The organism is Nonomuraea solani, assembly GCF_900108335.1.
Taxonomy (GTDB): Bacteria; Actinomycetota; Actinomycetes; order Streptosporangiales; family Streptosporangiaceae; genus Nonomuraea; species Nonomuraea solani.
Genome location: NZ_FNVT01000006.1, coordinates 229,643 through 285,785, shown reverse-complemented (window position 1 = coordinate 285,785; position 56,143 = coordinate 229,643). Strand labels below are relative to the sequence as shown.

Here is a 56,143-nt window from a genome sequence, read left to right as displayed (position 1 = left end):
CAGCTCGGCCAGGCCGCCCAGGACCTCGATCTCCAGCATGGGCTGGCCGCGCTCCCAGGCCGCCCGTTCGGCGGTCTCGACGTCGCGCCTGGCGCCCGCCAGGTCGCCGCCGCGCATGCGTGCGGCGGCCAGCCCGAGCCGGGTCGAGACCTCGTCCTGCGAGCCGAGGTCGATGGCGATCGCGACGCTGCGCTCGTAGGCGGCGACCGCCTCGTCGTGCTCGCCGCGCAGGGCGTGGATCTGCGCCATGCCGATCAGCGTCTTGGCCGTCCACCAGCGGTCGCCGGTCTCCTCGAACGCCCGCGACGCCGCCGCCATCGCGGTGGCGCCGCCGTCGTGGTCGGCCCGTTCGCGGTGGCGCATGGCCTCGATCGCGTACGTGCAGGCGATCGCCCAGCGGTCCGAGCCGCCGCGCGCCCGGGCGATCTCGCGATCGACGACGTCGTCCAGCCTGAGCATGACCGCCACCATCAGCGGCATCGTCAGCAGCATCGGATAGCGCCGCAGCGCGCCCGTGCTCGCGCAGTCGTCGATGGCCGAGCGCAGCCGTACAGGGTCGAGGCCCTCGCCGTTCAGCAGGTGGATCGCGGTGAACGCGGCCCGTGCGGGGGCGGGCAGCGCGTCGCCGAACTCCACGACCCTGGCCACGTAGGCGTCGGCCCGGCCGTCGTAGCGGAGCATGACCCAGTACCAGTACAGCGGGCCGAGCAGCCGGGCCGCATTCTCGGCGTCGCCGGTGCCGATGGCCGTCCGCAGGGCGTACATCAGGTTGTCGTACTCGGTCTGGAACAGCCGCAGCGACTCCGCCTGCCGCTCCGAGCGCAGCAGCGGCTCGTGCTCCTCGGCCAGGGCGGCGAAGTGCCGCGTGTGCCGGCCCAGGACGGCCTCGCGTTCGGCCGCGAGCTTGCCGGCCGCGTGGGCGCGGATCGTCTCCAGCATGCGGTACGTGTCGCCGGCCCGCTCCACGATCGACTTGTCGACCAGGGAGTCCAGCAGGTAACCGACCCCGCCGACAGGGAGGATCGCGTCCGAGCGGGCGGCTCCCTCGGTGGGAGAGGTCGCGTCCGAGCGGGCGGCTTCGCTGGTGGGGAGGGTCGCGTCTGAGTGGGCGGTTTCGCCGGCGTGGAGGGTCGTGTCTGAGCAGACGGCTTCGATGGCGGCGATGCCGGTTCTCGCCGGAAATATCGACATTCGGCGGGCGAGCGTGCGTTCCGGATCGGTGAGGAGGTCCCAGCTCCACTCGATGACCGCGTGAAGGGTCCGCTGGCGCGGCTGGGCGCCTCGGTTGCCGGTGCTGAGCAGCCGGAAGCGGTCGTCCAGCCGCTGGGCGAGCCGTTCGGCGCTCATCGTCCGCAGCCGCGCCGCGGCCAGCTCCAGGGCGAGCGGCAGCCCGTCCAGCCGGCGCACGATGTCCACGACCGGGGTCACGCTCGGCTCGTCCAGTGCGAAACCGGGCTGTACGGCCGCCGCCCGGTCGAGGAACAGCCGCACGGCGGCCGCCCGGGCGGCGCGATCGCGATCCGCGTGCGCCGGGGGCAGGTCGAGCGGGCCCAGACGGCACAGCACCTCGCCCATGACCTCCAGCGGCTCCCGGCTCGTGGCCAGGATGGTCAGGTTCGGGCGGCGTTCGAGCAGGTGCCGGGCGAACTCCGCCGCCGCCCCCGAGATCTGTTCGCAGTTGTCCAGCACCAGCACGCCTTCGTCACCGGCGAGCAGGTCGATCACACGGTCCAGCGGCATAACGTGCGGCTGCGTAACGTCCGGCGCCGTACCGTCCGGCTGTGTACCGTCCGGCGCCGCACCGGACGGGCGGCCGTCGGCGGGGCCGAGTGTGCCCAGCACCGCCTCGGGCAGCCCGTCCGCCGTGGTCACCCCGGCGAGGGGGACGAGCCAGACCCGGTCACGCCGATGGGCGCGATGCCGACCGGCCGCCTCCACGGCCAGCCGGGTCTTACCCACGCCGCCCGGCCCCACGACGGTGACCAGCCGGGCGCTCTCCAGCGCCTCGGCCAGCAGTCTCAGCTCCTCCGCACGCCCGACGAAGCTGGTCAGCGGCGCCGGCAACCGCCCGGGCCCAGCCCGCCGCGGCTCCGCCGCACCACCCGGCCCCGCCGGACGAGCTTCGCGCGGCTCCCGTTCGCTGTGCGGCACGGCCAGGTGCGCTTCGCCTCGGAGGACGGCCAGGTGTGTTTCCCGTAGTTCCGCCGACGGGTCGATGCCCAGTTCGTCGGCGAGTGTGCCGCGGACCTCCTCGAACAGGGCCAGCGCGTCGGATTGGCGGCCGGCCGCCGACAGGGCGCGCATCCGCAGCCCGGCCAGTCGTTCGCGCAGCGGGTGACCGGCGGCCACCGCCGCCATGTCGGCCAGGATCTCGTCGTGCCGGCCCAGCCGCAGCTCGGCCTCGAACCGGTCCTCGACGGCGGCGACGCGCAGCTCCTCCAGACGGGGGCGGGCCGTACCGGCGAAAGGGGCGTCGAGCACGTCGGCGAGCGCGTCACCCCGCCACAACCCCAGCGCCTCGCCCAGCAGCGCGCCCGCCCGCCGGAACGCGCCCGCGGCCAGTTCGCCGCCGCCCTTCTTCGCCAGGCCCGCGGCCAGTTCGCTGCCGCCCTTCTTCGCCAGCTCCTCGAACCGGTCGGCGTCGACGTCCTCCACGCGCAGGCGGTACCCGCCGGCGGTCATTTCCACGACCCCGGCCTCGCCCAGAGAACGGCGCAGCCGGTGCACCAGCCCGTGCAGCGCGTTGACGGTCCCCCCGCCCGGCCGCCACAGGCCGTCGACGAGCGCGTCGACCGACACCACCTCGCCCCCGGCCAGCGCCAGCCGGGCCAGCAGCGCGCGAACCATGACGCCACCGACGTCGATCGGCTCGCCGCCGCCGGTGTAGACCCGCACCGGCCCCAGCACCTCAATCCGCATGCACACAGCGTAAAAGAACGATCTAAGAGTGCTGAAAGCGGCGGCCGACATCGTCGTAGGCATGAACATGAGACGCGAGAAGCTGCAGCGGGTGCTCGACCGGGCCGTCACCGAGGTGGGCGTGCCCGGCATCGTCGCCGAGGTACGGGACACGAACGGAAGCTGGTTCGGCAGCGCCGGCGTGGCCGACCTCGAAACCGGCGCCCCCCGCCGGCCGGGCGAGAGCGTGCACACCGGCAGTTGCGGCAAGGCTTTCACCGCCGCCACGATGCTGGCCCTGGAGGCCGAGGGCCGGCTGAGCATCGAGGACCCGGTGAACAGGTGGCTGCCCGGCGTGCTGGACCCGGCGGTCAACGGCTACGACGGCGACAAGATCACCATCAGGCACCTGCTCAGCAACACCGGTGGCCTGTTCGCCACCGGGCTGGCCCCGGAGCTGACCCACCGCTACGCCACCCGCGCCGGGTTCATCCGGCACCGCTTCGACACCTTCACCACCGGCGAACTGCTCAAGGCGGCCGTGTCCCAGCCGCCGGTCGGCGCGCCCGGTGAACGCTTCGAGTACTCCAACGGCGGCTTCTTCCTCGCCGGCGCGATCATCGAGAAGGCCACCGGCAGCACGTACGCCAAGGAGGTCGAACGCACGGTCATCCGCCCGCTCGGCCTGGCCGGCACGTACGTGCGCCTCACAGGCGACACGAGCCTGCCTGACCCGTCGCCGAAGGGCTACTCGAACCTGTTCTTCAAGGACGGCGCCGACCCGGCGGCGGTCACCCCGGAGAACTGGGAGTCAATGATGGAGGAGCCAGGGCTCCCGCCCCTCGACGTCACCGAGCTCGACTCCTCCAGCGGCTGGTCGGCCGGCAGCGTCATCTCGAACACCGCCGACATGATCCGGTTCGCCGGCGCGATGGCGAGCGGCACCCTGCTGCCCCCGGCCCAGCACCGCGCGATGTGGACCACGGTCTCCACCGAGGGCGGCTACTGGATGCCGCACGCCCGCTACGGCCTCGGCCTGTTCGAGTTCGACCAGGCGGTCACGGGCGGCCGGCCGCTGCGTGGCGTCGGCGGCAGCCTCTGGGGATCCTGGTTCTTCGCGATCGGCACCCCGGACGGCGAGCACACCATCGCCGTCCACACCAACACCGAGTGGCGGTCGTGGGACGTGCTCTTCCAGGCCGTCGAGGCGGAGTTCGGCGTCTCCGTCGGCGCGTAGCCGTCCTCGCGTGCGACAGTGATGGTTCGTCGTCACGCGAGCGAGGTGCCGAATGGCGGACGAGATCTGGGCGGTGGGTGACGCCTACGACACGTACGTCGGCCGGTGGAGCCGCCGTACCGCGGCGAGTTTCCTGGGCTGGCTCGACCTGCCCGGCGGCGGGCGATGGCTCGACGTGGGGTGTGGCACGGGGGCGCTCACCGCCACGATCCTCGCGGTGGCCGACCCGGCCGGCGTCGTCGGCCTGGACACCTCGGAGGGGTTCCTGGCCGTCGCCCGTACCCGGGCCGGCGATGCGCGGGCGGTCTTCCGCCACGGTGACGCGCGGTCGCTGCCTCTGCCCGACCACGGTTTCGACGCCGTGGTCAGCGGGCTGACGCTGAACTTCGTCCCCGAGCCGGCTCGCGCCGCCGCCGAGCTGGCCCGGGTCGCCGTGCCGGGCGGCACCGTCGCCGCCTACGTGTGGGACTACGCCGCCGGGATGGAGATGATGCGCTACTTCTGGGACGCCGCCACCGCGCTCGACCCGGCCGCCGCGGAGCTCGACGAGGGGCGGCGTTTTCCGCTGTGCGCGCCGGAGAACCTGCGCGCCCTGTGGACGGACGCCGGGCTGGACGCGGTCGCCGTCCAGCCCATCGACACGGCCACCACGTTCGCCGATTTCGACGACTACTGGCGGCCCTTCCTCGGCGGTCAGGGACCGGCGCCGGCGTACACGATGTCGCTCTCCGAAGACCACCGCGACTCCCTGCGGGAGCTGCTGCGCGCCCGGCTGCCCGGCGGTGTCATCGCGCTGACGGCGAGAGCCTGGGCCGTACGCGGGAGAACGAGCCACTGAGCCGTGGATTCGCGCCCTGAGTGGAGCTGGGCGGCGCCGGCCCGGGTGGATTACATGGATTCCTGTCATCCATCACGACCGGGGGGAGAAGGTCATGGCGATAGACGAACAACGTCTCATGGAGTTTCTGTTCAAGTTCGTCGGGGACGTCGGCGCCACCATGGCGGCGGGCGGCGTCGTCATCGGCGATCGGCTCGGCCTCTACCACGCCCTCGCCGAACGGCCGGCGCTGCCGGACGAGCTGGCGGAACGCACGGGTACGGCGCCGCGCTACATCGAGGAGTGGCTGCGGGGGCAGGCCGCGGGCGGTTACGTCGAGTACGACGCCGCGTCGGGCAGATATTCGCTGACCGAGGAGCAGGCGTACGCGCTGACCGACCCCGACGGGCCCGTACTCGGCGGGTTCCAGCTCGCCCTCGGCGCCCTGAAGGCCGAGCCGGAGATCACCCAGGCGTTCCGCACCGGCGAGGGCATCGGCTGGCACCGGCACGACGCGGACGTGTTCGCCGGCTGCGAGCGCTTCTTCCGCTTCGGCTACACCGCCCACCTGGTCAACGACTGGCTGCCCGCGCTCGACGGCATGGAGTCCAGGCTCCGTGCCGGGATCCGGGTCGCCGACATCGGCTGCGGGCACGGCGCGTCCACGACGCTCATGGCGCGGGCCTTCCCCGAGTCGGCCTTCGTCGGCTGGGACTACCACCGCGACTCGGTCGAGCGGGCCCGCAAGCAGGCCGGGGACCTGGGGCTGCACGACCGGGTCGACTTCCGGGTGGCCGGCGCGCAGACCTTCGACGACGGGCCGTACGGGCTGGTGACCACGTTCGACGCCCTGCACGACATGGGCGACCCGCTCGGGGCCGCGCGGCGCGTACGCGAGCAGCTCGCGGACGACGGCACCTGGATGATCGTGGAGCCGGCCGCGGGCTCGTCGGTGAGCGAGAACCTCAACCCGGTGGGCCGCGCCTACTACGCGTTCTCGGCGTTCCTGTGCGTGCCCAACGCGCTCTCGCAGGACGGCGGCTACTCCATGGGCGCCCAGGCGGGCGAGGAGCCGGTGCGCCTGGTCACCACCGAGGCGGGGTTCAGCCGCTTCCGGCGCGTGGCGCAGACCCCGTTCAACATCGTCTACGAGGCCAGGCCCTGACCGTTCACGGGCGCAGAAGGTGTTCCCCGGCGAGCCGCACGACGTCGCGGGTGGTGTAGCCGGGGTGGTCGGCGACGATGAAGTGGCGGCCGATCGCGAGCGCGAACGCCAGGGTGCTGCGGGCCTCGATCTCGTCCGGGTCGGTGATGAAGGAGCCGAACATCGTGCGCAGAAAGCCCATGCGCTCGTTGTCGATCCGCCGCAGGCGCGCCGCGACGGACTCGTCGTGCCGGGCCCAGGCCCGGATCGCGAGGTCGATCCGGTGCAGGTCCTCCGAGAAGGTCAGCCGGCCGACGCGCCGGATCCGGTCGGCGGGGTCGCCGCCCTCGGTCTCGACCTGGGCGAGGACCTCCCGGGTCGAGCGGTGTTCCCACTCGTCGAGCATCTCCGCGAGCAGCGCGGGACGGCCGTCGAAATGCCCGTAGAACCCGCCTTTCGTCACGCCGAGCCGGGCGGCGAGCGTTTCGACGCGGATCGCGTCGGGTCCGCCCTCGGCGAGGGCTTCGAGGCCCGCTTCTATCCAGCGGGCTCGGGTCGTGCGGGCCACAGCGGGAATCGGGGCCACCTCCGTTGATCGCGTCGCATGTGTACGGTACCGTACACATCAACTGTACGGAACCGTATAAATGGGAGGTCAGCCGCGATGGACTCCAGAAAACGCCTGCTCCGCTGGGCGGGCGGCATCATGCTCTTCCTGGGAATCGGGCACTTGTCCCTGCTGGCGGTCATCTCTGTCGCGGGCGTCACCGGCTGGGTGGATCGGGGGCTGTGGGCGGCCGTCCCGCTCACGTTCGCGGACCAGGGCGCGGCGGAGTTCCAGAACAAGATCACCTTCTGGGCGGGGCCGGGCGGCTTCGCCGTCCCGTTGATCCTTCTGGGCTTGCTGACCTGGCATCTCGCCGGCCGTGGGGTGGCCGTGCCCGCCGGGATCGGCTGGGGGCTCGCGGTGTGGTGCGCGCTGGGCGGTGTCCTGCTCGTGCCGTCCCCGTTCTTCGCCGGGACCATCGCCGGCGCCCTGATCATCGTGGCGGCGCGTGCCAAGGCGGGCTAGGCGTCCTGCCGGTACTGACCGTCGTCGAAGTACGCCCGCAACGCTGGGCTGTGCTCGGCCAGGCCCTCGGGATGGACGAGCCAGAGCGAGAACGCCTCCGCGTACAGCTCGCCGCCGGCCTGGGAGGTCTGGAAGTAGGCGGTGGTGTAGGGGGTCAGGTCGTGGCGGATCCCGTTGGTGTTGACGTAGGCGACGAACCGCTGCTCGCGGCCGGTGCGACGGGGCTCCAGCCGTGCGTGCCCGCTCCGCCACGCGACCTCGAGCAGCCGTATCTCGCTCCAGCGGACGAGCTCCTGGGTGAACTCCCGCCAGCACGCGTCTCCCAGCTTCCCCGCCTCTTCCACGATGTGGGCGAACTGCTCTTTCGACGCCGTGGCGCCCTGGTTGCCCACCTTGATGGCGTCGCCGTACAGGCTGGTCAGGGCGGTGTAGTCGGCCTGGAGCTCGTCGCGTAGCCGTCGCGCCTCATCGAGCTGGGACGCCTGCGCCAGCCGGCGCAGCTTGCCGCCCGCGGCCTCGCAGGCGGCGCGCTTGGTAGCGGCGTCGGTGCTCCCCTTCTGCAGCGCCGTGACGGTTTCGAAGGCGAGCTTCAGGAGCGCGTTCATCTCCGTGAGCTCCGTGTACCGCAGGTCGAGCGCCCGCGCGATGACCTCCTGGGGCACCGTCTGGTTCGCGGCGTACGGGCCGGCGCCGACGCTCTCGGCGGCCAGGCCGGCGTTCCGCCTGGCGTCGGACCTGGGCATGAGGCTCTCCACGGCATGGCCGACCTCGTGCAGCAGGATCTGCGCGCTCGCCGGGTGGATGACCGTGCCGCTCTGCCCGTAGAAGGCGACCTTGTCCTGTTCGAACGTGGGGTCCGCCACCCGGATCCTGCCCGGGGAGCCGACGATGGGGTCCGGGACGTGACTGAACAGCGCCAGGCGGTGGCCGCCCTGGGTGTCGGCCGCCAGTTGGCCGACGCGGGCCAGCTCCAGCCCGTGCAGAGCCGGCCGGTCGGCCGCCTTGACGTGCCGCAGCGCGTAGTAGACCTTGGTCAGCTCCTCCTGTGACCAGTCTCCGGTGATGGCCGAGAACGAGTAGTCCCGCATCAAATGCCGCTTCAGCGTCTCGTCGTCGGCCACCAGGGGCGCGCCGCCGAGCGGGAGTTCGCGGCCGAGAAGGGTGGCCGTGCCCTTGGTTCCCTCGTAGGAGAGGGTGACCGGGCCCCTGGCGGCGCGGCCGAGCGGCAGGATCTGGTTGAACGTCTTGTTCCCCCGGCCGTGGACGGCATATTCGGCGAGCAGCCATTTCAGGGCGAGGGCCTCCTGGTCGCTCAGGTCGCCCACGGAGCGGAGGGAGAACTGGGTGAGCCCGCTGCGACCCATCCGCTCCTTGACGACGGCGTCGTCGAGGAGCGCGGGTAACGAGACGATCGGCAGGGTCGCCACCTCGTACCCGATGTCGTACTGATGGATCTCGTGCACGGCGGGCTCCTCTGCTCGGTGTGGAGAACTGCCACCGGACGTTATGTGCCGCTTCGCGACAGGTCAATGAGTCGCGACATATTGAATTGGAAGATCGGGTATTTGGGGTCGGCCGTTGGCGTGGCTCGCGGAGCCCCAGCACCACGCCTGCCAGGCATGTGCCCTGTTGAAGGAGATCGGGAAGGGCTGTCCTGATGCGGCCACGCCCGGCCCGGCTGTCAGATCAAGTCAAGAGCACAGCGCGGAGATCAGCAGGGTCATGGCCGCCTTCTCCGGGTCGCCGGAGTAGGGGGTCATCGACAGGGCGAGCTGCCGTGAACCGTCGGCGGAGCTGAACGCCACCGTCGAGTACCCCCGGGTGCCGCCGCCGTGGCCCCACGCCTTTCCGCAGGGCAAGGGCCCGGCGATATCGTTCGTGGCCTTCACGTTTTATGGGTCGAAGGTCATTCGACCGGAAGCCCTCGCAACCGCAAAGGCAACCGTCGCGGCCTAAGGGGTGGGTAACCCCCACAGCCAGCCCTCATTAGGAACTGTGGAGGGCTGTCCCTCGCAGGATGTACGGGTCTGGCGATTCGGCCCTACGGGGGCCGGTTGCGCATGGCGACCTGCGGATTGATGTCAGTCCTACCATCGAGAAAGGCTGAGAAATGGCCTGATTTTGAGGTGAAACGCCATACCAGGAGCTAAGCAAGGCCTCGGATCGATATCTAGCTTACTAGAAAGTCAAAGTGGAAGCCTGCCACTAGCATGAGTATGCTCATGATTCGCACTACACGAAGGAATCTTGTGTGAGTGGTTGCCCACATGAGAGCGTCGGTCGATTTGCGCTCTACTGTGGGCACAAGCCAATTGCCCATTGACATCATGATAAACGCTACGCTAAAAAGCGCGATTCCTGGGATTAAGTTGTCGTGTGTTGCCAGCATAGCGCCTGCAAAGGCTAGGACTAATGTAGGCCAGCCCACTACAAGAACAGTGGCAACGATGGACGCCAACTCCATCCCGGCGCGGCCTTTTCTTTCGCGCCTTTCTTTGAGATAAGCCTCTATCCGCTCGGGACCGATAATATCTATGATGAGAACGAGACCAGCGAGCAGGGCGGCCACCTTTCCCCAGCGTGCCCACCAGTAGATCTCTAAACCCCACAGGACGCGCTGCCTGATGTCTACACCGTCAGCCCACGCCGACCAGGCGTCGAACAGGCTGATCTCTTCACCTGTCACAGCGCGATGCTACGACGGAACGTTGCACCCTGCATCGGATGCGCCTGAGTGAGCCTGTGAGCGCATAAGTGAAGCCCCCTAGGGTCTCCCGGGCCCTTGGGGGCTTTTCTGTGTTCTGGGGGGCTTTGAGCCCCTGGCCAGGTGGGCGGCGGATCGCGAAGCGGGGAAGCGCGCGATCCTCAGGCAGGAAACCGCCAGTGCGGGGGGTTCGTCTGCCTTCCTGACCGGGGGCGGCACCCCGGCTTGGCGGCCAGGCTCGCCGAACCGGGGGCGTCTATGAGGCTTCCTTTAGGCGTCCCTTGTACGGCGTTGAAAGTGCCTGCTCCCACTCGTTGCGGATCCCTTCCGCGCGATCCCTCGCCCGCTGGTTCGTTGTGAACTCTTCGGGCGGATAGGGCGTGCCTCCGCAAGTGGGTAGGCGTGTGCTCAAGTTGTAGCGGTTGTCGAAAAAGTGGATCGAGAACGCTTTGACACTGCCTATCATCCCGTAATCCAGGGTGTCGGAACGGGTAAGCCACACGATGTGAGGCAGGTTCACCGCAGGCCGCTTACGTGGTTTTTGCTCGGTGCTCATTCGGGGTCTCCGGCTGGATCAGACCATACTTGTTGCGGTCAGCCACTTGCCGACCGATAGGCCGATTTCGACGGGCGGAAGCTTGTCGAAACGCCCTTCGCGGATCGAATGCGTGAACACCTGATAGTTCGTCATGGTCGTGATGATCGGCTTGGGGCTGGTGCCCGTTTCCGCGATCCTGAAGATTGCGATGTTGCCGTACGCTTCTGGCTGGTATTCGTAGTTCCGCACCTTGGCACAGAAGTTCGCCCACGCCGTAGCCGTTATGGTGGCGATGTGCTCCGGGTTCGCCAATTCGCAGACCTGGACCACTCCGCCCTTGACGGCCCGACGTACGGCGACAGCGTTATTGATCTCCGATGCGTGCGTTGCAACCCACGGGCCTACTTCGCGTACTTCGGACGTCTCGGTGTTGACCATGGTGGAGCCTCCTACGCTGGGTTTGGTGTTGGGTCGCAACGCCAGCAAGCCGTTCTCTTCTGCAAGTTCGAGGTAGGCCCGACTCCCATACGCATCGGGCCGACCTCCGCGCCCGCGCCCAGCTCGCGGAAGCCACGCGCAAGCATCTGCCCTAGGTAGCTGTCACGCGCCCACGTCGGAGGGGGCGGTGGCGTCGCTGGAGGGCCTAGAGCCTTGATCTCATCGGGGGCCGGGGAGTCGGCTAACCAGGCCGAGCGGTGGGCGTGGGAGGGGGCAGTCTGTCCGGGCATGCCTTGACGGTAGGCAGGGGCGTATCGACGACTCCACAAACTTGCGGATACTTGCGGACGGCTACTCGAAGGCGTCCATCGCTTGCTTGATTAGGGCTCGGGCATCTCGACCGAAAACGGCTATCTCGTGGAAGCGCATGAACGTCTCGGTGTACATCTCGATCTCTCGCGGTTGAGTGATCGTGAGGAAGCCCGAGACCAACTCCACGTTGGCCTGCGCGTCATCGAAGATGTAGAAGTTCTCGACAGGCCAACGGCCCGCGCGCTCCGCGTCGGGCGGGATCAGAGCCAGGGACACCGATGGCAGCGCCATAGCCTCCAGCAGATATCCGAGCTGGCCGATCATCACCTCAGGCCCGCCACGCCGGTAGGTGAGTGCTGCGGCCTCCAAGATGAAGACGAACCGGTGATTGCCCTCGTAAAGGATGTGCTGACGGGCCATACGCTCAGCAACGGCATCGGCGACATCATCCACCGGTACCTTTCTGCCGTCGCGGATGGCCGCCAACGTCGCCGTGGTGTACCCGGCTGTCTGAAGGAGACCGGGAACGACATCTTGGCAGTACGACCGATAGAGCCGAGTACGTTCGTACAGCTCGCGCACCGCGACGTTCAGATGGGTGAGACCGGTCTTTTCGGCCCGCCGCCAGTCCAGCCACGCCGAGTCCACCGCGCGTAGCTCAGCAACCAGCTCAGGGAGCAGGCCGGGCACCCCACACGCTTGCACCCAAGCGGCAAGGTCGCTTTCGGACGGCTGCTTCTTGGCGTTCTCAATCCGAGAGGTCTTGGCCTCATGCCAACCAGCAAGGGCCGCAAGCGCCCTGGCATTCAGGCCAGCATCAAGGCGGATATCGCGTAGCCGCAATGCAAGAGCCTGCCTGGCCGCCTGGGCGCTGGAACTGGGCGAGTGCGAACTGTGCATGGATCTATGAAACCGGTGTGATCAGCAGCGCACTCAGATCCGATACTCCGAATGATCGGTCGCCCGTTCCCATGCCGCCGCGAAGGCGGCAGCACAGAGTTTCACCGTGGTCGCGTTATCGGTTTCGTCGTTGGAGACCCACGCGCCATCCCCGGCGAAATGACAGAACTGAACCAACCTGTCATCGAAGATCCACACGTCGTTTCCTGGCAGAGCCAGGTCAGACGCCAAACGCCGAGGAAGCCACCTGATCGCCTCCCCGGCGGACAGATTGACGCCGGGAGTAACCGCGTGCTCGAAGGCGATGTAGGTGCTGACAGGTTCCGACACGATGCGGACCCGATGCATGGCCACACCGCGCGTGACAGCGGCCTGTGCTGTGGCTGTCCAGCCCGAATACTGGCGGACAGCCTCATCGACATCACCAGCTTCCCAGGCCAGATAGCCAGGGTCGCCGGTCATGTACTGGTCGCGCATCTCCAGTTTGTACGCAGTGCGCTCACACGTCGCCAGGAGTTCGCTGAAGTCCGCCACGGCACGCCTCCATGATGATCTCGATCATGCGCGCCGGAAGGCGCACAACCGATTCGCTGTCCAGAATCGGGCTCTTGTCGTTGACCCACGCGAGGATCTCCGGGTCCGTTACGGTCGCGCCCTGGAAGAAGAAGTCACCCGTGACGGGATCCCTGAAGACGGCCGGGCAGTTGTTGCCCGGGTTATTGGGGTCCTTACCGTAGAACGCTAGCGCCATGATGGTCTCCTACGTTTGGGGCTTGCGACTCCTTGCGCACTTGCGAGCCTGAACGCTCGCACGACCGGCGTCAATACCTGCGATCAAGGCCCCACCAGAAGGGGTCAGCACAACGTCAGCACCCGTGCTGACAACTCCCGAGATCAACCCTGAACAACAAGAAGCCCCAGACTCGCGGTTTAGGCCGTGAGCTGGGGCTTTGTCTTGTGTTTGGCCAGGTCGCTCCTGGTCTGCTAAGGAGGCTGTAGGTAGTTGGTGTTGGAGTAGCCGAACTCGGTGCCGGGGCGAAACTCCCGGGGCAGGCCCTTCGTCTTCGCCACCAGCTCACGGGCCGACCAGGTGCGGAAGCGCTCCTTGGGAATGCCCCATTTGTCGAACATCTTCGTGCTGTACTCGGGGATTCCGCTGGTGTGCTGGAGCAGGTGCCTGACCGTGACGCCGGAGCCCACGCTGTCGGACAGGCTCAGTTCGCCCTCTCCCACCAGTTGGAGCACCACGGCCGCGGTGAACGACTTGGTCACGCTGCCGATCCGGAACCGCCCGTCCGCGGTGGCCGCCTCGCCGCCGCCCATGCGCGTCTTGCCGCTGGCACCGCGCCAGGTCTTGCCGCCGTCGCGGACTTCGGCGATCGCGGCGACCGCGCCGCTGTCGACGACCTTGTCGAGCAGCGCCTGCCAGTCGGGCTCACGTGGGCCGGCGTCCGCCAGGGCCGGTGCGGCCGGCATCGACACGATCAGCCCTGCCAGGACGATCGCCGTGGCGCGTCTTGCCTTCATGGTGCTCCTCCGATGGGTTTCGTTTCCCGCCGCATCAAGATCGGCCATGACAGGGCGGTCAGGCATCGGAGGAGCCACCTACGGGGACCCTGAGATCCGGCCGGCGATCTCCGACCTGGGAAGTAGGCCGTTCAGCCGATTGCGATGCCAAGTCATCCGATGGATCATCGGCATCTGAGGGCGAAGACTCTTGACTGGCAAGATGTCCGATGTAAGCCTCCGATGTATGCCGGACCCTTTAACGCTGAGCCGCCGGGCGCTGATCGGCGGCGTGGCCGCCGTACCGGCGCTTCCCCAGCCCGTGGCCGCCCGTCCCGGCGACACGTCAATGGCGCTGCTGGAGGAGTGGGCGACGGCGGAGGGCGGGCATCCGCTGGTGCCCGACGTCGCGCGGGCCGGCCACCGGCTCGGGGCCCGGCCGCCGCGCCCCCGCGTGGTGGCGAAGGTGACGGACTTCGGCGCCCGCGCGGACGGGACGACCGACTGCGCCGCCGCCTTCAACGCGGCCGTCCGCACCGCCGGTGAACGCGGCGGCGGCGCGGTGCTGGTGCCACGTGGCACCTACCTGCTCTCGTCGCCGGTGTTCATGCACTGGTCGAACGTGGTCCTGCGCGGCGCCGGCCGCGACGCGACCGTCCTGCGCTTCACGCGCACGCTGGACGACGGCTACCGGCCCGCCAGGCAGTCGAACGGCAACAGCCGCTGGTCATGGACCGGCGGCCAGATCTGGTTCATGGCGGCCGAGCGGCGCGCCCGCTCCGAGGCCGAGGACTACGCGGGCACCGAGGGCTGGCTGCTCGGCGACACGCTCGCCGAGGTCGGCGCGGCCTCGCGCGGCCAGCGCACGCTGCTGGTGTCCGACACGGGCGAACTCCGCGCGGGCGACCTGGTCGTGCTCGAATGCGACAATCCGCCGGACGCGACGCTGCTGATGCACCTGGCGGGCGACATTCCGGGCACCCGGACGTACGACTGGCCGCGCCGCGCGCCCCAGCTCGTCACCGGGTCGGGCGGCCAGTACGTGCAGTACGCGCTCCTCCAGTGGCCGGTGCGCGTCGAGGCCGTGCTCGGCCCCCGTCTCGTCAGGCTGGCCCAGCCGATCAGGTACGACCTGCGCCCCGGCTGGCCCGCCCGCCTCCGCGCCCCCGGTCCCACCGTGCACGACAGCGGCGTCGAGGACCTGACGATCAGCAACGACGTGGTGCCGATGACCGCCCACAACCGGCATCCGGGCTCGAACGGCGTGTGCTTCCAGGCCGTCCACGACTGCTGGGCCAGGGATGTGCGCGTGCTGAACTGCGATCTCGGCTTCGGCTTCACCACCGCCAAGTCGAACACCCTGACGCGCGTCGCGGTCGGCGGCCGGTCCGCGCACCACAGTTTCGCCTGCCGGATGCAGTCGCACGACAACCTCGTGGAGGACTTCGAGATCGAGGCGTTCACCGTGCCCGTCCCGGCGGGAGCCGTTCATCACGGCCTCAACCTGGAGGGGCTGTCGTCCGGCAACGTGTGGCGGCGCGGCCGGATGGCGGAGGGAACGTTCGACTCACATCGGGCGTTGCCGTTCGAGAGTGCGCGTACCGACATCACGCTGGTCAACAACGGCCGCGTCGGCGGCTCAGCGGCCTCGGGCCCGCTGTTCGGGGCGCGGATCGCGCACTGGAACATCCGCATCACCAGCGACAGCCCGTACGCGATCACCATCGCGGACGTCGCGCCGCGCAGTCTCACCGTCGGGGTGCAGGGCCCCTCGGGGACGGCCAGCGAGCTGACCCCCGACTTCACCGGCGACCTGGAGAACCTGCTCATCGGCCACGGCACCCGCCCCCGGGTCGCCGACCTGTACGCGGCCCAGCGCGCCCGCCTTCACCTGGACTGACGCGCGTTGCGGACGATCAGGCGGCCGTGGGCCAGCTCGCCGGTGATCCGCACGTGCAGCCCGCCCGGACGCGGGCGGCCCGCCGTCCTGCAGATCACGCGGCCCCACCCGATGCGCACCCGGTCGGCGTTCGCGCTCGCGCCGGCGGGCAGGATGATCTTGGCGCCGCCGTACGCGAGCATGAGCTCGATGTCGATCTCCGCGTGCCGGATGAGGGCCTCGGACAGGTCGAGCCGCACTCTGCCGTACTCGGACTCGACGCGCAGGTGGCGCGGGACGTGCCAGTCGCCCGTCCGCGTGACGGGCCCACCGGTGGAACCGATCTCCACCACCTCGTCCCGTGACTCCGGCGGCAGGTCGGCGAGGATCGGCGCCAGCTCCTGGGACGAGGCGGCGGTGAGCGCCAGTTCGAGCCGCTGCTCCAGCTCGGCCGGGTCGAGCCGGCCGTCCGCGTACGCCTGCTGGACCAGCTCCACCGCCCGCTCCCGATCGGCGGCGTTCATCGGCTGACGGTCCTCTTGTACAGCCGCGTGGCCAGCGGCACGAACACGACCAGGAGCACGACCGACCACAGCAGCGACACCGGCACCGCGTGCTGGAGCGGCCAGGCGGTGGGCGCCGGCATGGCCGCGCTGGTGTTGCCGAACAGCTCGCGGGTGGCCTGGATGAGCGTGGAGACCGGGTTCCATTCGGCGATCGGCTTCAGCGGCCCGGGCAGGCGCGCGCTGTCCACGAAGGCGTTGGACAGGAACGTCAGCGGCAGCGACACGAGGGTGGCGATGTTGTTGAACACCTCGGGCGTGCGCAGGGCCAGCGCGACCGTCGCCGTCACCCAGGAGAACGCGTACGCGAACAGCAGCAGCAGCGCGAAGCCCAGCAGCGCTTCCAGCGGCGAGGAGTGGATGCGCCACCCGACCAGCAGCCCGACCAGCGTCATCGTGACGATGCTGGTCACGTTCATGATCAGGTCGGCGACGGTCTGGCCGGTCAGCACCGCCGAGGGCGACATCGGCAGGGTGCGAAACCGGTCGAAGATGCCCTTCTGCAGATCCTGGGTGAGGGTGTAGCCGGTGATCTGCGCGCTCGTGGTGATCGTCATGACGAAGATGCCGGGCAGCATGTACTCCGCGTAGGACATGCCGGGCAGCTCGATCATGCTGCCGAAGACGTAGGTGAACAGCACCACGAACACGATCGGCAGCATGACCACGCCGCCCAGCAAGTCGGGTGCTCGCCGGATCTTCAGCGCGTTGCGCTTGGTGATCGTCAGGCCGTCGCTGACGGCGATCTGCAGGGCGTTCATCGGACGGTCTCCTTGACCTTCTCGTCGGCCTCGTGTCCCGTGAGGGCCAGGAACACGTCGTCCAGGGTCGGCCGGCGCAGCCCGGCATCCCGTACGGTGATCCGCTCGGCGGCCAGGTGACCGAGCGCCTTGGTCAGTGCGGTCGCGCCGCCGGCGACCGGGATCGTCATGCGCAGCGCGGCCGGGTCGCTCTGCAGGTCGCCCACGGCCAGCGGCGCGAGCATCCGCGAGGCGGCCTCCAGGTCGGCCGCGTTCGTCACCGACAGCTCGATGCGGTCGCCGCCGACCTGCGCCTTGAGCTGGTCGGCGGTGCCGAGCGCGATCACCCGGCCGTGGTCGACCACCGCGATGCGGTCGGCGAGCCGGTCGGCCTCCTCCATGTACTGGGTGGTGAGCAGCACCGTCGTGCCGCCCATGACCAGCTCGGCGATGACGTCCCACAGGCTCGCCCTGGCCCGCGGGTCCAGGCCGGTGGTGGGCTCGTCGAGGAACAGCACCGGCGGGTTGACGACCAGCGCGCCGGCCAGGTCGAGCCGGCGCCGCATGCCGCCGGAGTAGCCCCGCACCGGGCGGTCGCCGGCCTCGGTCAGGTCGAAGCGCTCCAGCAGCTCGCGGGCCCGCTGCTTGGCGCGCCTGGTGCCCAGGTGGTAGAGGCGGCCGACCATCTCCAGGTTCTCGGCGCCGGTGAGGTGGTCGTCCACGGCGGCATACTGGCCGGAGGCGCCGATGTGGGCGCGCAGCCGGCTCGCGTCGCGTACGACGTCGAACCCGGCCACCCTGGCGTGCCCGGCGTCCGGTTTCAGTAACGTGGTCAGGATGCGCACGGTGGTGGTCTTGCCGGCGCCGTTCGGGCCGAGCAGCCCGAACACCGTGCCCTGGGGGACCCTGAGGTCCATCCCGTCGAGGGCGACCACGTCGCCGTACTTCTTGACCAGGCCCTCGGCCATGATCGCGTCTGACATGACAGCTCTCCCTCAGGAACGGTGGATGGTGATGTCGCCGTGGGCGGTGTGGGCGCGCACCTCGACGACGTCGTCGGACTCGCCGGGGCCCTCGGTGGAGTCCAGGGAGACGTCGACGGTGCCGTGCTGCGAGCTCACGTCCAGCCAGGCGGCGGTGCCCTCGCGGATGCCCAGGTCCAGGCCGCCGCCCGTGGTCTCCATGACGATCGAGCCGGACACCACCTCGTCGATCCGCACGTCGCCGTACGCCGTCTTGGCGGCGACGCCGGCCAGGGCGCGGTCGATGGTGATGTCGCCGTAGGAGGTGTTCACCCGCAGCTCGCCGGTGACCTCGCCGATGCGGAGGTCGCCATGGGAGTTCGTGACCACCGCCGTGCCGTCGATCTCGCCGACGCGGATGTCGCCGTGGGTGGTGGTGACCTCGGCGTGGCCGGACGAGCGGGTGACCGAGATGTCGCCGTAGGTGGTCTTCACGCGCAGCCGGCCGGCCTGCTCGACCCGGATGTCGCCGTACGAGGTGCTGAACTTCACCTCGCCCAGCGGCCCCCGGCAGCGCAGGCTGCCCGCGTTCTTGGCGTCCAGGCGGGAGCCCGACGGCAGGTCGATCGTGACGTCGACCGAGCCGGGCCCGCCGAGCAGCAGCGACTTCGCCCAGTTCGCGGGCGACTCCACGAGCAGGTCGAACGACAGGCCCCAGCCGGAGGCCGGCTGCTCCCTGTCGGCCCGCACCAGGAGCCTGCCGTCGGCGTGGTCGACGTGGACGTGCCGGGCGGCCTGTACGTCGGCGTCGTTGGACTCGTCGCTCGGGCGGACGTCGACGACGGTGTCGGCGCGGTCGCTCGCGTTGAGCCGGACGGTGGCCGTCGCCAGATCGATGACGACGACGATGGGTTCGGGGGTGTCGAAGGTCGGCATGACGGGCCCTTCGTCGTGGGACGGCATGGTCGTTGGCTTGGTCATCAGCGCACCCAGCCGCTGTAGCGCTTGCCGGTCTGCTGCTGGGCCGCGCCCCTGCGGCGGCCCGCCTGCTCACCGGGGTCGAGCGCGGAGGAGACGGCGCGGACCAGCCAGGCGTTGACCGAGAGCCCGTCTCTGGCGGCCGCCTCCTCGATGCGCGGCTTGAGGTGCTCGGGGACCCGGAGCGAGATCCGGGACGTGCCGCCCTCGTCGGTGTCCGGCGGTGGCGGCGCCGGCGGGCTCGCCCGTTCGGGTTCCGCCTCGAACGACCCGCCGGTCGGCGGGGGCGTCACGACGAAACCGGGGTCGCGGCCGCGCAGCCGGACCTCGACCGAGCCCGGCGCGAGGTCGCGGGTGATTTCGTCCGCGGCGGCGGACAGTGCCTCCAGGAGCGCGAGCCGGGTGGCCGACTCAAGCGTCGCGGCGAGCCGCTCGCCCATCGCGCGAGCGTCCTCACCGCCCGCCGCGGCGGCGACCGCGAGTTCGCGGCGGAGGTGATCGACATACGGCGCAAGGTCCATGACGTCACTATGACACCATGATGACGTCATCGCAAGCGTCACCGCGACGCCATGCGTCCGGGCACAAAAAATCCGGCGCGCCGGGTGGCGCACCGGATCTCGGAAGGGGTCAGTCGCCTCGTTTCCGCACAGTCGGTGACGCGCGGAATGCCGGGCTAGCGGCGGACGCGATAGACCAGGTGGAGCACTCGCTTGCCCTGGATCACCACGTGCGGGTCCTCCAGCAGGTGCTGGGCGTCGACCGAGCCGAAGTAGCGCTTGCCCGAGCCGAAGACCACCGGCACGACGTCCATCGCCACCTCGTCCACCAGGCCGAGGGCGAGGGCCTGGCCGCCGATGTCGCCCGCCGCCACGCCGACCTTGCGGTCGCCCGCGAGCTCCTTGGCCTTCGCGATCGCCTCCGCCACCCCGTTGACGAAGTGGTACGGCGCGTCGGGGTGCCAGCCTTCGGGCCTGGGCCGGTGCGAGACCACGACGATGTGGTCGCCCGACGGGGGCGTTCCCTCCCAGCCGTTGGTCATGTCGAACACGTGCCGGCCGACCACCAGCACGCCGATGCCGTCCAACATCGGCTGGATGTAGTCGGCCGAGGCCCGCGTGACCTTCGCGCCGAAACCGCCGACCGGGACGTCGCCGTTGCCGTACCAGTCGAACAGCGGGCCGATCTCGTCCTTGTCGTTGGCGATGAAGCCGTCCACCGACACCACGTTGTGCATCACCACGGTGCTCATTGCGTCTCCCTGAGGTTCGCGTGCTCTCACTGACGCGTCGACTGGAGACCGGCCGGATCGACATCCCCCTTGGAGAAATTTCTTGTGAGCACGTCTGCCCAGGTCAGGGCGCTTTGGTCTTCGTGCCGACCCCGCCGAACAGGGCGAGGCCGCTGATGACGATCCGCGGCGCCCCCTTCCTCCGATGGACGGCGCCGCGGTCGAACCCGCCGAACAGGCCGATCCCCTTGACCTCCACCTCGACATCGTCGGGAACGATGACCTCCGTGTAGCCCCACAGGGCGAAGGCGCGGACCCTGATCTCGTCGGCGGCGAAGCGGGCGTCGCGCAGGTCGATCTCCCCGCCGCCGAACATCGAGAACGACGTGAACTCGCGCGGGGCGACCCACCGGCCCCTCCGGCTGAACCAGCCGAACACGCTCATCGCGAACCGGGAGCTGGGCTCTTCTCTCACCACCAGCGTGTCCGTACGGGCGGGCGCGGGCAGGCCGCGGGCGGCGCGCTCCAGCTCGGCCTGGGTCCTGGCCTCGTAGACCTCGGTGAGCCGCTGGTCGAGCTCGGCCAGCTCGATCCGCCCCACGGCGGCGGCCGCCTGCAGCCGTTCGGCCACCCGCTCGCGGTCCTCGTCGGAGGCTCGCACCTGCTCGGCCATGCGCGTCAGTCCTGTCTGCTCGATCAACGTGACTGACCGCATCCTATTCTCCAAGTGGAGAATAAGTCACTCCAGGCCGGACTCCTCCACCATGTGGGCCCCCATCATCCGGGCCAGTTGGGTACGGAACTCCGCCTCGTGCGCCGGGTCGTCGGGATCGTGGCCCATGCCCGCCAGCCAGGACCGCCCGCCGATGGCGAACCCGTACGCCGCCGACAGCCCGACCAGCGCCACCGCCTCCATCCTGGCCCGGCTCGGCACGGGCCGCCCGGCCAGCGCGGCGCGGATCCCGGCCTCCATCGCGTCCATGAACTCCACCAGCTCGGGCCGCGCCGCCCCCCGGTAGTCGGCGTGCATCTCGGCCCAGACGAACAGCCGCAGGTAACGCTCGTCCGCCAGGGTGTCGGACACCACGCTCATGATCCCCGCCGCGGTCGGCACACCCTGCTCGGCCTGGATCCGCTCGCGTATCCGCTCCTCCATGCGGTCGTTCTCGGCCCGCAGCACCTCGCGCACCAGGGCGGCATACGTACCGAAATAATGCGTCACCAGCCCATGAGCCACCCCGGCCGCCTCCGCGATCTGCCGCAGGCTGACGTTGTCAGGACCGCGCTCCCTGATCAGCCGGGCCGCGGCCGCCAGCAGCTCCGCACGCGACTCTTCGGGGCTCCTGCGTCGTCTGGGTGTCATGAACGGCAGCCTATTGGCCACCGGACAACAGACCGGCCCCCGCCTTTCCGTCAAGAAGGACGGAAGCGGGCGCGGGGGCGGTGCGGGCGGCGGCATGGCCGATGAATCCACGCGTCATCGGCCGGCCGCGTGCCGAACAATGGCGTGGCTGAAATGCGGAAAACCGGAGTGCTCGCGATTGTCGGAAACCGGGATGGCAAATAGCGGCCATCGGCCTTGTTGGGGCGGGCGTGCGGGCGCACAGTCGAGGCACGATCGACCGGCTCAGGAGGATGGATGAACGGAAAGGGCGCATTTGATGCCCGTACAAAGCTCACGGTAAGACGCCTCTTATCCACTGGCCTCGCGGTATTCGCCGCCGCATTCCTCATCGCCCCGCCCGCGGCGGCCCTGGCGCCGCCGACGCCGCGGGAATTCGTGTCGAATCTCGACCTGGAGTGCTTCAGGACCACCCCGTACCAGCCGCCGGCCATCGGGCTGCTGGTACGCCACATCAACCCCGTGCTCGCCAACCAGCCGCCTGTGCAGCTCACGCTCGGCCCGCGTGAGCAGTTGTGCGTCCCGGTGGCCAAGAACAACGTCATCCCGCCGCCGGGCGTGCTCGACTACGTCAGGTTCGTCGACCTGTCGTGCTACCGGGTGGCCGGGCCCGCGATCAACCAGAACATCGGGCTGCGCCACCTCAACCCGGTGCTGCAGAACCAGCCCGGCATCGGCGTCACGCTGACCGTGCCGCAGCAGTTGTGCGTGCCGGTCATCAAGAACGGCGTGATCCCGCCCGCGGACGTCGTACGCGTCGTCCGGCACATCGACCTGCTGTGCTACGCGCACACGCCGAACCCGGGCATCGCCTTCCCACTGACCCTCACCCAGCTCAACCCGGTGCTGACCGGCCAGATCCCCGTCAGGTCCATCCGGGTCACCAACGCCCGCCAGCTCTGCGTGCCCGTGCAGAAGGCCGGTGACGACATCCCGCCGGACGTGTTCAACATCGTCCGCTGGGTCGACCTGGAGAAGTTCGACATCGCCGGCCCGGCCATCGCCCCGGTGACGCTGAACCTGCGGCACATCAACCCCGTACTGGGCAACCTGCCGCCTGAGCAGCTCCAGCTCACCGCCTCCCTGCAACTGGCCGTTCCCGTGGCCAAGAACGGGATCGTGCCGCCCGGCTGACCCATGTCCGTGACCGGGCCGGGGGACGTGACCGGCCCGGTCATGAAATGAGTTCTTCGACTCCGAATGAAGGCGTAAGATCGTGGCTTTGCCCGCGCCTCCTCCACCTCCGGGGAAGAAATGAACTCTCCCATTTATGTTGAATCGGCCGAGCCTCATCCCGAAATCCCGCTCGTCGGCGGCGACGTCACCGAAGGGGTCGTCCGGGTCGGTGACACCGTGCGCCGGCCGGTCGGCCCCAACGCGCCTTTCGTGCACGCGCTGCTGCGCCATCTGGCGGAAATCGAATTCGACGGCGCTCCGCGATTTCTCGGCATCGACGCGGCCGGGCGCGAGGTGCTGACCTTCGTTCCCGGAGAGGTCGCGGGGCGGCCGCGGCCGGCGTGGGTCGCCGACGAGGAGCGGCTTGCCTCCGTCGGGCGTCTCGTGCGCGCCTACGACGACGCCGTCGCGGGTTTCGTCCCGCCCGAAAGGGTGCGGTCCGGCTTCGGGCTCGTGGAGCGGCCGGACACGCCGCCCGCGCCGCCGTACCCGCCGGAATTGGTCGGGCACCTTGACTACACGCCGGACAACATCGTGTTCCGGGACGGCCAGGCGGCCGCGCTGATCGATTTCGACCTTGCCAGGCCGGCCACCCGGGTGGAAGAGATCATGAACGCGATGTTGTATTGGGCGCCGCTGGGCGACCCGGCGGACGCCGACCCGCCGCTGCGGGACGTCGACGCGCCGCGCCGCTGCCGGATCCTCGCCGACGCCTACGGGATGTCGGACGTCGACCGCTCCCGGCTCGTCGAGGTGGCCGTCATGCGGACCCGGCGGGCCTGGTTCTCGATGAAGCAGATCGCCGAGGAGAAGGGCGGCGGCTGGGCGCGCATGTGGGACGAGGGCGTCGGCGACGAGATCAAGCGGCGCGAAGCCTGGCTGGACCGTAACGGCGCGGCCATCGAGGCGGCGCTGACCGCCCCCTGACCGATCAAGATCGCGACAATGTGGAGACAGGCTCCACAGCGCCGTCCTCCATGCTCATGAGGCTGTCCCTGGCCCCGCCAGGGATCTCCCCTCATCTGTATGGAGGAATGGGTGCCCCTCGACCCCTCGAATCCCGGCGGCTTATCGCGGCGCGGGAACGGCCGTCCCGTCTGGGCCGCTCTGGCCGGCGTCGCCGCGCTGACCACGTCCATTCTCGTCGCGCTGCCCGCCGGCGCCGACCCCGCCCAGCCCTCGATTACGGCCCCTTCGGTCACGACCTTCCCCAAGCCGGAGGACCCGGACGCGCCCCTGCGTGCCGCCGTGGCCCTGGCCAGGGAGAAGGGCGCCGCCGTCCCTGTGGAGTCCGCCTATACGGAGACCTCGCGCACGTGGGCCTATCCCGACGGGCACCTCACGACCCAGTCCTACGGAGGGCCCGCGCAGGTCAGGCGGGACGACGGCTCGTGGGCGTGGATCGACACCGCGCTGACCGAGCGCGACGGCGTGCTCAGGCCCAAGGTGGGCCTGGCCGACGTGCGATTCTCCCTGGGCGGTGATGGGCCGTTCGCGTCGATGCGGCGCGGGACCAAGCGGAACGTGGCGCTGTCCTGGGCCACGGATCTGCCCCGGCCGCAGGTCAACGGCAACGTGGCCACCTACCGCGACGCCGCCGGGCAGGGGGCCGATCTCGTCGTGACCGCCCTGCCCACCGGGTTCCGGCACGACGTGGTGCTGCGCGAGCGGCCCGCCGGCCCGGTGGAGTACCGCATCCCCGTCGCCACCGGCGGGCTCGACCTGGCGATGGCCAAGGGCGGCGGCCTGAAGCTGACGGACGACGCCGGCCGGACCGTGCTCTCGGCGCCCACGCCGCGCATGTGGGACGCCGGGGGCGGCCGCGAGACGAACGTCGCCGCCCAGGTGAAGCCCGACGGCGACGGCGCGGTGCTGGTGCTCAGGCCGGACACCGGGTGGCTGGCCGACCCCGCGACCACGTACCCGGTCACCGTCGATCCCACCACCACGCTGGGCATCACCCAGGAGACCGGCGTCCGGTCGCCGACGATGCAGTCGTCGCCGGGGTACGTCGGCCGGTCGAACTCCACGAGCGGGGACACGCTGAACCGGGCGCTGATGGCGTTCGACACCTCCTCGATCGCCGGACGCCAGGTGGTCAGGTCCGCGATGCAGCTCATGCTGCGCCAGGACGTCGGCAACTGCAGCGAGTTCCAGGGGATCGTCGCCCAGCGCGTCACCAAGGCGTGGGTGGCCGACGACACCTACTGGGGCAACCAGCCCGCCACCACGTCCGAGGGACGCTCCTCGATCGACCCGTGCTCCCTCCCTGGCACGGAAGGGGCCGTCTGGAGCTGGGACCTGACCGCGATGACCCGCCAGTGGGCCACCGGCACCGCGAACCACGGCCTGAAGCTCAGCCTGTCAGCCGAGAGCCCGGTGCCCACGTGGTTCAGCGAGTCGTTCGCGTTCTGGCCGCAACTGTTCGGGCAGAACGTGCCCAAGCTGAGCGTGGACTGGGTGCTCCCGCCGGAGATCCCCACGGTGAGCGCCGAGTCGATCGACTCGATCACCGGTAATGACGCCATCGCCCGCAGTACGAACGTGAAGGTGACGTACAGGTCGGCCGTTCCCGAGACCGCGAACCTGGACTACACCGTCACGGTCAACGACTCGACCATGGCTCCGCCGGCCGCGCAGCTCCCGTCGGGTGAGGCGGCGTACTGGAAACTGGACGAGACCACCGGCAAGACCGCGGCCGACTCCTCCGGCAAGAACCTGCCCGCGACGCTGTCCGGCACCTACGGCCGCGAGGCCGGTCAGCTCGGGCAGGCGGTGAAGTTCTCCGGCGCCGGGTACGCCGCCACCGCCAAGCCGGTGCTCAACACCAACCAGAGCTACACGGTGACGACCTGGGTGCGGCTGGACAAGAGCACCGAGCCGCAGACCGTGCTGTCGCAGATGGGCGTCAACCAGCCCGGCTTCACGCTGCGCTACGAGACCTCCACGGCGCCCGAGTTCGACCAGCGCTGGTGGTTCGCCACCGCGGAGAACGACTCGGCCACCGAGATCCGCGAGGTGCCGATCCAGTCCAAGAAGCTCGCCAAGATCGGCGAGTGGACGCACGTGGCGGTCCAGTACGACGCGAGCGCCCACATGATCAGGCTGTACGTGGACGGCGTGCTGTCGTCGGAACGCGCGTTCACGGCCGCCTGGAACGCCCGCGGCGCCTTCGAGCTCGGCCGCGCCCGGATCGAGGCCGCGAACCTCAGCGGGGCGGTGGACGACGTCCACGCCTACCAGCGGGCGCTCACGGCCGAGGAGATCCGCGCCCTGGTCGGCGTGCCCGGCACCACCACGCACAACGGCATCCCCTCCGGGCAGGCGCTGGACAAGGTGTTCACGCTGGACAACCCGGCCAGCTTCACGTTCGTGGTGAAGGCGTGCCGCACCGGCCTCACGCCGCCGTCCTGCAACGAGAGCCCGGCGTACCGGATCACCTCGGACGCGCCCATGCTCCCGTCCGGCACCGAGACCGGGCTGGCCGACCCGACGCAGCCGATCCTGTCGGGCATGGTGAACCGCCCGTCGGGCGGCCCCGTTACGGCCAAGTACTACCTGTACGACGATCGCAACCTGCCGGTCGGCTCGGCTCCGCTGGGCACGCTCACGGCCGGTGGCGGGGAACGGGCCTCGTTCCAGGTGCCGGCCGGCACCGTTCAGGCGGGGCGTACGTACAAGTGGCACATGGTGGCGTGCGCCACCGGATCAGGCGGAACCACCACCCCGACCCCGACACCCACGCCGACCCCGACCCCGACCCCGACTCCCACCCCCACGCCGGAAACGGGCCGGTACGAGGGTGAGGCCGGTGTCCTGGACGGCTTCGCCAAGACGACCGGCGTGCCCGCCGAGACCTCCGGCGACGCCGCCGTGTGGAGCGACTTCCCCGACGACAGCGTCACCTGGACCGTCAACGCCGCCGCCGCGGGCAGCGCGAGGCTCCGGCTCCGGTACATGAGCGAGCTGGCCTCCAGCTCGATCAGGCTCACCGTCAACGGGACCGCGACCACGCACACCCTCGCCGAGGCCGCCGGCTGGGCCGACTTCGGCACCACCGTGACCCTGAAGGCGGGCGCCAACACCGTCAAAATCGACATCGCCGACACATGGTTCGGGCTGTCCGTCGACTACCTGGAGGTCCAGCAGGGCACCCCGTCGGTCGCGGCGCGGGCGGCGGACGGCCTCGACGAGGTCTGCACCCCCAAGACCGCGGCCGTCGCCTTCACCACCCCGGGCACGGCCCCCGAGCCCGGCCCCGAGGCGGACGTCCAGAACTTCACGCTGGGCAAGGACGACATCCTCATCAAGACCGCCAAGACCGACCCGGCCGCCTGCGACGGCTCGCCGTGCCCGGTGACCGACGCGACCGTCATGCGGATCGGCGGCACCGGCACGGACAAGACGGTCACGGCCATCGGTTTCCGGCTGGACGAGCTGCCCGACGGCGCGCCCGTCCTGGGAGGCGTGCTCAAGCTCGGCACCCCGGTCTGCCCGGCGGGCGCCTGCCCGGCCGACGCCGTCATCACGGCCACGCCGCTCAAGAGCCCCGTGACCGGCGAGTCGAAGGGGCCGGACCTGGCCGGTGACGCCGACGCGGGCGCCGACCCGTACCCGCTGCCGCTCACCGCCCCGGAGGCCGATCTCGGCGGGCGCGTGTACCAGTGGTTCCTCCTCACCTCCGGCAAGGACGAGGTCATCACGTTCGCCGACCCGGCGGCGGCCGTACAGCCGTCACTGGCTCTCACCTACCAGCCCGCGGGGCCGCCCTCCAACGTGGTCAACCTCGCCGCGTCCGGCGGGGACGCCAGCGTGCTGGCGAGCTGGGGCCTGCCCGAGTCCAACGGCAGCACCGCCATCCTCGACGGCTACGACGTCGAGGTGCTGGACGACGGCGGCACGTCGCTGAAGACGCTGGAGGTGCAGGAGCCGTGGGCGGCGATCGGCGAGCTCACCAACGGTCAGACCTACACCGTCAAGGTACGGGCCAAGACCGCCCTGGGGACGAGCGAATGGGAGAGCGCCACCGCCACGCCCAAGGCGGTGCCCCCGCCGCCGGACCCGAACGCGCCCTGCATCCCGTTCCTCGATACCCCGCCGGCGACGGGCAGCGCGCGGGCGGCGAGCGCGTCGGGCGGACAGACCTACCTCGACCGGGTCAAGTCCTACTACCAGGCGCAGGACGCCGTACTGGAGGGAAGGGCGGCCACCATCTGGGACGCGCCCGGCGTGACCCCGAGAGCCCCGAGCACCGCCAAGCTCTCGCTGCTGAACGCCGCGCTGGTGAGCCGGCGTGAGTCGATGCGGCAGGAGGGCGTCACGCGGAGCGGCTCGGCCGTCGAGCTGTCCGGGTCGGCCGTCGAGGCCATGCCGGACGGAGGCGTCCGCGTCACCGTCCAGGTCAAGCGCTCCTGGATCGAGCAGACCCCCGACGCGGGCCTGGTGGGCACGGCCGGGCAGGTCGAGCCGAGCGAGTTCCTGATCTCGGTGCACGCCTTCGACCGCTGCGGCAACATGACGGTCATCCAGGTGCCGGTCGAGACCAACGAGGACGAATCAGACCTCATCTCGACGGACGGCGAGCAGTACATCACCGATCGGATCGCCGGCACCCCCTCGGCGGCACCGCGCGGGACGACGGCGCAGGCCGACCCGTGCAGCCCCAGCGTCGCCCCCTGGGCCTATTTGGCAGGCCCGTCGAAGGTGACCCAGCGGTATGTCAAGGGGACCCTTTTCGAGGTGGTCCACAAGGCGAAGTGGCGGGAGTGCGATCCGCGCGACAAAACCGAATGGAACGTCAACAAGATCGGCGCCGTCTCCACGCTCTACATCAGCCCGTGGTTCATCAGCCCGCAGAAGAAGGTGAACAACAAGTGGGTGATCGACAGCAAGATCCGCAAGGCGCACAACTATCTCCTGCTGAACTCCAGCGTGGACGTCAAGGCGCAACCGTGCTTCCACATGGATTCGACCTCGGCCCAGGCCAGTCTGGAGGTGGGCGGAGGATGGAGCAAGGACGGCATGTCCTACTCCGGGGCCCACGGCGTGACCGTGTCGAAGGGCGCCTCGAAGGAATGCGGTGAAACGCTGCAGGTGACCGGAAGGCCGCTCAAGAAGATTCCCACGCTCTACAGCAATGTGGCCTTCCGCTCCTCCATGTGGGCGAGCAACAACGGGGCGATCGGAACCTGCTTCGTCACGGCGGGATATTGGTGCAGCCTGGTGCGCTACCGGCAGACCACCTCGGGTGCGTTCCGCTACGTCCGTAAGAACAGCGTCTCCTACAAGACCAACGGTCCCACCGCCGTCTGGAGCGACTACAGAGGCTGGTAGAAACGGGCCCGCGAGCCCTCTGGCGGGGGTTCGCGGGCCGTCATGTCAGGCGGTCGCTGAAGCGGGCGGCCTCGACGACTACGAGGCCGCGTGCGCGTCGTCCAGGTGGCACCTCGACGAGATCGACCAGGTGCCGCTGTTGCTGGACGTGTTCGCCCGGGCCGGCGCCGCCTGCCGATCCGCCACCAAAGAGCCGCGCCCGGCCTCACACCCGCCAGTCGGTGGCGGCGGCGTAGTGGCCGAAGTCGCGGGGCTCGCGGCCCAGGGCACGCTGGACGCCGTCGGACAGCTCCTCGTTGCGGCCGGCCGCGATCCAGCCGAACAGCGTGATCGTCAGCTCGGCGTCGTCTCCCGCGATGCCCCGCCCGGCCAGGTGCTCGGCGTACTCCTCCGCCGAGACGGGGACGTAGGCGATGTCGCGGCCGGCCGCCTGGGCGATCTCCCCGACCGCCGCGCCGAAGGACAGCAGGCGCGGGCCGGACAGTTCGTAGATCTCGCCGGCGTGGCCGTCTCGTACGAGGGTGGCCGCCGCGACCTCGGCGATGTCGTCGGCGTGCACGAACGGCTCGCGTCCTTGCCCCGTGGGCAGCCTGACCTCGCCGGCGGCCACGGGATCGCTGAGCAGCGGGTCCTCGCTGAAGTTCTGGGCGAACCAGGTCGCCCGCAGGATCGTCCACTCCGCGCCGGACTCCCGCAGCGCCCGCTCCGTGGCGAGCGCCGCGTCGCCGCCGGAGCGCGACCAGTCGCGGGACGACAGCAACACCAGCCGCCGCACGCCTTCGGCGAGCGCGAGTTCGCTGAAGGCGCGCACCTGGGCCGGGGCGTCGTCGCTCTGGGAGTCCACGATGTACGCGGCCGCCGCCCCGCGTACGGCCGCCGCCCAGGTGCCGGGGTCGTACCAGTCGAAGGGCGCCGGGCTTCGCCGGGAGGCCGCGCGGACCTCGTGGCCGTCCTGCCGCAGCCGGGCGGCGACGCGCCGTCCCGTCTTGCCGGTCGCCCCCACGACCAGAATGGGCGCTGCCGCCATGGGTCGCTCCTCTCGAAGGCCGTTTCCGATCAGCGTAGGAGCCCTATTTCGCGAGAGTGCCGCACTCGAAGCCCTTCTCGCGCTCAGGGGACCACATCTGGACCTCGGACAGGATCGTGCTCTCGGAGAACTTGCGGAACGTCTGCCCCTTGTCGCAGTCGTAGATGGCGTACCCGCCCTCGTGCTCGCCGAGCACCATCATCCAGCGGCTGTCGTAGAGCGGCTTGCCGCCGCTGTCCTGGAGCTTCGCCCACTGCGTCTGGAAGCCGACGGCGTCCATCAGCGCGGTGGACTCGCCCTTCTCCAGCACCGAGATCGCGCCGTACATCATCTGGAGCGTGAGGATGTAGCCGAGCCCGATCCCGGTGAGCGCTCCGACCAGCACCTTCATCCCCGCCCGGCCGATCGCCTTGCGGCGCAGCAGCCGGAAGGGCACGAGATAGGCAAGGATGCCGATCCCGCCCGCGATGAGCACGTCACCGACCTCCACCGTCACCCCCTCGGCGGAGTCGGCGGCGTCCAGGGCGGTCATGAAATACAGGTAACCGAGATAGGACCCGCCCGCCCAGATCGCCGCGAGCGCGGCGACGATCCACGGCTGGCGCCTGATCCCTTGCACCATGCGGCCGATCCAGCCGCGTGTGATCAGGTTCAGCAGCCAGGCGAGGGTGACGAGGACGCCGACGATGATCCCGCCGAAGATCATCAAAGGCAGGAGCGTGCCGAGCAGCCGGCCGAGCAGCACGGACTGGTCGATGCCCGCCTGCTCGGGGGTGATGCCGAAGACCGCGAACATCCCCTGGTAGCCGATGTAGAGCAGTGCGTACAGCGTCACGCCGAGCGGGACGACGACCGCTCCGACCTTTTCCAGCAGGTCGAGCACGCCCTCCTTGTCCTCGTCGTCCTCTGGAGGTCGCGCCTCGGCGGGTGCCGGTAATTCGTCGATTTCCTGACGTGAGGAGTCTGGCGCGTAGGGCTGAAAAGTCATGAGCGGGAGCATAGGGGGAGCACTTGAATGTCGCTATATCGGGGCTTGCGGCAAACCTCGTGATCAGATAGGCGCTACAAACGCGGATATATCAGGAAAAATCTAAGTTACAGGTCGACGTTCGTTTTCCAAGCGAGCGGGGCATGAAATCGTATGCCTGCATCGTGATGCTAATCTTGCCTGGATGTCAGAAGACCCGATGGCCAAGCGGCCCGTGCCCACGATGCGTGACATCGCCGCCGCGGCGGGTGTCTCGCAGAGCACCGTCTCCCGTGTCCTCAGCGGCGTGCCCACCGCCGTGCCCATCGCGCCGGCCACCCGCCAGCGCGTGCTGCGGACGGCGCGGGAGCTGGGCTACCGGCCCAACCCGCTGGCCCGCGGGCTGCGCGGCGCGGCGACCAACCTCATCGGCGCCGTGGTGCGCGACTTCAGCGACCCCTTCTTCGCCGGGGTCATCGAGGCGCTGGTGACCGAGTCGATGGCGCACGGCTACAACGTCGTGCTGGGGCACGTGCCGGGGCGCATGGGCGACGAGGCGGTCTCGCTGACCACCGTGCTGGAGACCCGGCACACCGACGCGGTGGTGCTGCTCGGTGACATGCAGGAGCATCCGCAGCTCCTGGCCGACCTGCGCGACTCGATCGTGCCGGTGGTCGCGCTCTGGCCGGGCACGAGCCCGCGCGAGTTCCCGACCGTCGACGCCGACGACCGGGCCGGCATCCAGGCCGCGCTGAGCCATCTGGTGTCCCTGGGCCACGAGCGGATCGCGTTCGTCAACGCGGAGCTGCCCAACGAATATCGGGCGCGCGAAGAGGCATATCTCGGCTTCATGCGCGATCGGTTCGGCGCGGTGCCGCCGGGCTACGCGCAGCGCAGCCCGAGCACCCTGGCCGGTGGCGACGCCGCGCTGCGGCGCCTGATGGACCGGCCCGACCCGCCCACGGCCGTCGCCGCCTCGACCGACGTGGTGGCCACGGGCGTGCTGCACGCCGCGCACAGCCTGGGCGTGACCGTGCCCGACCGCCTGTCGGTCGTCGGTTTCGACGACATTCTCATCGCGGCCCACACCGTGCCGGCGCTGACCACCATCCGGATGCCGATCTCGGAGATCGTCGGATACGCGGTCACGCAGGCGGTCAGGCTGGCCCGCGAACCGGCCGGTGCCCAGCGCCGGCCGGCTCTTGAGATCTTCAAACCGGCCCTGATCGTGCGCGACTCGACCGCGCCTCTCGCCCCGAACTGAGACGATCAGGCCGGGATCCACACCCGCATCGCCTCCACGCGCCGGTTCGCCCAGGCGAAATAGGGGATCGCGCCGGCCGTGAGGTTCTCGCGGGGTGCCGCGTTCAGGTCGATGACCGGCACGTCCACGCCGATCATCGACGGCTCGATGTCGGGCCGCGGCACCTCCCTGGGGCGGCGGCTGCCGTCCCAGGCCAGGTCCTCCAGCTCGGCCGCGGCCGGCGCGTCCACGGCCTCCAGGCAGTAGACCAGCGGGCCGCGCTCGACGGCCACGCAGCCGCGGATCGCGTCGGCGCGCCGGTCGGGAGAGGTGACCCGGACCACCGGGTCGAGGTCGAGCGTGACACTGTCGCCCGGCCGCCACCGCCGGGCGTGCCGCGCCACGGGGCCGCTGACCGAGCGGCTCCAGGCCGGCACCCGCAACGAGAGCGTCCACGGCCGATTCGGCGTCTCCAGCACGTGCACGGTGACGCGGCCCTGCCACGGATACTCCGTCCGGATCGCCAGCCGGACGTCCCCGATCGTCAGGTCGGCGTCCGCGTACTGGTGGATCTGGATGCCGTCGGTGTCGCTCGTGGCCAGGTAGTGGTGCCAGGAGCTGAGCAGGCGCATGAGGTTGGGCGGGCAGCAGGCGCACGGGTACCAGGGGGCGCGCCGGTGGTGATCGACCGGCTCGGCGGCGCGGTGCGTACGCCGCTGCAGCGGGTTGGTGTAGAAGAACTCCTCGCCGGACAGCGAGATCCCCGACAGCACACCGTTGTACATGGCCCGCTCGATCGCGTCGGCGTACTCGGGCTCGCCGGTGGCGATCAGCAGGCGCCAGGCCAGCATCACGCTCGCGATGGCCGCGCACGTCTCGTTGTACGCGCGGTCAGGAGGCAGCTCGTACGGATCGCCGAACGCCTCGTCGCGGTGCCGGCTGCCGGTCCCGCCGGTCAGGTACGTACGGCTGCGGGCCAGATCACTCCACCGCCGTCGTACGGCCGCCAGCAGCTCCGCGTCACCCAGCTCCACGGCGGCGTCGACCGCGCCGCAGTCCAGATAGAGCTGCCGGACCGCATGCCCGGCCACGGTCGCCGCCTGCCGCACCGGCTCGTGGTCCTGCCAGTAGTGGGCCCCGAAACGCCCAGGCCCGATCAGCCCGTGCCCGCGCAGCCCCAGCATCCGCTCGGCGAGCTTGAGATGGCGCTCCTCATTGGTGACCCGGGCCAGCTCCACGAGCGCCATCTCGATCCCCGGATGCCCGTCGATGCCGGGCCTGCCCCGTGCGCCGAACTCGGCGTCGATGTGGGCCACGGCGCGGGTGGCGCTGGTGAGCAGCCGGTCGTCGCCGAGCCCCCGGTGCCAGGCGACCGCGGCCTGGATCAGGTGCGCCACGCAGTAGAACTCGTGCCCCCAGGCCAGGTCACCATAGGGGACACCGCCCTTGACCACCTGGACGAAGCTGTTGAGATAGCCGTCGGGCCGCTGCGCCGCGGTGACGATCTCGATCGCCTCCTCCGCGGCGGCGGTGAGCGCCGGGTCCGCGCCACGGGCCAGCTCCCAGCCGGCGGCTTCGAGCCACTTGTAGACGTCGGAGTCGAGGAACGGGAAGGTGCTGCCGCCGGTGTCGGCCGCGGCCTCGTACCGGCCCTGCCCGCCGGCGGCCAGCCGCAGGTTGCCCAGCGCGCCGCTCTGCTGGAGCCGGCCGAAGCCGTGCGGGATCGTCTTCTCGCGGTTGACCCGCTGCCGCCGCGCCCAGAAACCGCCGACGATCTCCGCCTTCGCCGGATCGATCGGGGACAGCCGCGATTTCGCCGCGGCGGTCGGCCACACGCTGCCTGCTTTCATTTGATGGCTCCGCTCATGAGACCCGACACGTAATAGCGCTGGAGCAGGAAATAGAAGAGCACGCACGGAATGATGGAAATGGTGATGCCGGCCTGCAGCATGCCCCAGTCCGTGCCGCCGAGGCTGGTCTCCGTCCGCGACGTGGCGAGGATCAGCGGCAGGGTGAAACTGGAGCTGCGGCTCATCATCACCAGCGCGCCGAGGAATTCGTTCCACGAGGTGATGAAGGCGAAGAGCGCGGTGGTGACGATCGCGGGCACGGCCGACGGGATGAAGACCCAGCGCAGCGTCTCCCACGAGGAGGAACCGTCCATGATGGCCGCCTCCTCCAGTTCGGTGGGAACGGCGCTGAAGCTGTTGCGCAGGACGTACAGGCTGAACGGCAGTTGAATCGCGGTGTGCAATATCGCGAGGCCGAGCAGCGAATTGGTCAGGCCGATCTTCGCGAACATCAGGAACATCGGCGTGAGCAGCGCCTGGTAGGGAATGATCAGCGCGAGCAGCAGCACCACGAAGATGACTTCTCTGCCGGGAATGGGGAAACGCGCCAGCCCGTACGCCGCCGGAATGGTCAGCAGCAGTGTGAGCACGATGGCCAGCAGCGCCGTGCCCAGGCTGTTGACGAGATAGACCGGCAGGCCCTCCTGGTAATCCCACAGCCGCGCGTAGCTGTCGAAACCGAGCCCGTGCGGAATGTACGTCGGGGGAGAGGCGGCCGCCTCTTCCGTCGGCTTCACCGAGGCGAGCACCGACATCACCAGCGGCATCAGCATGACCGTGCAGACGGCCACACAGACCGCCGCGCCCAGGTATCTCCCGCGCCCTTTCACTGATGGCTCCTGCGGGTCAGCAGGAGCTGGATCACGGTGAAGACGAGAATGGTGAAGGCCAGAATCATCGACAGCGCCGCTCCGTACCCGAGTTTCAAATAGGGGAAGGAATTCAGGTAGATGTAGAAGACCGAGGTCGCCGTCTCGTTGCCCGGTTGTCCCGCGGTCATGATGTAGAACTGGTCGAAGGCGAGCAGTGAGCCGATCACGCTCACCAGGGTCACCAGCAGGACCGTGCGCAGGGTCAGCGGCAGGATCACCCGGGTGACCCGCTGCCGGTGGCTCGCCCCGTCGACGAGGGCGGCCTCGACCACGTCGGAAGGCACGGCCTGGATCGCGGCGACGAACAGGATCATCCCGAAGCCGATCACCTTCCAGACCACGGAGGCGCTGATCGCGAAGTTCGAGACGCCGGCGTCCACGCCCAGCCACAGCACGGGCTCATCGGCGATTCCCAGATCGGTCAGAGCCCGGTTCACCAGGCCGAAATCGGTGCTGAAAAGCCAGTACCAGAGCAGGCTCGACACTCCGAGGCCGATCACCACCGGAATGAAGACCACCGTACGGGTGACCCGGCGCAGCACGGTGTTCTGGGCGGTCAGCAGCGCCAGCGCATAACCGCCGATGATGAGCACCGGAGTGATGAGCACGGTGTAGAGCAGCGTGAAACGGAAGGAGACCCAGAACTGGGTGTCGTTGAACGCCCGCTCGTAATTCGCCAGCCCGACGAATCGCGGCGGTGACAGCAGCGACCAGTTGTGCAAGGACATCCAGGCCATCTGCACCAGGGGATAGGCGGTGAAGGCGAGCACGAAGAGCAGGGCCGGAGCCAGGTAGGCGAATCCGACCAGGCGGCCGCGCGGGCCATGGCGCATGGCGACTCCTCCTCCTGAACAGGGTGTCCACCGGGCTCATGCGGCCCGCCCGGTGGACACGTCGAGGATCGCGGGATCACGACCGGCCCGCGATGGCCTTCATTTCCCTCTTGGCGTCGGCGATGACGGTGTCGAGGTCGTCGTCGCGGTAATAGGCGCGCTGCAACATCTGCAGCCACGGCCCCTGCGGCGAGTTGATCTGCTCGAAGAACGTCACCGTGTACGGCGTGCGCCCCACCGTGAGCGCCTTGGCCACGTCCTGCACCAGCGGCTCGGCCTGGAAATACTTGTTGTCCACCATGTCGGTGCGCGTGGTGAGGTTGAGCGCCTTGGCATAGACCTCGGTCTGTACCTCGTCGGAGAGCAGGAACTTCATCACGTTGACCGCGTCGTTGACCCGCTTGCTGCCCTTGGGCACCACCACCAGGTCGCCGCCGATGAACGAGGCCGACGAATTCGGCGCCGTTCCCGGCAGCAGGGCGATGCCGAAGTTCATCTTCGGATTCTGCTGGCGCGCCAGCGTGATGTTGAAGTTGCCGGTGCCCATCATGCCGACCTTGCCGGAGCCGAACTGCAGGTGGAACGTCTCGCCGTTCTCCGCGCGGCCGCCTTCGGGCACGTTGCCGGCCTTCACCATGTCGCGCGTGAACTGCAGCACCTGCTTGACGCCGTCGCCGACCAGCGGCTCGTCACCCGGGCCCGCCGCCTCGATGGTCGCGCCCGAGGCCCACATCAGCGGGCCGACGGTGAAGATGTTGCAGCCGGCGCAGTTGCCGGGCAGGTAGTAGCCCTTGACGCCGCCGCCCAGCGCGGTGATCTTGTCGGCGTAGGTCCGCAGCTCCGCCAGGCTCGTGGGCGGCTTGTCCGGGTCGAGCCCGGCCTTGGTGAAGAGATCCTTGTTGTAGAAGAGGGCGGACACGTCCGCGTAGAGGGGCACACCGAAGAGCCGGTTCTCGTAGGTCGCCACCGTCATGTGGCCCTTGCTGGCGGTCTTCAGCTCCGGCCAGTCCTTGGTCTGGTCGGTGATGTCGACCAGTTGCCCTTCCTTCTCGAACTGCGGCGCGTAGATCAGGTCCATGCCCATCAGATCGGGCACGTCGCCCGAGGCGACGCCCTGGGCGATCTTCCCCACCATCTCGGTGTGGGGGATGTAGGTCAGATTGATCTTGCAGTCGGGGTTCTTGGTGTTCCACGCCGCGACCAGCATGTCCACCATCTGCTTGTTGCCGCCCGAGCGCTCCCACATCGTCAGGGCGCCCTTGCCGGCGCAGGTCGTCGTCGCGGCCGGCGCCCGGCCGGCCGCGGGGGGCGGCGGCTCCTCCTGACTGCAGGCGGCGGCCGCGAACAACAGCACCGCCGCGGCCGCACGGACAGGCCACCTGGGATGGGTCCTCATTGGCCAGGCTCCTCTCACTGGAGTGGACCGGGTTGACACGACCCCCTGCTGATGGCAACGTAACCGGCGATGAATACGATTGCATACAATCGTTTTCATTTTGTGATTCAGGAGTCTCCGGCTCGGGTCCGTGCCGGGTCCTGGGGCCCGGTCATGGTCGTCCGGGCTCCAGTGACAACCCGGATATCACGAAACGAATACGAATGGATGCAATCGTATTCACCCTCGGTTATGTTGCCCTTAGCAACGGTGCAGGTCAACATCGGCGCACTCCAGAGGGGGGAGTGCGCCAAGGGGCCGGGTCCCGGTCGGCCTGTTGTGGCGGATTCAGCAGGGTGTTGCTGTTGCCACGCGCATGGCGCACTGTTAACGCAACCACGACCAATCGCCAGGTGACATATGGCCCACAGACCTCTGCGGCGCCTGGGCATCTCCCAGCCACCACCTGCCCGGCAGCGGCCACGTGACGTGAGTGCCGTTCCCGCGCCCTCGTCCGGACACCTGGCCTGGGTCGTTTCGCGACTTTTCCCCGACGTAGATCAGCGACGTAGATCAGCGCATTCGAAGGGAGATCGTCCATGCCCAGTAGCAGCACCCTCACCCGAAACAGACTCGCCATCGCCTTCAGGGTCGTCCTCGTGGCCGTGGTCGCCCTGGCGCTGAGCCTGGTGGCCGCGTCTCCGGCGGAGGCCGACAGCGGCCGGCCGGGCATCACGAAGAAGCACTTCGGGACCCTGTCCGGCGGCAAGAAGATCGACATCTACACGCTGCGGAACTCGAACGGGATGCGGGTGAAGATCCTCACCTACGGCGGCATCCTGCAGTCGATCGAGGTCCCCGACAGCCGGGGCAGGTTGGCCAACGTGACACTCGGGTTCGACAACTTATCCGACTATGTCGCGAAAAGTCCGTACTTCGGGTGCATAACCGGCCGGTACGCCAACCGGATCGCCAAGGGCCGGTTCACCCTCGACGGCAAGACGTACCGGCTGGCCACCAATGACGGCCCCAACCACCTGCACGGCGGCACCAAGGGCTTCGACAAGAAGGTCTGGCGGGCCGACCCGTTCCGTCGGGGCGGCAGCGTCGGGCTCGTGCTCACCTACACCAGCCGGAACGGCGAGGAGGGCTACCCGGGGACGCTGCGCACCAGGGTCGTCTACACGCTGACCAGCGACAACCGGATCCGGATGGACTACCGGGCCACCACCAGCAGGCCCACGGTAGTCAACCTCACCAACCACGCCTACTTCAACCTGCGCGGTGAGGGCAACGGCCGGATCCTCGGCCACGAGCTGCAGATCAACGCCTCCCGTTACACGCCGGTCGACACGACGCTCATCCCCACCGGGAGGATCGCCCGGCTGGGCGGGACGCCGCTGGACTTCCGCGAGCCCACCGCCATCGGTGACCGCATCAACAGCAACAACACCCAGATCACGCGCGGCGGCGGGTACGACCACAACTACGTGCTCGACGGCCGCGGACTGCGGACGGCGGCCACGGTCGTCGAGCCGGACAGCGGGCGCGTGCTCAAGGTCATCACCGACCAGCCCGGCCTGCAGTTCTACTCGGGGAACTTCCTGGACAACACGCTGCGCGGCACCAGCGGCCGCCTCTACCCGAAGCGGTCCGGCTTCGCCCTGGAGTCGCAGCACTTCCCGGACTCGCCCAACCAGGCGAACTTCCCCTCGACCGTCCTGCGGCCCGGTGACGTCTACCGGACCACGACGATCTACGCCTTCTCCACAACATCCTGACAAAACCACTGTGTCCTGAGGCGGATCATGAAAGACATCCATCCGAAGGTCGAGGAGGCCCTCGACACACTCAACCTGAACCGCGTCGCGCGTCGCCGCCTCCTCACCGGGGCGGGCCTCGTCAGCGCCTCGGCCGCCGCGACCGCGCTGCTCAGCGCGTGCACCAGCGACTCGGGCACCAACAACAGGCCCGCCGCCTCGGGTGGCACCGCGGCGGCGGGCGGGGCGGGCGACTTCCCGGCCACGCCGAAGTGGAAGTTCGTGATGGTCTGCCACGTCACGACGAACCCGTTCTTCACCCCCACCCAGTACGGCGCCCAGGACGCGTGCGCGCTGCTCGGCACCGAGTTCCAGTGGACCGGGTCGAAGGACTCGATCGTGGCCGAGATGGTCAACGCGACCAACACCGCCATCTCGGCCAAGGCCGACGGACTGGCGGTGGCCGTGGTGGACAAGGCCGCCTTCCGCCAGCCGGTCAGCAAGGCGCTCGACGCGGGCATCCCGGTGGTGTCGTACAACGCCGACGGTGCCCGCGACGACAAGGGAACGGCGCGGCTGGCGTACATCGGGCAGGGGCTCTACGAGTCCGGGTACGCGCTCGGCCAGCGGGCCCTGGAGCAGGTGGACTCCGGTGATGTGGTGGGGTTCATCGCCACCCCGGGCGCGCTGAACATCCAGCCGCGCATCGACGGCGCCGCGCAGGCGATCAAGGACTCGGGCAAGTCGATCAAGTTCGAGTCCATCGGCACGAACGCCGACATCACCAAGGGGCTGTCGATCATCGACGCCTACGCCCAGGGCCACCCCAACCTGGCCGGGATGCTCGCCGTCGACGCCGGGTCCACGCAGTCGATCGGGCAGGTGGTCAAGAAGTACAACATGCGCTCGAAGGGGCTCAAGGTGGCCGGCGGCTTCGACCTGGTGCCGGAGACGCTGGCGGCGATCAAGGCCGGTGATCTCGACTACACCATCGACCAGCAGCCCTACCTGCAGGGATTCCTGCCGGTCGTCTACCTGTATCTGTACAAGCTCTCCGGCGGGCTGCTGTTCCCGTCGGAGACCAACACCGGTCTGCTCTTCGTGACCAAGGACAACGTGGGGCCGTACCAGACCACGAAGACCCGCTTCGAGGGCTCGGACACCGCCCAGAAGATGGTCGAACGGTCCGGGGCCATCGGCCACGCCTCCTGAACAGCACAAAGACGTACGGCTTGCGTCCGGCGCAGGCGCGTGACGCAAGCCGTACCACCACTCATGCAGCCCATTAGGAGGAGGGCGCAGTGCCCGACATCAGCGATGGCCTCCGCGAGTCGCCGGCGCCCGCGGACGTGGCCGGGCGGCCGGCGCCGGACAGACCGCGGCTCCTGCGGCGGGTCAGGGACGGGTTCCTGCGGCGGCGCGAGGCGAGCGTGCTGGTCGTCGCGCTGGCGCTGGGCGTCTACTTCGCCTCGGCCTCCGAGGCGTTCCTGACCGGCGACAACATGGTCAACATCACCCAGGCGGCGGCACCCGCCGCGATCGTGGCATGCGGCATCGTGCTGCTGCTGGTCAGCGGCGAGATCGATCTGTCGGTCGGGGTGGTGGCGGCTCTGGCGCCGTTCATGATGCACTACGCGATCGACTTCTGGGGGATCCCGGCCGTCCCGGCGATCCTGCTCGCCCTGCTGACCGGCACGGTCATCGGGCTGGGGAACGGGTTCGTCACCGTCGTCCTGAAGGTGCCCTCGTTCATCACCACGCTGGGCACCTTCTACCTGGTGACCGGGATCGTGCTGACGACGTCCGGCGCCTATCCGGCCGAGATCCCGGTGCCGGTGGACAACCAGATCGGGCAGTGGCTGGGGGCCGCGCCCTGGGCGCACCTCGCGTGGGCCCTGGTGATCGTGGCGTTCTTCCACGTGCTGTTCATCCGGACGCGGTGGGGGCTGCACACGATCTCGGTGGGCGGGAACCTGCTGGGGGCGCAGGAGGCGGGCGTCCGTGTCGGTCGCATCAAGATGGGAAATTTCATGATCGCGAGCACGCTGGGGGCCTTCGCCGGGTTGCTGGAGGCGTTCCGGGTGCACACGATCGACCCCAACCTGGGCGGCGGCACCGGCCTGATGTTCACCGCCGTCTCGGCGGCGGTCATCGGCGGCACGGCCCTGGCGGGCGGCTCCGGCACGATCATCGGCGGCGCCCTGGGCGCGCTGGTGCTGGCCGAACTGCAGAACGGCTTCAACCTGATCGGCATCTCCGCCAACCCGTACTTCCTGATCCTCGGAGGCTCGATCCTGCTCGCGATGATCGCCAACGTGTACCTGAGCCGGCTGAGAAGGGCGGGCAAGACGACGTGACCTCCCCGAACGGCTCCACCGACGTCCTGCGGGTGGAGCACATCTCCAAGCGGTTCGGTACGGTGACCGCGCTCCGCGACGTCAACCTCCGCCTGGCCAAGGGCGAGGTGCTCGGCCTGATCGGCGACAACGGCGCCGGCAAGTCCACCCTGATGAAGATCATCTGTGGCTTCCACCAGCCCGACAGCGGCCGCATCCTGATCGACGGCGAGGAGGTGTCCGTCAAATCCGTCGACCACGCCCGCTCGCTCGGCATCGACACCGTCTACCAGGACCTGGCGCTGATCAACGAGCTGAGCGTCTACCACAACATGTTCCTCAACCGCGAGCCCGTGCGGTTCGGCCTCCTGAACAACCGCAAGATGCGCGCCCTGGCCCGCGCGCACCTCGACGACATGGGCGTGCACATCCCGTCGGTGGAGGTGGAGGTCGCCAAACTGTCGGGCGGCCAGCGCCAGGCCATCGCCGTGGCCCGCTCGGTCTACTCCCGCTCCAAGATCCTGCTGCTGGACGAGCCGCTGGCCGCGATGGGCGCGAAGGAGGGTGTGCAGATCCTCGACCTGGTCCGCGACCTCAAGGCGCGCGGCGAGGTGTCCATGATGATCATCGTGCACAACTACGCCCAGATCCTGGAGGTCTGTGACCGGGTCAACCTCCTGCAGCACGGCAGCATCACCTTCGACCGGCCGACCGCCAGGACCTCCGTACAGGAGCTCACCGACCTGGTCGTGGCCGAATATCGGGCCGCCCGCAACGGGCTCCGATCCGTGTAGTCACTCGACGCCCGTGACCGTCCCGTCGGGGGCGGTCACGTAGCGGCCCTTCGACAGATCGACCAGCACCAGCTCGTTGCCGAAGGGGTCGGCCACGACAGCCACCCGGCCCACGGGGATGTCCACCGGCTCGGCGACCATCCGGCCGCCCGCGGCGACGACCTCGGCGGCGGCCTCGCCGGCCGACGCCACCAGCCACGCCGGCGCCAGGGTCAGGCCGGTCGCCAGGACGATCTCCGTATCGCCGCCGGGCAGGCCGAGCCCCGCCTGCCCCAGGCGGTCGTTGCGCCACAGCAGCTCGTGCCCGAGCAGGTCCCGATAGAACCGCAGCCCGCTGTCGAGGTCGGGAACGGGGACGGTGACGGCGTCGATCTTCTGGAGCAGGGGCGTCGATCGCATCCCTCCACTATCAGGTTGAGGAGGCGAATTTAAAGTGCTCAATTGGTGAGCACTTTGAGGAGGAGGATGGTCTCACAACCACAAGAGAGGAATCGGACATGCTGCGCGGACTCTCCACCCTCGTCTTCTACTCGCCCGACTTCGAGGCGACCAAGAGCTGGTACACCGAACTGCTCGGCATCCCGCCGTACATGGACACCCCGGCGTACATGGAGTGGCGCATCGGCGACTACCAGCACGAGTTCGGCTTCATCCACAGCTCCTACGCCGGCGGCGAGCTGGCCAGGACCCCCGACCCCGGCAAGGTCGCCGGCCCGGCCGGCGCCATGGTCCACTGGCACGTGGACGACGTGCCCGCGACCGTGGAGCGGCTGGTGGCGATGGGGGCGAAGGAGCACGACTCGCCGCGCGACCGCGGCCTCGGCTTCATCACCGCCTCCGTGATCGACCCCTGGGGCAACGTCCTGGGCCTGATGTACAACCCGCACTATCTGCGGATCCTGGGCTCGCTGAAGGAGGACTCGTGATCGTCTTCACCGACGCCGCCGCGTGGCGGACCTGGCTGGCCGGCCACCACGACTCGGCGGCGGAGGTGTGGGTGGTGCTGGCGAAGAAGGGCACGACCGAGCCGACGAGCCTCACGTACGAGCAGGCTCTGGAAGAGGCGCTGTGCTACGGCTGGATCGACGGGCTGACGCGCAGCCGCGACGCCGCCACCTACCTCCAGCGCTACACCCCGCGCCGCCCGCGCAGTGCCTGGTCGCCGCGGAACATCGCCCGGGTGGCGCGGCTGCGGCAGGCGGGCCGGATGCGGCCCGCCGGGCTGGCCGAGGTCGAGCGCGCACAGGCGGACGGCCGCTGGAACGCCTGACCCCGGCCCGGCCGCGAAGGTCAGAGCAGGGACGTGCTGAACGTGGTCATGACGGCCGCGTGGTCGGAGGTCCAGAGGTTGTCGCGGTGGTTGGGCACGGCCGTCGGCGTGCCCTCCACCAGGGTCTTCGACTCGGTGACGCGGAGCGGGCCCGCGTAATAGACGAAGTCGATCCGGTCCTGCGGCTCGGGCTCGCCCTTGTGCGAGTCGTGGCCGTAGCCGCCGGTGAACACCGGATAGATCGGCGACCAGGTGATTCCCGGCTCGGTGACCGGGTTCGGGTTCGCCACCCGGTAGGAGTCCAGCAGCCCCGCCTGCGCGGGCAGCACCGAGGTCGGCCACGGGACGGCGGTGTAGCCGCACCGGTGGGTGGCCTTGGTCCAGTCGAGGTGGGAAGGGGCGTTGAAGTCGCCCGTCAGCAGCACCGGGGTGCGCGACGCCTTGGCCAGGTCGGGGTGCATCTCCCGCAGGATGGCCTTGATCTGGGGCGTACGGCCGGAGCGCTCCTCGTTGGCCATCAGCCTGTCCTGCGTCAGCTTGCCGAAGCACGCGTCGTACGGGCCGTACGGGTTGTAGCCGAGGTGCACGTTCCACACCACGACCTGCCGTTCGCCGATCTTGACCCGGACCCTCGTCGCCACCGACAGCGGCCCATCGGCCACCGGCGCCTTGCGCTCGGTGATCGGGTAGCGGCTGATCACGCCCAGGTCGGTGCCCGACTGGTGATAGTCCCAGCCCAGCGACTCGGCCAGCTCGCGGGTGGAGGCGGCCGAGGTCTCCTGGAGACCCACGACGTCCACGTCGGACTGGAGCAGGAACCGCAGCTCCTTCTCGCGCCCGCCGGTGACCTGGCTCCCGCTGTGCCACAGGTTGAAGCTCATCGTCCTCAGGTCGGGCACCAGGCTCTCACCCGGCGGGCGGACCTCGATCCCGATCGTCGCCGTGCCGGTCTCGCCGCGCGCGTTGCGCGCCTCGACGCGCAGCGGCGCCGGGCGCACCACGTCGCGCATGCCCGGAGTCCCGGTGACGGTGCCGTCGGCCGACACGTTGACCCAGTGGGGCCCGCCGGCCTTGCGGAAGGTGAGCCCGTCGGTGTCACCGCGGACCAGACCTCCCACCTTCGCCTCGTACGCGCTGAGGGCGCGGGCGTTGCGCAGGTCGAACGCGTCGGCGACGAAATGCGGCGGCGCGGCGCTCGTGATCCGGACCTTCACCGGCTCGGCGAGCCACTGGTAGCCGTCCTGCGCCAGCGCGAAGACGATGTAGTCACCGGGCTCCAATCCGCCGGTCGGCAGCGTGGCCTCACCGCTTCCCGCGGTGATGTAGGCCCATCGCAGCGAGGGGCCGACGAACTTCTGGTCCACCGGGCCGTCACCGGGGTCGGCGTAGAGGCCGAGCCAGTTGGCCGGGTGAGGGCGAGGGGTGGAGTAGGACACCTTGATCGGCTCGCCGCCGCGCACGGCCGGCGTGGCGATGGTCAGCGTGCCATCGGCGGAGGACGCCGCCGCCGGAACCACGCCGGTCATCAGGACGATCATCGCTATCCCGAGCGACTTGAGCCAACGCATGCGCGCCTCCTTCAAGGACCTCGTGCAGCGTGGGCCAGGCCGGTGAAGATCACGTGTACGAATCGTGGCAGATCGCCGACCGCCGGAGGAATCGTCAGCCGTCCTTCCTCGGGGAGATGGAGAGCAGGGCCTGCCCCTTCCTGATCGACACCAGAGTCACCTCCACCGTGGGACGGTCGCGGAACCCGAAACCGGAACTCCCGCCCTTGCCCAGCACCTGCTGCGCGCCGCCTCCGTGCGGGTACTCCACGACGTACGTGATCGTCTTCGCGCTGACGGCCACGATCTCGAACTTCGGGTAGTAGAACTTCTTGGCGTTCAGCCGGATCGTGACCGGCCTGGACAGCTTCAGCAGGCAGTCCGCGTCGTAGCAGTCCTTGACCTTGGTGGTGGGCTTACGAGAGGGCGACGGGGTTGAAGTGGGCGTCGGGGCCGGGGTCGGGGTGGCGGCCGGCGTACTCGTGGCGGGCGTGTTCGAGGGGGCGGCCGCCGGCGGCGCGGGCGCCGGTGAGCCGCAACCCGCCAGGGCGCACAGCGCGAGCACGGGAAGGAGCCTGCGCATGTCGGGTCTCCCATCGCTAGGGGCACCGGCGCCGGGGGGAGGGCCGGTGCCCCAGGAGTACCCGACAGGCTCCGGGAGGGGTCCCGGCCGACTTGATGTGATTTCACCCGATTGTCATGAATTTCTGTCATGATCCACGGGATCTTTCAGGATCTTGTGACAGGAGCACGATGACTGCATTAGCGCGCCGGGCGCTGAGCGCCGCCCTCGCGGGCGGACTGGCCGCCACCGTCGCGATCTGGCCGACGGGGGCGCAGGCACAGGCCGCCGCACCCGCGGCCGTGTCGGTCGACTTCACCAAGCCCATCCGTACGCTGTCCGCCACCGACTACGGCATCGGCATCACCGGGTACGGCGAGCAGTCCTACATCACCAACGACCCCGAACACCGTGAGGCCGTGCGCGCGCTGAAGGCCGGCCGCATGCGCATCGAGCTGCACTACCAGACGCCCGGCGACCACAGCAGCCCGATCATCTGCGGCGGCTGGGAGTGCGACCGGACCATCACGGGCGACGCCTGGATCGCGGCCATCCGCGACCTGGGCGCAGAACCGGTGGTCATCCTCCAGGTCGACGGCCGCCAGAGCGCCGAGACGAACCGCGACGACGCGGTCGCGCTCTACGAGCACTTCGCCGCCTCCGGCACGCCGGTCCGGCGGTTCATCCTGGGCAACGAGCTCAACTGCACCTGTACGCCGCAGAAGCCGGAAATGCCGGCGGCCGAGTACAGCCGCCGGTTCAACATGATCACCGACGCGCTGGACGCCAAGGACTCGGCGGTACGCGTCGGCGGCCCGGCCACGGCCTGGAACGACCACCCGTACATCAGGACGTTCCTTGAGGGATCGGGCGCCCGCGTCGACTTCCTCGACTACCACGACTACGGCAACGGCTTCGAGGAGGACACCGACGAGAACCTGCTCGGGCCGGTCATCCGCGCCTACGAGACCGAGCTCAAGGAGGTGAGCGCCCTCGCGGAGTCGGTGCTCGGCCGCAAGATCGACATCCAGATCGGCGAGTTCAACTCCGACTTCAACGACCCCACCGGCGATCGCACGCTGAAGCACTTCAACACCCTGTGGGGCGCGGCCGCGCTCGGCCAGATCCTGCACGCCGGCGCCGCCGCCTACCAGTACGGCGACAAGAACGGCCAGCTCGGCCTGACCAGCACCAAGGGCGAGGGCGGCGTCCCGCGCAACGAGCCCCTGCCCATCTACCACGGCATCGGCATGTTCACCGGCGAGAACCTGTTCAGGTCGTTCGGCAAGACGATGGTCGAGGCCACGGCCGACAACGACCGCCTGCACGTGTTCGCCTCCGACGGCGGCAAGAACGTCGTCCTCGTCAACGTCGCCGACGAGCCGCTGGACACCACGCTCACGTTCACCGGCCTGACGGCGGGCACCGTCGCGGTCTGGCAGAGCACCGCCGACGCCTGGAAGCCGCACGCCGCCGGCACCGCCTCCGTCGCGGGCGGCAAGGGCACGCTCACGCTGCCCGCGGCCTCGGTCACCACGCTGGTCATCGAACCGCAGGCCACCACGCAGCAGGGCCTGACGGCGACCTACTTCGACAACGCCGACCTGACCGACCCCAAGGTGACCCGGGTCGACCCGCGTGTGGACTTCGACTGGGGCTCGGCCGCGCCCGACCCGGCCGTGGGCCCGGACTCGTTCAGCGTGCGCTGGACGGGCAAGGTGATCGCCGACCGCGCCGAGACGTACACGTTCATCACGACGAGCGACGACGGCGTGCGGCTCTGGGTGGACGGCAAGGTGGTCGTGGACAACTGGACCGACCACTCCAAGCGTGACGACAGCGGCCAGGTGGCGCTGACGGCCGGGGCGCACGACATCAAGATGGAGTACTACGACGGCGGCTACGACGCCATCGCCCAGCTCCACTGGTCGAGCCCGACGATCACCCGTCAGACCATCCCGGCGGAGAAGCTCCGTACGGTGTAGTTTTTCCCGCGCCAGGTCCCGGCATGGTCACGTTTCGACGTTGATCGGGACCTGGCGCCATGCGAGATTCCATGGTGGGGCCGCGCTGTTCGGCAAGGCCACGGGCGCATCTCGGGGAGGGCGCATGGAAGCCATGGAACCGTCCTCGGCCGGCGGGGCCGTCCCGATCCTGGTGCACCGGCCCCGCAAGCCTCTCCGGCTCATGGCGGGGGTGAGGCTCGGCGGCGGGAACGACGGCGGCGCCGTCCGGGTGGGCGCCACGGTGCGGCGGCCGGTGCGGGAGTGGACGCCCTCGGTGCACGAGCTGCTGCGGCACCTGGAGGGCAAGGCGTTCGACGGGGCTCCCCGCGTCCTGGGCGTCGACGATGACGGCTGCGAGATCCTCACATATCTGGACGGCGACACCGTGGGGGCCGCCCAGGTGTGGCCGCCGTGGACCCGTACCGAGGACACGCTCGTGCAGGTGGCGCGGTGGCTGCGGTCCTACCACGAGGTCGTGGCCGATTTCCGGCCCTCCGCGGACGCGCGCTGGCGCGGCGGCCGGCGCTGGGCGCCGGGGCTGGTCATCGGGCACAACGACGCGAGCCCGTTCAACGCCGCCCACCAGGACGGGCGGCTGACCGGCTTCTTCGACTGGGACTTCGCCGGTCCGACCACGGTGGACTCGGACGTGGCGTCGGTGGCGCTGTGCTGGGTGCCGCTGCACGCCCGCCATGTGGCCGCCTCGGAGGGGTTCACCGAGTTCGACGCGCGGCCCGCCAGGCTGCGCCGGTTCCTGGACGCCTACGGCTGGACGGGCCGGCCGGAGGTGATCGTCGAGGACGTCCGGGCGCAACTCCGCGAACGGGCCGCCCTGATCCGCCGGCTGGGCCCCACCGACACGGGGCTTTTCGCCAGGCTGCTGCGGCGCGGCGTGGCCGACGATCTCGACCAGGCCGTCCGGGACCTGGACGGGTTTTCTTGAAACGCATGTCCAAGTAGATCCCTTTGTCAAATAGCCCGGCGCTCGACATGATATGCGCGTAATAATGTCCGAGGAGAAAGGATCTCAATGAAACGACGCCCGGCGATGGTGAAGGTGGAAGAAGTCCCGCTGCGTGTCGGTGCCGTTACGGCATCGAACTCCAATGGAAACTGAACCTTCCGCTCGGGTAGCTTCACGTGGGTGCGGCAATCGTGCTTCACCCATGCCCTGAGGAGGCCTCCCCGTGGCGGACACCGCTGCGCGCCCGCGCTTGCGCGACAGCGTCATCGTGCAGGCGGACGGCGGCACGCTGCTGTTCCTGTGCCTGGCCGACCGGACGGTGAAAAGATTCGCCTGCGATGATTTCGTGAAAGACGTGGTGGCCCTTCTCGACGGCACCCGCACACTCGCCGAGATCGGCGCGCTGACCTTCGGTGACGACCCGGACGCGCCGGCGCGGGTGGCGGAAGTCGTGCAAATCCTGGCCGATGAGCGGCTGTTGAGCAGGAGCGCCGCCCCCGAGCGCGAATTCCGTCTTTTGGGCGCGGCGCGCGCCGAATTCTACGACCGGCAACTGCGGTTGTTCCAGGACTTCTGCGACGAGGGCTGGTCGCCGGAAACGAGCGGCGCCGGCCTGCAGCGGCGGCTCGACGGCTCGACCGCCGTGGTCTGCGGGATCGGCGGGCTCGGCGGATGGGTGGCGCTCTCGCTGGCCGGCGCGGGCGTCGGGCGCATCCGCCTCTGCGACTTCGACCGGGTCGAAGCCTCGAACCTCACCCGGCAGGTGCTGTTCCGGATCGCCGACGTGGGCGCGCCCAAGGTGGACGTGGCGGCCGCCCGGCTGCGCGAGGTCAATCCGTACATCGAGGTCGAGAGCGTCGACCGCCGCATCGGCGGCGCCGCCGACCTCGCGGACGTCGTGGCGGGCGCGGACGTCGTCGTCAACGCCGCCGACCTGCCCACCCCCAACGACGTGTCGGACTGGGTGAGCGAGGCCTGCCGGCCGAAGATCCCCCACATCATGGGCACCGGGTACGCCTACCACATCGGCGTCCTGGGCACTTCGATCATCCCCGGGCAGACCGCCTGCTGGGCCTGCGTCCGCGCCGAGACGTTCGCCGACCACGGCCGGGACGGCATGGAGACCGTCGTGGGCAAGCGGGAGAAGGCGGGCGCGATGGGCGCGCTGTGCGGGCTCGTCGGCAACATACTGGCCTGGGAGGCCATCCGCATTCTCGGCGGGCTTCCGCCGGCGCTCGGCGGCCGGTGGTGCGAGGTGGACTTCTGGCCGCTGGAGATCCGGTCACGAGCGATCCCGCGGCGGCCCGGCTGTCTCACCTGCGGTTCGTGACCCGCTCAACCGAGCGTCAACGGATCCTCAACGCTCTCGCTCCTACGTTCTCTCTCACACCGAATGAGAGGAGAACGGCACATGCGCTCCCTGAAGACGCTGGTAGTGGGGTTACTGACCATCATCGCGGTTCTCGCGTCCCCGGCTCTGACCCAGGCCGCGACCGCCGCGCCGGTCACGACGGTGGTCCAACCGGTGATCGTCCACGTCAAGCCGAAGCCCGGTGAGATCTGCAAGCGGTTCAAGTCCGGTTGGAAGAGGTACGAGCTCTGCTGGAAGGTCATGAAGGTCGGCGGCGCGGCTCTGTGGAGCAGGCTCGAAAGCATCGCGCGGCAGGGCTGGGGCCACTTCAGGAACCATCCGACGGTCAAGCGGCACTTCAAGAGGCAGGCTCGCGCCCTCTACTGCATGCTCACCCTGCGGTGCTAGCGGGCCGGGCAGCCCGGCGGCTCCACGATCTCAACCCCCTATGGGCGCCTCGGCCATCACGCCGCCACCAGGAGGAAGGCGATGCTTCTCATGGGGTGAGGCGGCGCTGGGCCGAGCGGAGCATCGCGTGGACGACGGTCGGGTGCGCGAGGCGTACCGGCCAGAAATAGACGCGGCCGCGCAGGCCCTTCAGGCGGACGGTCGTCGTGATCCGCACCAGGCGGGCCGTGGCGTCGACGGCCACGCCGCAGCGGAAGTCGAGGTGCCGGTCGTCCGCGACGATGAGTGCCTCCTCCCCTTCGACCCGGTCCACCCGGAACGTGTCGCGAGGCGCGCGCCGGACGCCGATCAGCGGCACCAGCGCCTGGCGCACCGCCATGGCGGCCATGACGGCACGGGGCATGCCGGTGAGCGAGAAGATACTCTCCGCCCAGACGCGCGGGTCTTCGGGCGCGCCGGGCGGCAGCACGCCGATGGTCATGTCGGCGAAGTCGGGAGCGGGGATGTCCTCAAAGGCGAGCGACCAGTAGACAGCGGTTCTCATGACGCCTCCATACGGTGCCGTATGGAAATGACTATACGGCACCGTATGGAGGTCAGAAGTGCCGGGGGAACAGGTCCGTGGTCGGCCAGGTGGTGACCTTGCCGATCTCGGCGTTGATCAGCGCGCTCAGAGCGTCGAAGTCGGGTGATCCGCTCTCCTCGCCCCGGTTGAACAGGGCCGCGTAGGTGAAGCCGTTCTGCAGCCGGGCGGTGTAGGTGTAGGTGCCGGGCAGCCCGCCGCTGTGCCAGGTGTTGAGATGGCCCGTCACCTGGCGTACCCACAGGCCGGCGGCGTACCAGGAGCCGCTCTCGGTGACGCCGATCTCCGGCTTGGCCACCATTCTGCCGATGGAGGTGGCGTTCAGCACCGTGCCGGGCGCGTCGAGAATCCTGGCGAATCGCACCAGATCGACCGCCGAGGCCAGCCAGCCGCCGCCCGGGCCCCGGTTCTCCATGCTGAACCCGCCGTACGGCGCCGGCACCACCGTGCCGGACGCGTCGGTGACGGTCCTGCTCGTCTGGTCCGACTCGTAGCCGACCTCGCCGGAGGCGGCCTGCGCCTTGAGGGTACGGCCGAGCCGCAGCCTGGAGATGCCGACCGGCGCGAGGATCTTCTGCTTGACGTACGCCTCGTACGTCATCCCCGAGATCTTCTCGACGATCAGGCCGAGCAGCAGGTATCCGTAGTTGCTGTAGGCGTACCGGCTGCCGGGCGCGAAGTCGAGAGGGCGGCCCGAGGCGTACCGGACGATGTGGTCACGCGTGATCGGCAGGGCGACGCCGAGCGACTTCGCGATGGTGTGGTCGAGGTAGAGGTAGTCGCCCGAGATGTCGCGGTCCCAGCCGCCCGTGTGCTGCAGCAGCCGCCAAATGGTCACGTTCGCCAGCCGGGGGTCGGCCGTGGCCGGCAGGCCGAGCAACTGGGCGGCGGACGCGCCCAGGCTCAGCTTGCCGTCCTGCGCCAGCCTCATGATCGCCACCGCGGTGATGTGCTTGCTGAGGCTGGCGATGCGAAACAGGGAGGTCGGCGACACCGCGGGCGCGGCGATGTCGTCGGTATGGCGATAGCCCCTGGCCAGCACGAGCTTGCCGTTCTTGGTGATGGCCAGCTGCGCGCTGGAGATCTCGCGCTCGACGACGTAGGTCTTCAGCACCTTGTCGAAACCGGCCAGCGCGGCCGGGGCCACCCCGGAGGTCTGGACCGTCGCCGCGTACGCCGGCCTTCCCCAAGCGACGGCGGGCAGCGTCAGGGCGCCCGCCCCCAGGAAACTACGCCTGCTCAACCCGGCCGACGTGCGGAAATCTGTTTTAGACATGGGGAGATTTCTAGTGGATCGCCGCCATTGTCCGCCACCGCTTCCGGTCAGCGCAGCGTCACATGACCGCGCGGGGCGTCGATGACGGCACGCAACGCCGCCTCCGGCCCGCGCGAGACGTCGAGCCGGACGCCGAGCGCGGCCAGCTCCCCGCGCACCGCGTCCGGGACGCCGGTCACTCGTCCACCGGCTCACCGAGCGAGAGCATGAGCCGGTTGGCCCAGTTGAAGAACGCGGCGGCGTGGATGGCGTCGCTGATGGCCAGGTCGTCGAGCCCGGCGGCGCGCAGAGCGGCGAGGTGCTCGGCGCCGAACTGCGCCGGCGTGGCGGTGAGCGCGGTCGCGGTGTCGACGACGGTCCGCCATCTGAAGTCGTCCTGCGGCGCGCCGACCCCTTCGTCCAGCAGGCGCTGCACGTCCTTGGGGCGCTTGGAGTAGTGGCTCGCGAAGCGCGCGTGCACGGACGCGCAGAACACGCAGCCGTTGTGGCGCGAGGTCGCGGTCGCGGCCAGCTCGCGCTCGGCGCGCGGCAGCCCGCCGTCGGCGTTGTAGAAGATGTCCACGTCGGTCTTCGTCCGCGCGTGCAGCACGTCCGGGTCGCGGGCCAGCAGCCGGAAATACGGGGACGCGGCGCGCGCCTGGTCGACCAGCGCCTCGCGGTGCGCGTCGGTCAGCTCCTCCTCGGTCAGCGGCGTGAGCCAGGGCCGCCAGCCGAGGTGCTCCTGGGTGAAGCCGGTCATGCGGTGAGTCCTTCCTGGTTGAGCAGGCGCAGGCCGGAGATCACCCGTACCTGGAAGCTGAGGAACGCCACGAGCTGCGACAACGTCACGATGCCGGTGGCGCTCCAGCCGGCGCGGGCCAGGGCGTCGAGATCGTCCTGGCGGGCCTCGCGCGGCCGGAACACCAGCAGGTGGGCGTGCTCCAGCGCGGCGGCCAGCCGTTCGCCCAGCTCGGAGGTGCCGGAGGTGCGGTAGCGGAGCCCTTCGTCGCTCTCGGCGGCCAGGACGCCGCCGTCCGGATAGATCCCGTAGGGGCCGGTGGTGCGGCCGGTCTCGATCTCGGCCTCGATGACCTTGACCAGGCCGGGCGCGAGCTCGGCGAGCCGGTCGGCGTAGAAGCGGGCGACGGCGGCGTCGTGGTGCAGGCCGGTGACGAAGGCGGCCACCGCGTCCCGCTCGACGAGCGTGACCTCGCGGTCGTCGTCGGGGGTGAACAGGGCGTCGAAGCCGCGCTGGGCGTGCTCGCGCGCGTCCGGCCTGCGCTCGCGCAGGCGGTCGAGCGGGGAGCCCGGCGAGATGCCGGCCAGGTGGTCGATGACATCGGTGATCATGGAAACTCCTTCCGGGGAGTGATCACTGAGAGCTCATTCGGGAGGGCGTCGTTTCGGGTGGTCGTTATGAGGAGCTCATTTCGGGTGAGGGGAGCCAGCCGAGCGCGGGCGCGACCTCGGTCGCCAGCAGCTCGATCGAGCGCAGGATCAGCGGATGCGGCGGATCGACCGAGTGCACCTGGAAGACCAGGTCGGTGACCCGTTCGAGGGTGGGGTCGGCGCGCAGGCTCTCGATGACGTCCTCCGGCGTGCCGACGTGCACGTCGAAGGCGGCGATCCGGCGATCGAGGCCGTCCGGCCGCTCGTCCGGCAGCTCGAACGGCAGCCTGCCCCGGCCGAGCCCCCGCTCGGCCCAGCGCAGCGCCTCGGCGCGGCTGTCGGCGACGAAGGCGGTCCGCGAGGCCACGATGCGGGGCACCGCGCCCGAGGGCAGATTCTCGTGGTACGCCGCCACGATCGGCTGCTGCAGGTCGGCCAGCGTCGCCTGCGGATCGTCGGCGGGCCTCGGCTGGGTACGCGACAACATCAGGCCGTTGCCCGCCCGGCCCGCCCGGGTGCCGCCGGACACCGAGAACGTGGCCTCCCAGATCGCCTCGGTCAGCCGGGGCGCGGGCGGGTAGAGCCGGTTGCCGCCGCCCAGATCCTCCCCGGACCAGGCGCGGACCAGGACCGCCAGGTGCTCGGCGTACAGGGCCGCGCGCTCCGCGCTCTCGTGCCCGAACGGCCCGAACGACGACGGCGTGCCGCCGCTGCCCACGCCGACCTCCAGCCGCCCGCCGGTCAGCAGGTCCAGGACGGCGGTGTCCTCGGCCACCCGTACCGGCTGTTCCAGCGGCAGCGTGATGATGCCGGTGCCGAGCCGGATCCGGCGGGTCCGCGCGGCGACGTGCGCCAGGAACACCAGCGGCGCGGGCAGGCCGCCCTCGGCGCCGTCGAAGTGGTGCTGCGCCACCCACGCGGTGTCGAAGCCCAGGGCCTCGGCGTGCTCGATCTGCTCGGTGGCGAGCCGGTAGCGCTCACCGGCGGGCACGTCGTCCAGCAGGCGCGTGAAGAACCCGAGCCTCATCGCACCCGCTCCGGGATCGCGGCCAGCAGTTCCCGTGTGTATTCGTGCCGCGGCTCGGTGAAGACCTGCCGGGTGGTTCCGGTTTCCACGATGCGTCCTTTGCTCATGACGGAGACGGTGTGCGAGATCTGTCGCACGACGGCCAGGTCGTGCGAGATGAACAGGTAGGTCAGGCCCAGGTCGCGCTGGAGCCGTTCGAGCAGGTCGAGGATCTGCGCCTGTACGGTCACGTCGAGGGCCGAGACGGCCTCGTCGAGCACGATCACCTCGGGTCCGGCGGCCAATGCGCGGGCGATCGCCACCCGCTGCCGCTGCCCGCCGGACAACTCGCGCGGCCGGCGCGCCGAGACGTCGCGGGGCAGCGCCACCCGGTCGAGCAGCTCGGCGACCCGCGCGCGGCGGGCGGCCCGGTCGCCGAGCCCGAAGTTGCGCAGCGGCTCGGCCACGATCTCCTCGATGGACTGGCGCGGGTCGAGCGACCCGTAGGGGTTCTGGTAGACGAGTTGTACGTGGCGGCGGAAGTGGCGGCCGTCCGGGGCCCCGGCGATGCTCACCGTTCCCGAGGTGGGCGTGGCGAACCGGGCGACCATCCTGGCCGTGGTGGTCTTGCCGGAGCCCGACTCGCCCACGAGCGCGTGGGTGGTGCCGCGCCTCACCTCGAACCCCGCCCCGTCCACGGCGCGGAACGGCCGCCGCCCCACCCGGAACTCCTTGACCAGGTCACGCACCACGATCGCGGGCTGGTCGGCGGAGGGGTGCGCGGACGAGGCGGGCCGGCCGGTGAAGGAGCGTCCGGACAGGGCGGGCTGGTCAGTGAAGGGGCGCGCTGACAGAGCGGGCGGGTCGCGGAAGGGGCGTGCCGACAGGGCGGGCGCGTCGGCGAGCAGCCGCTTGGTGTAGTCGGCCTCGGGTGCGGCCAGGACGGTGGCGGTCGGTCCCTGTTCGACGACGCGGCCGTCCTTCATCACCACCAGGTGGTCCGATCGGCTCGCGGCCACGCCGAGGTCGTGGGTCACCAGGAGCACGGCGGTGCCGTACTCGGTGCGCAGGTCGTCGATGAGGTCCAGGATGCGGCGCTGCACGGTGACGTCGAGGGCGCTGGTGGGCTCGTCGGCGATGATCAGGCTCGGCCGGAGGGCGATCGCGATGGCGATGAGCACCCGCTGGCGCATGCCGCCCGACAGTTCGTGCGGGTATTGGCGGGCGCGGGTCTCCGGGTCCGGGAGACCGACGCGGGCGAGCAGGTCGAGGACCCGGCGGCGGATCGTACGGCGATCGCCCGCGCGGTGGATGCGCAGCACCTCGCCGATCTGCGCGCCGACCGTCTTGACCGGGTCCAGGGAGTTGGCCGGATCCTGCGGGACCAGGCCGATGCGCGCACCGCGAATGTGCCGCAGACGGCGGTCGGACCAGCCCGTCAGGTCGGCCTCGCCCAACCGGACACCGCCCGAGTCGACCGAGGCGTTGCCCGGCAGTAGCCCGATGACGGCCAAAGCCGTGGTGGTCTTTCCGGAGCCCGACTCACCCACGACGGCCACGACCTGTCCCGGCTCGACCGAGAACGAGACCCCGTCCACCGATCGCCGCCCGTCATAGGAGACCACCAGGTCACGAACGTCCAGCAGCCTCGCAACCGGCCCTCCCCGGCCCGGCTCCTGTCGGTCCGGCGGGCTCGTGGCGGGTGCCTGCCCGGCCGGTGCCTTTCCGTCCGGTGGGCTCATGGCCGGTCCTTTCCGATCGAGTGGCTGATGCGGCCGGCGGCCAGGACCACCGCGACCACCACGGCGCCGGGCAGCGTGGTCAGCCACCACGAGGTGGCCAGGTAGTTGCGGCCCTCGGCGATGAGCAGCCCCCATTCCGGGGTGGGCGGCGCGGCGCCGTACCCGAGGAAGCC

The 56,143-nt window shown here is 69.8% G+C and carries 55 protein-coding genes (2 of these 55 cut by a window edge); 19 read left to right on the top strand and 36 right to left on the bottom strand.

Going from position 1 to position 56,143, the window contains the following annotated elements; genetic code table 11:
* Positions 1–2,919, bottom strand: partial view of an AfsR/SARP family transcriptional regulator gene (locus tag C4V41_RS24140; RefSeq protein WP_103958184.1) — the 5' portion only. It extends 462 nt beyond the left edge of the window; 2,919 of the gene's 3,381 nt are visible here — the first part of the coding sequence; it begins with the start codon at positions 2,917–2,919; its stop codon lies beyond the left edge, outside the window.
* A 61-nt stretch (positions 2,920–2,980) separates the two neighbouring features.
* On the opposite strand from C4V41_RS24140, the gene C4V41_RS24135 reads away from it, so the two are divergent.
* The 3 genes from C4V41_RS24135 (at position 2,981) to C4V41_RS24125 (ending at position 6,117) form a co-directional block, all read left to right on the top strand.
* Positions 2,981–4,135, top strand: a complete 1,155-nt coding sequence (locus C4V41_RS24135; protein WP_200824183.1) for a serine hydrolase domain-containing protein — start codon at positions 2,981–2,983, stop codon at positions 4,133–4,135.
* A gap of 52 nt (positions 4,136–4,187) precedes the next feature.
* Positions 4,188–4,973 (top strand): class I SAM-dependent methyltransferase, encoded by a 786-nt coding sequence (locus C4V41_RS24130; protein ID WP_103958183.1) that lies wholly within the window; start codon positions 4,188–4,190, stop codon positions 4,971–4,973.
* A 94-nt stretch (positions 4,974–5,067) separates the two neighbouring features.
* On the top strand, positions 5,068–6,117 hold the full coding sequence (locus C4V41_RS24125; RefSeq protein ID WP_235030350.1) for a class I SAM-dependent methyltransferase: 1,050 nt from the start codon (positions 5,068–5,070) through the stop codon (positions 6,115–6,117).
* A gap of 4 nt (positions 6,118–6,121) precedes the next feature.
* On the opposite strand, the gene C4V41_RS24120 is transcribed toward C4V41_RS24125, so the two are convergent.
* Positions 6,122–6,664, bottom strand: coding sequence for a TetR/AcrR family transcriptional regulator (locus C4V41_RS24120; protein WP_235030349.1), 543 nt, complete (start codon positions 6,662–6,664; stop codon positions 6,122–6,124).
* A 96-nt stretch (positions 6,665–6,760) separates the two neighbouring features.
* On the opposite strand from C4V41_RS24120, the gene C4V41_RS24115 reads away from it, so the two are divergent.
* Positions 6,761–7,168 carry a DUF6463 family protein gene (locus C4V41_RS24115; protein WP_200824182.1) on the top strand — a complete coding sequence of 136 codons (408 nt, stop codon included), beginning with the start codon at positions 6,761–6,763 and terminating at the stop codon, positions 7,166–7,168.
* Here C4V41_RS24115 and C4V41_RS24110 read toward each other — a convergent pair.
* The 9 genes from C4V41_RS24110 to C4V41_RS24080 all read right to left on the bottom strand — a co-directional run bounded on the left by C4V41_RS24110 (position 7,165) and on the right by C4V41_RS24080 (position 13,587).
* Positions 7,165–8,631: a hypothetical protein gene (locus tag C4V41_RS24110; protein WP_103958182.1), complete on the bottom strand. Its 1,467-nt coding sequence runs from the start codon at positions 8,629–8,631 to the stop codon at positions 7,165–7,167. The genes C4V41_RS24115 and C4V41_RS24110 overlap by 4 nt on opposite strands.
* Positions 8,632–8,859: 228 nt before the next feature.
* Positions 8,860–9,057 (bottom strand): hypothetical protein, encoded by a 198-nt coding sequence (locus C4V41_RS24105; RefSeq protein ID WP_103958181.1) that lies wholly within the window; start codon positions 9,055–9,057, stop codon positions 8,860–8,862.
* Positions 9,058–9,338: 281 nt separating this feature from the next.
* Positions 9,339–9,854: a hypothetical protein gene (locus C4V41_RS60810; RefSeq protein ID WP_146103761.1), complete on the bottom strand. Its 516-nt coding sequence runs from the start codon at positions 9,852–9,854 to the stop codon at positions 9,339–9,341.
* A 274-nt stretch (positions 9,855–10,128) separates the two neighbouring features.
* Positions 10,129–10,428 (bottom strand): hypothetical protein, encoded by a 300-nt coding sequence (locus C4V41_RS60805; protein WP_146103760.1) that lies wholly within the window; start codon positions 10,426–10,428, stop codon positions 10,129–10,131.
* Positions 10,429–10,446: 18 nt separating this feature from the next.
* Positions 10,447–10,848, bottom strand: a complete 402-nt coding sequence (locus C4V41_RS24100) for a hypothetical protein (RefSeq protein WP_146103759.1) — start codon at positions 10,846–10,848, stop codon at positions 10,447–10,449.
* A gap of 351 nt (positions 10,849–11,199) precedes the next feature.
* Positions 11,200–12,060 carry a DUF5753 domain-containing protein gene (locus C4V41_RS24095; RefSeq protein ID WP_103958179.1) on the bottom strand — a complete coding sequence of 287 codons (861 nt, stop codon included), beginning with the start codon at positions 12,058–12,060 and terminating at the stop codon, positions 11,200–11,202.
* Between the two features lie 33 nt (positions 12,061–12,093).
* Complete coding sequence (locus C4V41_RS24090; protein WP_103958178.1) at positions 12,094–12,594, bottom strand: DUF6879 family protein; 501 nt, start codon at positions 12,592–12,594, stop codon at positions 12,094–12,096.
* Entirely contained in the window at positions 12,560–12,811 is a 252-nt protein-coding gene (locus tag C4V41_RS24085) for a hypothetical protein (RefSeq protein WP_103958177.1), read from the bottom strand. The genes C4V41_RS24090 and C4V41_RS24085 overlap by 35 nt, the downstream gene beginning before the upstream one ends.
* Before the next feature lie 233 nt (positions 12,812–13,044).
* Positions 13,045–13,587 carry a serine hydrolase domain-containing protein gene (locus tag C4V41_RS24080; RefSeq protein WP_160150373.1) on the bottom strand — a complete coding sequence of 181 codons (543 nt, stop codon included), beginning with the start codon at positions 13,585–13,587 and terminating at the stop codon, positions 13,045–13,047.
* Between the two features lie 226 nt (positions 13,588–13,813).
* Here C4V41_RS24080 and C4V41_RS24075 point away from each other — a divergent pair, with 226 nt between their 5' ends.
* A complete protein-coding gene (locus C4V41_RS24075) occupies positions 13,814–15,466 on the top strand; it encodes a glycosyl hydrolase family 28-related protein (protein WP_160150372.1) in 1,653 nt (550 codons plus the stop codon).
* Here the strand turns inward: C4V41_RS24075 and C4V41_RS24070 are convergent.
* From C4V41_RS24070 to C4V41_RS24035, 8 genes are all read right to left on the bottom strand, one after another.
* Entirely contained in the window at positions 15,454–15,969 is a 516-nt protein-coding gene (locus C4V41_RS24070; RefSeq protein WP_103958174.1) for a DUF1707 SHOCT-like domain-containing protein, read from the bottom strand. The genes C4V41_RS24075 and C4V41_RS24070 overlap by 13 nt on opposite strands.
* Positions 15,966–16,769, bottom strand: a complete 804-nt coding sequence (locus C4V41_RS24065; RefSeq protein WP_103958173.1) for an ABC transporter permease — start codon at positions 16,767–16,769, stop codon at positions 15,966–15,968. Before C4V41_RS24065 ends, C4V41_RS24070 begins: the two co-directional genes overlap by 4 nt.
* The gene (locus C4V41_RS24060) at positions 16,766–17,731 is read right to left on the bottom strand and encodes an ATP-binding cassette domain-containing protein (RefSeq protein ID WP_103958172.1); all 966 of its coding nucleotides are present in this window, start codon (positions 17,729–17,731) and stop codon (positions 16,766–16,768) included. The genes C4V41_RS24065 and C4V41_RS24060 overlap by 4 nt, the downstream gene beginning before the upstream one ends.
* A 12-nt stretch (positions 17,732–17,743) precedes the next feature.
* Positions 17,744–18,691 (bottom strand): DUF4097 family beta strand repeat-containing protein, encoded by a 948-nt coding sequence (locus tag C4V41_RS24055; RefSeq protein WP_235030348.1) that lies wholly within the window; start codon positions 18,689–18,691, stop codon positions 17,744–17,746.
* Positions 18,691–19,209 (bottom strand): toxin-antitoxin system HicB family antitoxin, encoded by a 519-nt coding sequence (locus tag C4V41_RS24050; protein WP_103958171.1) that lies wholly within the window; start codon positions 19,207–19,209, stop codon positions 18,691–18,693. Before C4V41_RS24050 ends, C4V41_RS24055 begins: the two co-directional genes overlap by 1 nt.
* 155 nt (positions 19,210–19,364) lie before the next feature.
* Positions 19,365–19,940, bottom strand: coding sequence for a dihydrofolate reductase family protein (locus C4V41_RS24045; protein ID WP_103958170.1), 576 nt, complete (start codon positions 19,938–19,940; stop codon positions 19,365–19,367).
* Between the two features lie 103 nt (positions 19,941–20,043).
* The gene (locus tag C4V41_RS24040) at positions 20,044–20,634 is read right to left on the bottom strand and encodes a DUF1707 SHOCT-like domain-containing protein (RefSeq protein WP_235030347.1); all 591 of its coding nucleotides are present in this window, start codon (positions 20,632–20,634) and stop codon (positions 20,044–20,046) included.
* Positions 20,635–20,658: 24 nt separating this feature from the next.
* Positions 20,659–21,282, bottom strand: coding sequence for a TetR/AcrR family transcriptional regulator (locus C4V41_RS24035; RefSeq protein ID WP_235030346.1), 624 nt, complete (start codon positions 21,280–21,282; stop codon positions 20,659–20,661).
* 276 nt (positions 21,283–21,558) lie between these two features.
* On the opposite strand from C4V41_RS24035, the gene C4V41_RS24030 reads away from it, so the two are divergent.
* The 3 genes from C4V41_RS24030 (at position 21,559) to C4V41_RS24020 (ending at position 28,830) form a co-directional block, all read left to right on the top strand.
* Positions 21,559–22,455 carry a hypothetical protein gene (locus tag C4V41_RS24030; RefSeq protein ID WP_235030345.1) on the top strand — a complete coding sequence of 299 codons (897 nt, stop codon included), beginning with the start codon at positions 21,559–21,561 and terminating at the stop codon, positions 22,453–22,455.
* A 120-nt stretch (positions 22,456–22,575) separates the two neighbouring features.
* Entirely contained in the window at positions 22,576–23,424 is an 849-nt protein-coding gene (locus C4V41_RS24025) for a phosphotransferase (RefSeq protein ID WP_103958168.1), read from the top strand.
* A 99-nt stretch (positions 23,425–23,523) separates the two neighbouring features.
* Positions 23,524–28,830 (top strand): LamG-like jellyroll fold domain-containing protein, encoded by a 5,307-nt coding sequence (locus tag C4V41_RS24020; protein ID WP_103958167.1) that lies wholly within the window; start codon positions 23,524–23,526, stop codon positions 28,828–28,830.
* A gap of 205 nt (positions 28,831–29,035) precedes the next feature.
* Here the strand turns inward: C4V41_RS24020 and C4V41_RS24015 are convergent, their stop codons facing one another.
* Positions 29,036–29,857: an NAD(P)H-binding protein gene (locus C4V41_RS24015; RefSeq protein WP_103958166.1), complete on the bottom strand. Its 822-nt coding sequence runs from the start codon at positions 29,855–29,857 to the stop codon at positions 29,036–29,038.
* Positions 29,858–29,900: 43 nt separating this feature from the next.
* The gene (locus C4V41_RS24010) at positions 29,901–30,845 is read right to left on the bottom strand and encodes a hypothetical protein (RefSeq protein WP_146103758.1); all 945 of its coding nucleotides are present in this window, start codon (positions 30,843–30,845) and stop codon (positions 29,901–29,903) included.
* Between the two features lie 184 nt (positions 30,846–31,029).
* Here C4V41_RS24010 and C4V41_RS24005 point away from each other — a divergent pair, with 184 nt between their 5' ends.
* Positions 31,030–32,088: a LacI family DNA-binding transcriptional regulator gene (locus C4V41_RS24005; protein WP_103958164.1), complete on the top strand. Its 1,059-nt coding sequence runs from the start codon at positions 31,030–31,032 to the stop codon at positions 32,086–32,088.
* A gap of 5 nt (positions 32,089–32,093) precedes the next feature.
* On the opposite strand, the gene C4V41_RS24000 is transcribed toward C4V41_RS24005, so the two are convergent.
* The 4 genes from C4V41_RS24000 to C4V41_RS23985 form a co-directional block, all read right to left on the bottom strand.
* Positions 32,094–33,917: a glycoside hydrolase family 127 protein gene (locus C4V41_RS24000; protein ID WP_103958163.1), complete on the bottom strand. Its 1,824-nt coding sequence runs from the start codon at positions 33,915–33,917 to the stop codon at positions 32,094–32,096.
* A complete protein-coding gene (locus C4V41_RS23995; RefSeq protein WP_103958386.1) occupies positions 33,914–34,690 on the bottom strand; it encodes a carbohydrate ABC transporter permease in 777 nt (258 codons plus the stop codon). Before C4V41_RS23995 ends, C4V41_RS24000 begins: the two co-directional genes overlap by 4 nt.
* A gap of 53 nt (positions 34,691–34,743) precedes the next feature.
* Entirely contained in the window at positions 34,744–35,622 is an 879-nt protein-coding gene (locus C4V41_RS23990) for a carbohydrate ABC transporter permease (protein WP_103958162.1), read from the bottom strand.
* A gap of 76 nt (positions 35,623–35,698) precedes the next feature.
* Positions 35,699–37,018 carry an ABC transporter substrate-binding protein gene (locus C4V41_RS23985; RefSeq protein ID WP_103958161.1) on the bottom strand — a complete coding sequence of 440 codons (1,320 nt, stop codon included), beginning with the start codon at positions 37,016–37,018 and terminating at the stop codon, positions 35,699–35,701.
* A 578-nt stretch (positions 37,019–37,596) separates the two neighbouring features.
* On the opposite strand from C4V41_RS23985, the gene C4V41_RS23980 reads away from it, so the two are divergent.
* The 4 genes from C4V41_RS23980 (at position 37,597) to C4V41_RS23965 (ending at position 41,887) form a co-directional block, all read left to right on the top strand.
* Positions 37,597–38,778: an aldose epimerase family protein gene (locus tag C4V41_RS23980; RefSeq protein WP_103958160.1), complete on the top strand. Its 1,182-nt coding sequence runs from the start codon at positions 37,597–37,599 to the stop codon at positions 38,776–38,778.
* A gap of 27 nt (positions 38,779–38,805) precedes the next feature.
* Entirely contained in the window at positions 38,806–39,969 is a 1,164-nt protein-coding gene (locus C4V41_RS23975; protein WP_103958159.1) for a sugar ABC transporter substrate-binding protein, read from the top strand.
* A gap of 89 nt (positions 39,970–40,058) precedes the next feature.
* Positions 40,059–41,114 (top strand): ABC transporter permease, encoded by a 1,056-nt coding sequence (locus C4V41_RS23970; protein WP_200824180.1) that lies wholly within the window; start codon positions 40,059–40,061, stop codon positions 41,112–41,114.
* Positions 41,111–41,887 (top strand): ATP-binding cassette domain-containing protein, encoded by a 777-nt coding sequence (locus C4V41_RS23965; protein WP_103958158.1) that lies wholly within the window; start codon positions 41,111–41,113, stop codon positions 41,885–41,887. Before C4V41_RS23970 ends, C4V41_RS23965 begins: the two co-directional genes overlap by 4 nt.
* On the opposite strand, the gene C4V41_RS23960 is transcribed toward C4V41_RS23965, so the two are convergent.
* The gene (locus C4V41_RS23960; protein WP_103958157.1) at positions 41,888–42,286 is read right to left on the bottom strand and encodes a VOC family protein; all 399 of its coding nucleotides are present in this window, start codon (positions 42,284–42,286) and stop codon (positions 41,888–41,890) included.
* Between the two features lie 98 nt (positions 42,287–42,384).
* Here C4V41_RS23960 and C4V41_RS23955 point away from each other — a divergent pair, with 98 nt between their 5' ends.
* The gene (locus C4V41_RS23955) at positions 42,385–42,813 is read left to right on the top strand and encodes a VOC family protein (protein WP_103958156.1); all 429 of its coding nucleotides are present in this window, start codon (positions 42,385–42,387) and stop codon (positions 42,811–42,813) included.
* A complete protein-coding gene (locus C4V41_RS23950) occupies positions 42,810–43,157 on the top strand; it encodes a YdeI/OmpD-associated family protein (RefSeq protein WP_103958155.1) in 348 nt (115 codons plus the stop codon). Before C4V41_RS23955 ends, C4V41_RS23950 begins: the two co-directional genes overlap by 4 nt.
* Before the next feature lie 20 nt (positions 43,158–43,177).
* On the opposite strand, the gene C4V41_RS23945 is transcribed toward C4V41_RS23950, so the two are convergent.
* Both C4V41_RS23945 and C4V41_RS61975 read right to left on the bottom strand, forming a co-directional pair.
* The gene (locus C4V41_RS23945) at positions 43,178–44,725 is read right to left on the bottom strand and encodes an endonuclease/exonuclease/phosphatase family protein (RefSeq protein ID WP_103958154.1); all 1,548 of its coding nucleotides are present in this window, start codon (positions 44,723–44,725) and stop codon (positions 43,178–43,180) included.
* A 94-nt stretch (positions 44,726–44,819) separates the two neighbouring features.
* Complete coding sequence (locus tag C4V41_RS61975; RefSeq protein WP_160150371.1) at positions 44,820–45,287, bottom strand: hypothetical protein; 468 nt, start codon at positions 45,285–45,287, stop codon at positions 44,820–44,822.
* Between the two features lie 170 nt (positions 45,288–45,457).
* Between C4V41_RS61975 and C4V41_RS23930 the strand changes: the two genes are divergently transcribed.
* From C4V41_RS23930 to C4V41_RS23915, 4 genes are all read left to right on the top strand, one after another.
* On the top strand, positions 45,458–47,251 hold the full coding sequence (locus C4V41_RS23930) for a PA14 domain-containing protein (protein ID WP_103958152.1): 1,794 nt from the start codon (positions 45,458–45,460) through the stop codon (positions 47,249–47,251).
* Positions 47,252–47,375: 124 nt separating this feature from the next.
* Positions 47,376–48,215: a phosphotransferase gene (locus C4V41_RS23925; RefSeq protein WP_200824179.1), complete on the top strand. Its 840-nt coding sequence runs from the start codon at positions 47,376–47,378 to the stop codon at positions 48,213–48,215.
* A gap of 244 nt (positions 48,216–48,459) precedes the next feature.
* The gene (locus tag C4V41_RS23920; RefSeq protein ID WP_103958151.1) at positions 48,460–49,566 is read left to right on the top strand and encodes a HesA/MoeB/ThiF family protein; all 1,107 of its coding nucleotides are present in this window, start codon (positions 48,460–48,462) and stop codon (positions 49,564–49,566) included.
* Between the two features lie 81 nt (positions 49,567–49,647).
* Positions 49,648–49,995, top strand: a complete 348-nt coding sequence (locus C4V41_RS23915) for a hypothetical protein (protein WP_103958150.1) — start codon at positions 49,648–49,650, stop codon at positions 49,993–49,995.
* Between the two features lie 88 nt (positions 49,996–50,083).
* On the opposite strand, the gene C4V41_RS23910 is transcribed toward C4V41_RS23915, so the two are convergent.
* From C4V41_RS23910 to C4V41_RS23880, 8 genes are all read right to left on the bottom strand, one after another.
* On the bottom strand, positions 50,084–50,539 hold the full coding sequence (locus C4V41_RS23910) for a DUF2867 domain-containing protein (protein WP_103958149.1): 456 nt from the start codon (positions 50,537–50,539) through the stop codon (positions 50,084–50,086).
* Positions 50,540–50,591: 52 nt separating this feature from the next.
* A complete protein-coding gene (locus C4V41_RS23905; RefSeq protein WP_103958148.1) occupies positions 50,592–51,854 on the bottom strand; it encodes a serine hydrolase domain-containing protein in 1,263 nt (420 codons plus the stop codon).
* Between the two features lie 47 nt (positions 51,855–51,901).
* Positions 51,902–52,033 carry a hypothetical protein gene (locus tag C4V41_RS65365; RefSeq protein ID WP_268808643.1) on the bottom strand — a complete coding sequence of 44 codons (132 nt, stop codon included), beginning with the start codon at positions 52,031–52,033 and terminating at the stop codon, positions 51,902–51,904.
* Positions 52,030–52,593, bottom strand: a complete 564-nt coding sequence (locus C4V41_RS23900; protein WP_103958147.1) for an alkylhydroperoxidase domain protein — start codon at positions 52,591–52,593, stop codon at positions 52,030–52,032. Before C4V41_RS23900 ends, C4V41_RS65365 begins: the two co-directional genes overlap by 4 nt.
* Positions 52,590–53,183, bottom strand: coding sequence for a CMD domain protein (locus C4V41_RS23895; RefSeq protein WP_103958146.1), 594 nt, complete (start codon positions 53,181–53,183; stop codon positions 52,590–52,592). Before C4V41_RS23895 ends, C4V41_RS23900 begins: the two co-directional genes overlap by 4 nt.
* Before the next feature lie 64 nt (positions 53,184–53,247).
* Positions 53,248–54,249, bottom strand: a complete 1,002-nt coding sequence (locus C4V41_RS23890; protein WP_103958145.1) for a putative FMN-dependent luciferase-like monooxygenase — start codon at positions 54,247–54,249, stop codon at positions 53,248–53,250.
* On the bottom strand, positions 54,246–55,970 hold the full coding sequence (locus C4V41_RS23885) for a dipeptide ABC transporter ATP-binding protein (protein WP_103958144.1): 1,725 nt from the start codon (positions 55,968–55,970) through the stop codon (positions 54,246–54,248). Before C4V41_RS23885 ends, C4V41_RS23890 begins: the two co-directional genes overlap by 4 nt.
* A protein-coding gene (locus C4V41_RS23880) for an ABC transporter permease (protein WP_235030344.1) crosses the window boundary here: on the bottom strand, positions 55,967–56,143 show its 3' end. It continues 612 nt past the right edge of the window; 177 of the gene's 789 nt are visible here — the last part of the coding sequence; its start codon lies beyond the right edge, outside the window; its stop codon occupies positions 55,967–55,969. Before C4V41_RS23880 ends, C4V41_RS23885 begins: the two co-directional genes overlap by 4 nt.

Coding starts and splice junctions, on each gene's coding strand:
- C4V41_RS24135 (WP_200824183.1), top strand. CDS start 2,981: ATGAACATGAGACGCGAGAAGCTGCAGCGGGTGCTCGACCGGGCCGTC.
- C4V41_RS24130 (WP_103958183.1), top strand. CDS start 4,188: ATGGCGGACGAGATCTGGGCGGTGGGTGACGCCTACGACACGTACGTC.
- C4V41_RS24125 (WP_235030350.1), top strand. CDS start 5,068: ATGGCGATAGACGAACAACGTCTCATGGAGTTTCTGTTCAAGTTCGTC.
- C4V41_RS24115 (WP_200824182.1), top strand. CDS start 6,761: ATGGACTCCAGAAAACGCCTGCTCCGCTGGGCGGGCGGCATCATGCTC.
- C4V41_RS60805 (WP_146103760.1), bottom strand. CDS start 10,428: ATGAGCACCGAGCAAAAACCACGTAAGCGGCCTGCGGTGAACCTGCCT.
- C4V41_RS24100 (WP_146103759.1), bottom strand. CDS start 10,848: ATGGTCAACACCGAGACGTCCGAAGTACGCGAAGTAGGCCCGTGGGTT.
- C4V41_RS24095 (WP_103958179.1), bottom strand. CDS start 12,060: ATGCACAGTTCGCACTCGCCCAGTTCCAGCGCCCAGGCGGCCAGGCAG.
- C4V41_RS24085 (WP_103958177.1), bottom strand. CDS start 12,811: ATGGCGCTAGCGTTCTACGGTAAGGACCCCAATAACCCGGGCAACAAC.
- C4V41_RS24080 (WP_160150373.1), bottom strand. CDS start 13,587: ATGAAGGCAAGACGCGCCACGGCGATCGTCCTGGCAGGGCTGATCGTG.
- C4V41_RS24075 (WP_160150372.1), top strand. CDS start 13,814: ATGCCGGACCCTTTAACGCTGAGCCGCCGGGCGCTGATCGGCGGCGTG.
- C4V41_RS24070 (WP_103958174.1), bottom strand. CDS start 15,969: ATGAACGCCGCCGATCGGGAGCGGGCGGTGGAGCTGGTCCAGCAGGCG.
- C4V41_RS24065 (WP_103958173.1), bottom strand. CDS start 16,769: ATGAACGCCCTGCAGATCGCCGTCAGCGACGGCCTGACGATCACCAAG.
- C4V41_RS24060 (WP_103958172.1), bottom strand. CDS start 17,731: ATGTCAGACGCGATCATGGCCGAGGGCCTGGTCAAGAAGTACGGCGAC.
- C4V41_RS24055 (WP_235030348.1), bottom strand. CDS start 18,691: ATGACCAAGCCAACGACCATGCCGTCCCACGACGAAGGGCCCGTCATG.
- C4V41_RS24050 (WP_103958171.1), bottom strand. CDS start 19,209: ATGGACCTTGCGCCGTATGTCGATCACCTCCGCCGCGAACTCGCGGTC.
- C4V41_RS24045 (WP_103958170.1), bottom strand. CDS start 19,940: ATGAGCACCGTGGTGATGCACAACGTGGTGTCGGTGGACGGCTTCATC.
- C4V41_RS24040 (WP_235030347.1), bottom strand. CDS start 20,634: ATGCGGTCAGTCACGTTGATCGAGCAGACAGGACTGACGCGCATGGCC.
- C4V41_RS24035 (WP_235030346.1), bottom strand. CDS start 21,282: ATGACACCCAGACGACGCAGGAGCCCCGAAGAGTCGCGTGCGGAGCTG.
- C4V41_RS24030 (WP_235030345.1), top strand. CDS start 21,559: ATGAACGGAAAGGGCGCATTTGATGCCCGTACAAAGCTCACGGTAAGA.
- C4V41_RS24025 (WP_103958168.1), top strand. CDS start 22,576: ATGAACTCTCCCATTTATGTTGAATCGGCCGAGCCTCATCCCGAAATC.
- C4V41_RS24020 (WP_103958167.1), top strand. CDS start 23,524: ATGGAGGAATGGGTGCCCCTCGACCCCTCGAATCCCGGCGGCTTATCG.
- C4V41_RS24015 (WP_103958166.1), bottom strand. CDS start 29,857: ATGGCGGCAGCGCCCATTCTGGTCGTGGGGGCGACCGGCAAGACGGGA.
- C4V41_RS24010 (WP_146103758.1), bottom strand. CDS start 30,845: ATGACTTTTCAGCCCTACGCGCCAGACTCCTCACGTCAGGAAATCGAC.
- C4V41_RS24005 (WP_103958164.1), top strand. CDS start 31,030: ATGTCAGAAGACCCGATGGCCAAGCGGCCCGTGCCCACGATGCGTGAC.
- C4V41_RS24000 (WP_103958163.1), bottom strand. CDS start 33,917: ATGAAAGCAGGCAGCGTGTGGCCGACCGCCGCGGCGAAATCGCGGCTG.
- C4V41_RS23995 (WP_103958386.1), bottom strand. CDS start 34,690: ATGCTGATGCCGCTGGTGATGTCGGTGCTCGCCTCGGTGAAGCCGACG.
- C4V41_RS23990 (WP_103958162.1), bottom strand. CDS start 35,622: ATGCGCCATGGCCCGCGCGGCCGCCTGGTCGGATTCGCCTACCTGGCT.
- C4V41_RS23985 (WP_103958161.1), bottom strand. CDS start 37,018: ATGAGGACCCATCCCAGGTGGCCTGTCCGTGCGGCCGCGGCGGTGCTG.
- C4V41_RS23980 (WP_103958160.1), top strand. CDS start 37,597: ATGCCCAGTAGCAGCACCCTCACCCGAAACAGACTCGCCATCGCCTTC.
- C4V41_RS23975 (WP_103958159.1), top strand. CDS start 38,806: ATGAAAGACATCCATCCGAAGGTCGAGGAGGCCCTCGACACACTCAAC.
- C4V41_RS23960 (WP_103958157.1), bottom strand. CDS start 42,286: ATGCGATCGACGCCCCTGCTCCAGAAGATCGACGCCGTCACCGTCCCC.
- C4V41_RS23955 (WP_103958156.1), top strand. CDS start 42,385: ATGCTGCGCGGACTCTCCACCCTCGTCTTCTACTCGCCCGACTTCGAG.
- C4V41_RS23945 (WP_103958154.1), bottom strand. CDS start 44,725: ATGCGTTGGCTCAAGTCGCTCGGGATAGCGATGATCGTCCTGATGACC.
- C4V41_RS61975 (WP_160150371.1), bottom strand. CDS start 45,287: ATGCGCAGGCTCCTTCCCGTGCTCGCGCTGTGCGCCCTGGCGGGTTGC.
- C4V41_RS23930 (WP_103958152.1), top strand. CDS start 45,458: ATGACTGCATTAGCGCGCCGGGCGCTGAGCGCCGCCCTCGCGGGCGGA.
- C4V41_RS23925 (WP_200824179.1), top strand. CDS start 47,376: ATGGAAGCCATGGAACCGTCCTCGGCCGGCGGGGCCGTCCCGATCCTG.
- C4V41_RS23915 (WP_103958150.1), top strand. CDS start 49,648: ATGCGCTCCCTGAAGACGCTGGTAGTGGGGTTACTGACCATCATCGCG.
- C4V41_RS23910 (WP_103958149.1), bottom strand. CDS start 50,539: ATGAGAACCGCTGTCTACTGGTCGCTCGCCTTTGAGGACATCCCCGCT.
- C4V41_RS23905 (WP_103958148.1), bottom strand. CDS start 51,854: ATGTCTAAAACAGATTTCCGCACGTCGGCCGGGTTGAGCAGGCGTAGT.
- C4V41_RS23900 (WP_103958147.1), bottom strand. CDS start 52,593: ATGACCGGCTTCACCCAGGAGCACCTCGGCTGGCGGCCCTGGCTCACG.
- C4V41_RS23895 (WP_103958146.1), bottom strand. CDS start 53,183: ATGATCACCGATGTCATCGACCACCTGGCCGGCATCTCGCCGGGCTCC.
- C4V41_RS23890 (WP_103958145.1), bottom strand. CDS start 54,249: ATGAGGCTCGGGTTCTTCACGCGCCTGCTGGACGACGTGCCCGCCGGT.
- C4V41_RS23885 (WP_103958144.1), bottom strand. CDS start 55,970: ATGAGCCCACCGGACGGAAAGGCACCGGCCGGGCAGGCACCCGCCACG.